The organism is Fluviispira sanaruensis (assembly GCF_004295685.1).
GTDB classification, from domain to species: Bacteria; Bdellovibrionota_B; Oligoflexia; order Silvanigrellales; family Silvanigrellaceae; genus Silvanigrella; species Silvanigrella sanaruensis.
On record NZ_AP019368.1, the window covers coordinates 546,618 to 604,288 of the forward strand.

Consider the following 57,671-nt stretch of genomic DNA (forward strand, 5'->3'; position numbering starts at 1 on the left):
CCCACAAGTGGTCTTGATAGCGAAAGCAAAGAAAAAATTCTGCAAGTGATTGAGCGGCTGCGGCAGGAAAATAGCATCGTTATTGTAGCTTCGCATGATCAATCGCTGCTTAAATTAGCTAACGTGCGATTGCATGTTGAAAATAATAGAATAATAAACAAATAAGAGATTAAAATGAATTATAGAGAATTTTCTGAAAAAATTAAAATTAAATTTTTAACGCTTCAGGTTACAAAATATTGCAATATGCGATGTCGATATTGCTATTTACCGGATCGAAACATTCGTTCTATCATGCAGAAAGAAATATTATCAAACTTTATTGCATCAGCTATGAAAGAATCACTTTTTGAAGAATCTCTAACAGTTTCTTGGCATGCTGGAGAACCTTTGGCTGTGCCATTAATGCATCTTTCAGGTCTTATCGAATGTTTTAAAGAACTTGAAGATGCTGGAATCAAAGTATATCATTCAGTACAAACAAATGCTACTCTGCTTAACCAAAAAATAATTGATTTTTTAAAAAAATACTCTTTTAGAATCGGCGTAAGTATTGATGGCCCTTGTGAAATAAATGATTACAGTAGATTATTTGTAAATGGAAAGAGTTCTTATGAAAGCACATTACGGGGAATTAATATGCTGAAGATAAATTCAATTCCATTTCACGTAATTTCTGTTGTTAGTAAAAGATCTCTCGAGCAGCCAGAATTAATTTATGAGTTCTTTGAGTCAAATGGATTTAGACATGTATCTCTAAATTGTGAAGAGCCTGAAGGTATACACGATAAATCTAGCTTGAAAGAAAAGACATTTTTTGATTTTGTAGTTTTTTACGCAAAACTTTTTAACATAGCGGAAACAAGAAATCACTCAGTTATATTTAGGGAGTTTTACAAATTGCTATTTCCAAGTATTCGAAAGAAATCTATTCCTGCGTATATTATTCCTGGAGTTTATATAGCTCTAGGTTCGGAAGGAAAAATATCAAGTTTTACACCTGAAATGTTAGATAATGAGCATCCAAAATATGGTCCCCTTGCATTAGGACAAATTTCAACAGGAGCAACAATTAGAAGTCAAGTTATTGAAAATGAAAAGGTTAAGTCAATGTTTTCAGATGTATTAAAAGGAATTAAGAAATGCAAATTTGAATGTAAATATTATGAATCATGTGGTGGTGGATTTCCTACTGATAAGCTGAATTGCAACGGCACCTTTAATTCTTCAGAAACATTTGTGTGTAGATTTTCAATTCAAGCACCCTTCAAAGTATTAGATAATACTGCTCCAATGGTTATTGAAAATGCTAAAGTAGCTTACAAAAAATATCCATTTATTTCTCAATCTTTCCATGATTAAATTTATATGTTTATAAAAATATATTTAAACTTTTGAATAGTTAAGGAAACTTAAACATCCCCCAGGATAAGCAATAAGGTCACATTTTTTTGAGCCAATGACTTTGCACTCTCAGCTCATACCAAAATGCTTTAATATAGTGTAATTTAAAGAAATGGCATGAAACGTGCATTGCTAGAAAAAATTATATCTACTAAGAATATGAAACTAAAGATTTATGGATCTTATTTTATGAAATCACCAAAAAAGGGCGGAGCAAAAAGTAGAAAACTTAAGAGAGTAGAGCGCTATTTGGCGGGCATCCCGGTGCTTGTGCAAAAAATAGATTCTAAAAGAACATTTGAATGCACTTTATTGAATATTTCTCTAAATGATTTCACAGTAAGGTTTGAAAAAAATAAATTTGATTTTAAAAAAAATGAAAATTTTTATATTATGATAGATCCTGAATTATTTAACATCACTCATATAAGTAGTTTGAAAATAAATGCTATATGTAAAACTGTAGAAGAAAATAAATTTAAAATAACAGCTAAGTTTACAGAAATAAATGAGAATCTTCTGAGCGATATTGAAATTATTGTAAATTGTTTTAAAAATTTAAATGAGTATGAAATTTGAAGTTTATAAAGGGCTGAGTTAGATGACAAAAATGAGTGATTTATCTTTAGATATGTCATTTCTCATAGTGGACCATAGTGATTCATTTCGTGATATTATTTCAATGGGCTTAAAATCTTTAGGCTTTAAAAATATCATTAAATCTCCTTCAGCACATATTGCTTATGCCAATCTTATTACAAGAAAAATCGATTTCGTTATCTGTGAATTAAATCTAGATGCAATGGATGGAATAGAACTACTAAAGGAAATAAGGGAAGATAAAAAAATTGGTTTTATGCCATTTTTAATGATGAGCACTGAAATCACAAAAGAACAAATTGCAATGCTTGCTGAATACGAGATTGATGGTTTTATAAAGAAACCATTTACCTTCCAAATGTTGGTTGAAAAAATTCCAGTTTGCTATAACCATTACAACGATCCTAAAAATAAAGAGTATCTTTTTTCACAAGCAAAAAGTTTATTGGCAGAAAAAAAGTATCAGCAGGCATTCAATATTTATGAGTCTTTATTAAAATCATATCCGCAATCTGCTCGAGCGTGTATTGGTTTATCTCGTTGCTATCGCAGCTTTGACAATTTTGAAAGCGCCGAATATTTTTGTCGTAAGGCGATCGATAATAACAATCAATACGTCCAAGGTTTTGATGAAATGGCAAATATTTGTATGGATCGCAATATGATCGATCAAGCTATTTATTTTTATAAAAGAGCTGTTTTTTTAAGTCCTAAAAATCCTCTTCGCTACGAATCTATAACGAATTCCTTGATAGAAAAGCAACGCTTTAAAGAGGCTGAAGAGTTTTTAGATGATGCAACAAATTCTGGAATTGATTATCAAAGTATATATGAACAGTATGCAAGATCTCTCTTTTACCAGAGGAAACTGGAAAAAGCTGTTATGTATTTTGACAAAGCATTGGAAAACTCCGAAAATAGGATAAGTTTATTAAATTTAATGGGCATATGCTATAAAGATTTAAACAAGTTTGATGAAGCGATTAAATATTATGACATCGCAATCCGCGAAGATCCAAATGACACAAAAGTTCTATTCAATAAAGCATTGTGTTATATTGATATGAATGAATTTGCAAAGGCAAAAAAAATCTGTCAAAAGATAATAAAAATTGAACCAAACCATGAAAAGGCAAATAGAAAAATACGCGAGCTCGATGCAAAAATGAAATAAGAAAATAGAAAAAAGTAAAAAAATGAATAATTGATTCAACCTTAAAAATACTCTACAATGTCAATTCCAAGATTATCTTTTATGTGGATTTTCTGTTTATTTATCTAATTTCAGTGAAGGAGAAGATATATGATGAAATGGTGGGGCTGGGGTGATATTAATAAAACATTTCCGATTGAAGATAAACCAAATCTTTGGCCTTGGATAAAAAAGACAATCTCAATATCTGAAAATAATAAAATTACAGAACCTGTTAAGAGAGAAGAAATTATTCTCAGTCCAGCAAATATCAATGACGATTTTTTAAATTCTGTAAAACAATTTTTAAAAGTGGAACAAATAAGTTCTTCTGAAGATGATCGTTTGTTACATTCTTATGGGAAATCATATGCAGATCTCTTCTATGTGCGAAAAGGAGTCGTAAAAAAATCTCCAGACATCGTTCTATATCCATCTTCGCATGATGAAGTTGAAAATATTATTAAATATGCGCATCAATTCAATGTATGTGTCATTCCATTTGGTGGGGGAACAAATATTGTGGGAGGTGTGGATCCACGTGATCAAACTGTGACAGAAAAAGGACCTCGCTGCGTTGTTTCCTTAGATATGCGTAATATGAATAAACTTATTTCCATCGATCCACAGTCACAAACGGCCGTTATTCAGGCGGGCGCACTGGGTCCAAAGTTAGAAAAAGATTTATCCGATAAAGGTTGGGCATTGGGACATTTTCCAGATTCCTTTGAATACTCGACTTTAGGTGGATGGCTTGCAACCCGCTCAGCAGGCATGCAATCCGACGCTTATGGAAAAATAGAAGATATGCTTGTTTCGTTAAAAATGGTCACTCCCACAGGTACTATCGTAACAAGAACAACACCAGCATCGAGCGCTGGTCCCGATATCAATCGACTTATTGTTGGGTCTGAAGGAATATTAGGTGTTATAACAGAAGCAACAATGCGCATTCATAAATCACCTGAGGTTAAGGATTACCGTGGATATCTTTTCCCAAATTTTGAAAAAGGTGTTGAAGCGATTAGAGAATGCATTGATAAAAATTGGCTTCCAAGTATGATTCGCTTTCAAGATGAAGGTGAAACTCAACTGGCATTTAATTTAAAATCACCAAAAAAAGGAATCGAATCGATTGTCCAAAAACAATTGAAACGAATATTATCAGTGACTGGTTATAGTCGTCCTTGTATCATGGTCGTAGGTTTTGAAGGTGATGCAAAACAAGTGCAAATTATTGCGAACGAAGCAACAAAAATTCTCAAGAAGCATAGAGCCTTTTCCTTAGGAAAAGGGATTGGCAAGACTTGGTCAAAAGACAAATTCAACGTTCCCTATTTACGTGATTATATAATGGATTTTGGTGTGATGGTGGATGTTGCAGAAACAGCTGCGGTTTGGTCTAAATTATTGAACGTACATAAAAAAACAATTGAAGAAATGAATAAATATTTCAAATCCCATGGAGATGGCTCTGGATATATTGGCTGTCACATTTCACACACTTATAAAACAGGCGCATGCCTCTATTTTACCTATGCTGCTAAACAAATTGTTGGTAAAGAAATGGAGCAATATTACGGTTATAAGAAATTAATAACCGATACATTTATGAAGAATGGAGCTACTCTCACTCACCATCATGCAGTTGGTTATGAACATTCTCCGTGGATGGAAAGTGAAATTTCTCAAACGGGTATTAAAGCATTGAAAGGTGTTAAGAATGCACTCGATCCAAAAAATATTTTAAATCCCGGAAAAGTTTTTCCAGTAGAAGAAGAAATGCGTTTAGGCGTTTTTGGGATTGACGCCCCTGAAGTTGTTAATCAAAGTAAGAGCAGAATTAAGAAAAGAAGTGGGCAAACGAGTCGCAATTTGCACGAAGATTCGATTGGTTAGTCCTGGTATGCAAATTCTGTCCCCTCGCATAAGTGCCTTGTAACCTTGCTCTGCAACAAGGTCAGGCTCCATTCCTTTTTGTTTGTTTCGACTCAGTTTATTATTTATATTTTGCGCATAGCGCCCCACTTTTGAGCGCAGTCTGAATTCAGTTTTAGTGATTCCGGGGCATAATAATGTTACGTTAATACCGTCTTTTTTAGTTTCATAAGCAAGAGAAGATGAAAATGAATATAAAAATGATTTGCATCCACCATAAACGGATTGAAATGGAACTGGCGTGAATGAATAAACAGAACCAACGTTCAATATATAACCTGATTTTCTTTTTTGCATATTAGGTAAAATCATTTTTGTCAGAGCAAGTGTGGTGCTAATTTGTAGATCAACCATTTCAAGCTCTCTATTTATTTCTGTGTCTTGAAAAGCTCCATGTATACCAAATCCTGCATTGTTAATGAGAACATCGATATCAATAGCTTCATTTTTTAAATAACTTTCTATTTTAATGAGCGCTTCTCTTTTTGTGAGATCTGCAGTTAAAATATATACTTTAGTATTATAATTATTCGAAAGATCATGTTCTATTTGATTTAATCTTTGTGTATCGCGAGCTATTAACAATAAGTCATAACCCTCTTTTGCAAACTTAACAGCAAATGAATAGCCTATACCACTCGTTGCCCCTGTTATCACGGCTAAGGGTTTTCTATGCGTATCAATTATGCGAGGTGTTTTGCTTTTGATTTCCATAAATTTCATTGCGCTTAATAACTCCTGATTTATGTTTTGAAAAATAAAGTTCTTCTTGTTTTTTAATTGTTTGCGCGATTTGATTCACAATCTCACTACACCCCTCTTTTCCTGTTAATGCTGTTTGTGGAGTTATCGTTTCCATTTTCATATAAAAGCTTGATCCCTTAATTGGGTAGTTTGAATAGCTCTCTTGTTTATCTCCTCTAATATAAACGCAGAGAACTCGACATTTAGGGACGCATTGAATAATTTTGCCTACACCGTAAGTCAACTGGTTAGGATCAAAATTTCCTGTCCTACTTCTTTTCCCTTCAGGAAAAATCGTAACAATCTCTCCTCTTATGAGAAGTTTTTTGCATATGTCTAAAATCTCATTGTGATGATTTGGTGAAGCATCTCGGTGGATAAAAATACATTTACAAAGCAAAGCAATCAGGCGGTAGCGTTTCTTTTTGCCAAAAAAATCTCCTGCAGGTAAATTCCAAGAAAAGTAATTAAAATTAAATTGATACCAAATGAGTGGGGCTAAAGCCCAAATGATTAGGCAAGAATCTATGAATGTAAGGTGATTTGAGCATATAATAATTGGATTGTCATTTTTTGTTATTTCTTTAAATTGTTTACGAATAGAGTTCATTTCATTTATTTTATAACGCATTATATATTTAAAAATGAGAATGATCCCACCACAAAATGGCATGAGTACAAGAAAATTGATGATCCGCTGAAACTTTAATCGCTCAACTGTATATTTCACAAAAATTGAAGAATTAGAATCTTTCAAACGTATAACTTCACTAGGAGCTTTCGAACTTTGATTTTCAGTCATATTGACTTCCTCCAAATTGAATTCATAAATTATATTATTTTAAGTGAGATTTTGAGTAAATGATTTTTTAAGATATTTAAGGGATGAATGATCGAGCAGACATTCTTCGCTTATTCATTTTATATAGAAAAATGTCTGTTTGTGATATAATTTTTGAAGTCTTAAAGCTGTTTCGAGCGAAGTTCAAAGGAGATAGATATGTTCAAAATGAAGAGTCACTTTATAGCGGTTATAGTAGCTTTAATTTTTTCATTAAATAGTGACGCTTTGGGACAAGGAAAAAAGAATGAAAAATCAGAAGCAGGAAATTTGTATACATCCATGGATGATATGAGAAAAAATTTAGAGAATATATTTCCATTTTTATTTTCTGAGCAAGACTTTAAGGACCCTAAAAATACCAAGTTTATTTTGAATAATTTGGTCGCTATAGCAGAAGGTGCGAAAAATGCGGAAAGCCATGCACGTATGAAAGAAAATATTGCTGCTAAAATTAATATAAGTATTTTAGTAGAAAATTTAAAACGAGCAGAATTTAGTTTTAAAAATAATAGGAAATCGAGTGCCCGCTATGTACTAAAGTCAGCGATTCAGTCGTGTATAGCATGTCACACAGCTCCTTCCGGCAGCCAAAATTATTTATTTAATAATAATGAAAAAATGTTTTCTCATTTAACAGAGAATGAAAAAATTGATTATCTCTACACAACTCGGCAATTTGGCGTCGCGGAGAAAATTTTAATTCAGCGGATAGATGATTTTGAAAAAAATAAAATTCCTTGGATAGATATGCAAAAAACTCTTAATTATCTTGCAATTTATTTAGTTCGAGTGAATCCATCTGCAGATAGAGGCTATGAAGTCTTTACTAAACTTGCGAATTCCAAAAAGGTGCCAATAGAGGGTAGAGAAGAAATACTCGAATGGGCAAAAAGTTTTAAACAGTGGAATGATGAAAGTAAAAACAAACTTTCTTTAAAAAGCACCGATATTTTTGCGAAAATTGATCAAGACATCGGAATGGATTCAAAAGAAAACACCTTGGCTTTTGATCCTGCATTTACAATAAATAGAATGCGCTATTATAGTCTGATTTACAGTCAACTTGAAAGTAAAAAAGAGACTACAAAAGAAGTACAAGCAAAATCTCTTTATTATTTAGGTGTTATAAACAATGCTTTAGAGCCTTTTGCAACTTTAAATATAGGGGACGCTTACTTAAAGGCATGCGTAATCGTTTTTCCCAAATCAGATATTGCCAAACGTTGTTACTTTGCTTTTGAGGAAAGCACTAAACTACAGAATTCTGGCTCGGGTGGAGTCTTTTTGCTCCCAGAGGATCTGAAAGAATTGAAAAATTATAAAAGCCTAGCTGGTCTCTAATTAAAAAATAAAAAGTAATAATATAAAATATATAGACAAAAATCTTCATTATAAAATAAAACTTCAAAGATAATTCTTGCTAAATTATGGATAATTTGTCTATATCATTTTCGTGATTTTGTATAAAAATCTACAAGATTGCTAATAGTTCATAAAAATTGGAGTTTCATGAATGAATATGAAGGTAAAAAGCTTGATTTTATTATATATTATAGGGGCGAGCTCATTAGGAGCAATAAGTTGTACAGTGCCAACAAGTCATGTCTTGCAAAAATTACATTCAACTCACACTGAATGTATTGATTCTGTAACAAAACAAGTAATAATATATCCAAAATGCTCTAACACTTCAGAACCAGGGGAAATCTGCTCTATTGCATTTGCTGACATCCGTCCGACACAATTTACTTACGGTGATTCTTATGTTCTGGACATGAAGCAGCGATTTACAGGTAAGCCTTCTATAGCACAAGAGTTTTTTTGTAAGAAGCCACCTAGTTTAGTTATAGGTCCGAAAAACGCTGAAGGTTTTTATCTGACTGATGGTCATCATAGAATGAAACTCGCAGAAAAACTGATGAAAGAGGATTCCAATATCTTTACTATTCTCGTTCAAATCGATAAAAATATTTATTTAAGCAATCCTGATATGGATCAAAATGCGTTTTGGGATGAAATGATAAAAAACAATGATGTTTATCTCAAAGATAAAGGAATCTCTCGGAGTCCAGAAGAACTTCCAAAGAGAATATCTAATGTTACAAATGACCCCTACCGTTCTTTAGCTGGATTTATCGCAGATGATATATCTAAATTTTGTTTTGACACTTCCTTGCCTTCATATGGTAACTTTGCAGAGTTTTTTTGGGGAGATTATTTTAGAGAAACCAAAGGATTTGAGAATTATACAGATGAGAAAAATTATCAAACCATAAAGGAAAGAATACAAAATTATCGTTTGCCAGGATCTGACAAAATTGTAAATTTATGTAAAATTTCTGAAGCAGAGAAACTTCCTGGGTATATAAAAGATTAAAAAAACTTTAAATTATAAAATTGCAATTAACGTTTAACTAAGTTTTAATACCCTAGGTGATATACTGAGGGCATTTTTTTTGCGAAATATTAAATTTTTTACTCAATTATAAAACGACTGAAAAATGGAGTGTGTGGGTAACTAAGAATAAGGATATTAAGTGAGTTCTTTCTTTTTATTTGAAAGAGTCTTTAGTTGAGATAAACACCATCTATTAAGCCCAGGAATATGTATTTCACGCCAATATCTATCCCAATTTATTTCTGTTGGATTATATGAAAACTCTTTTTCAGCCACTCGATGTGCCATTAAATTTTCTGATTTAAAAGTATAATTATAATCGTAAATAAAAGGTTTATAGACATTCATTATTACATCTATGCTTTTTGCTTTTCGTTTTATTATTTCAAGTTTATTACTGATACCAAATCTTGAAAGCATATAGGATGAATTTTTTTCTAATTTTATTTTATCAATAAAGAAAGAAAATGTTTTTTCAATCTTTGTCAGACTGGGACCAGAAAATATATGTTTGGGCGAAATAAATTTTATTTTTGGATATGGAAATAATATACCATCTATTCTTTTTCTTTCGAATGTCTTATAATATTGACAAATATAATCTGTAGCCAAAGCAACTGATAAAGGATTTAAAGCAGAAGTTGAACTGTGATATATATCTAAATGTTTGTGACTCAAAAGAGCTGAACTTGCAATTGTTAAGCCTCTTGCAACATAATCAACTGGAATAATATCTAAATTATGATTTGGTTTAGCCACTAAAAGGCGATATCTTGAACTCAGCATTTGGATAAAGGGTGCTGTTCCGTTAAAGTCTTCGTTCCAGCCGGGAAAAGGATATTTTTCTGCAGATTCAACAATACTTGGTCGGAAAATACAGAGGCGATCGCGAGGTAATTTTTCAGATAAAAGTATTTCACCAAGAGCTTTTGTATATGTGTACGTATTTGGCCAGCCCAAACGTTCAGCTCTTAAGGTACCAATTAATTTTAATTCTTTATCAGTTGCGCTTCTTGAACGCGCACCTAGGGATTCCTGCATACCCCAATTGTATTCATCTTGTGCAGAAAATCTTGCTCCATTTGGAGAAATATTTTTTGATAATTTTTCAGAAACCAATCCATCAGCCATTCCGGCAACGTAACAAGTTGATACGTGCAATAACTTTGCTTTTTTAGTTGATAAAATAAATTCAGCTATATTGAGTGCCCCGCCTGAGTTCGTTTGCAACATTTGATCGAGTGGGGCTGAAAATCTTAAATCAGCTGCGAAATTAACGACGAGATCTGTTTCTTCTATTAATTTTGCTAAAACCGCCTTATTGAGTCCGAGTTTTACCGAACAAATATCTCCTGTGATAGCCTCAATATTGCTAAGATTTTCAATATTATTTCCAAATTTTTGATGCAATTTAACGAAAGCAGGACTTTTAGTATAAATCTCACTAAAACGAAGATTTCCCTCTTTGCCTTTATTGGGGCGAACCAAAATATATATTTTTTTTATATCAGGAATGAAATCGACAAGCATGGAAAGCCAAACCTTACCGATAAATCCACTCCCTCCTATGAGAAGTACAGTTTTACCTCCAAAGCTTTCTTGAATGGAGAGATCAGATATCTTCATATATGGAACCCTTTCTTGTGCTTTGAACTTGCGTCATAAGTCTATTCATTGGCAAGATTGATTTTTCAGCCGTCGGTTATAAAATTTCGCAATAGCGTAAAGTTAAAGGTTGTCATAACAGCGATACTCTTTCAAGTACAAGCTGTTTCTTATTAAAATTGCCAGCTTGCAGCTATGTTGACATAGGGAGAAATCCATTTGCGTGCAGGTAAGTCTGCTTCTGCATTGGCTGTAGTGTTCGTTGAACTGAATACAGAGGTTTGTACATCGAGACCAAGAGAGCACAAAAATGCATAGCGACCCGCTTTATCTCCTTGCTGTGATTCAAATGAAGATGTTCCTGCTAGGCGAATGCCAAAGTTCTGTTCTTGCTTTTTAAGATTGATATTATCATATACAAAATTAATGTTATTTTGAATATAAAATGGTTCAACATGGGCATAGACGCGAATGGGTGCAATCAAGCCAGTTTCTTCGGAACCCCAGTTTGCAACTTCAAGGTCGCCTGGTATTGAAATTTGATAAGTAGGATATTTTTGTGATATTCGATAAAAGTATCCAGCAGATTTTGAAAAATTTGCATGATTTATTGAGCTTGTTAATATGCTGTTTGAATCCGTTGTTGTAGCATTGTTTGCTTGATAAGTTGCAAAAGAAATTCCAAATAAAAATACGGGTGTAATCTGGGCTGAATAATTGACTTTTAAAGAAATACCTTGGTCAGCAATTGTATTTCCATTGTTTGAATATGAAATGCGTCTGTAGCCAATTTGCGCATTCATAAAGCTTTTATTATCTACATCTCTTAATATTTGAAAACCGCCGAAGACATCAATAATATAAAGCTCTCCGCTTTCCCAATTAGGATCAAAGTATTCGCGTAATGGAGCATAAGCCATCCCAAAAACATCTCCGCCGAAAACGAGTCCTCTGGTCAAACCAAAAATACATTGATCATAACTGCAAAAAATTTCAGCCTCATCTGGAAAAGAAGAGGGCGCAAGTTTTTGAGCAGCCAAGGAACGTGGCGCAGAGTTGAGAAGTGGTGTGATTGTTTTGGTATAAATTTTATCATTAGGAGTATAAACGGGGCGACCATCGCTGTTTGCCTGTGCAATTGCACTTGAACTGATTGCAAGTGTCAAACCTACTAGATTTATTTTACTAAAGGCAATTAATTTCATATTTTTTCCTTTTTAAAATTTAACAGTTCCATGAAAATAACCGAAGTAGCCTTGCTAAGAAGCGGTTAGAAGAATCTTTGCAATCTTATACAGTGATTTTTATAGACTCTCAAATTTAAAGTTTAGAAACTACGAAAATATAAGGATGCATAAGATTAACTCCTGTTCTAATAAATTGATTGGAGTTAAAAATTATGCCACAATTGTAAAGTATCATTTAAATGTAGAGGAGATTTTAATAGTATGTTAATTTCGTTAGATTCCATTTTAAGTCTCAATATGCCACTTGATTTTGTTTCTTCATTCGTATTTTTTTATTGGTTAGCAAGCGGTTTGATAATTCAAGCAATTTTAATGTTTATTGACATTACCTTACCAGTTGGATTTTATTCTCATTCTAAAGGGACTGTATTAACACGAAGAATATTATACTTTGTAGCTGGTGGAGCAATACTTCCCATGCTATTTTTTATAGTACCGTCCATTCTAATTGCCAGTTTTATTGGTAATTTTTGTGAAGAAAAATTTAATAGGAATAAGTAATGAAGTCAGTAAATGAAGAGCAAAAAAAAAATTGGAATTTTAATATCGATGAATTTCTGCATAACTGCACTCAATCGTCAACTCATGCTTTTGAAGGATTAAAAAATCTTCTCCAATATCTGGAAGATCCGCACACTCGAGAAAAAGGCAGAGTCGCTCTTTCTGAATTACATAAATATTTTTTAAAGCTAGACTCGAGTCATGACGCAATTAGTAAATATTATTTTTCTATAGATAAATTGATTACAGATGGTGAAGAAAATAGTCCAAATAGTCTGTTACTTCTTCAATTACCGAGTATTTTTATTCCTGAAGATTGGTCATTTACCTTTTATGAAGGCCTTGCGCGCTATCCTATATCAGAATTTCATCATCGAACTTTAGCGGAGCTTGGCTGTGGGAATGGTTGGATTACGATTGCACTGGCAAAAAAATGTTTTCCCCATATTATTTATGGTTTAGATATCAATCCGAGAGCTATTGTCTGTGCAAAAATTAATTTATATTTAAACGGGCTTGACGAAAGAGGCAAATCTTATATTGACTCTGAGGGTAAAACTCTGTTTGATCGCGTACAATTTCAAGTGTCAGATTTATTAGAATATTGTATTAGCAATAAAATTCAACTTGATAAAGTGATCGGTTGTATTCCGCAAGTTTTAGCCCCAGACACCCATTTGTTGCCAAATATTATACACGATAATGTTGAAGATGAATTTTTGTTTTCTTTAAGTAATTACTGCTCAAAACAAGGTTATATTGAAGATCAATTTGGCTTGGGTCTCATAGCTAGAGCTGTCGAAGAATCTTTAGAAGTTATGAAACCAGGTGGTAAAATTATATTAAATTTAGGTGGTCGACCAGGTAAAGCGGTGCTTGATCGTTTGTTAACTCGGCGTGGATTTAAAACATCTGTCGTTTGGAAAACAAAAATTGAACAAGCGGGTGATACTGAAATTTTACCATTAGTAGAAATAGAACAAAGTACATCGCATCGATTTGAGTTTTATATGGGAGCAAACTCAGAAGAATCTATTTCAGCGCGCACAGCGTATGTTTATGCAATGAATGGTGGAAATGTCTTTCACTCACTTCAAGTTGTAGAAGCAGAAATGCGTGACAATTTAAAAATGAAAAAAATTCTTCGTCTTTTAAAAAAAGAAGATTATATAGCAGCGCGCAGTGGCTTCGACTTGACTTATGCAGATCGCTCTCTCGTAGATGAAAAAATATCTTTTTTGGCAAAGCTTTCTGAAAAATTAAATAATGAGGATGCAATTGAATATCAGGATGTTCGAGGAGAAACAGGTTTTAGAAGACATATTGCAGAGTATTTTAGAACATATTGGCGTGTTCCAATCACCGCTAAAAGTGTGGTAATCGCTCCTTCTCGTTTTTCTTTTGTAAAAAATATTTTATCAATGTATAATGTTGAAAAAGCTTTGGTAGATAAGGATTTTTATCAGGATTTACCAGCAGAGTGGTTAGATCTTTCTGAAGAAAAATCCAAGAATAAAAAGAATGTATTTGTTTTGGAATCACCAAAACAAAGTGAGTTGCTTTGTAAATTAATCGTCAATTTCGAACCACAAGTTGTTATTTGTTCAATTTCAGAAGCAGAGTTAAGAAGTCAAGACTCTTTTAGAAGACTGATTGAAACATCACAGAAATATGGAGTGAGGCTTTTTGTAGATTTTAGCAATGGTATGGAATTATCGAGTGCTCCTTTGGTCAATGGTATATTTGAATATATTTCCGAACAAAAATTACCTATGCATGTTTCTTTATTTTGTGGTCTTATTCGCAATAGAATTTATTCAGATTTAGAGATTGCATTTTTAATAAGCGAAAATGAAACTGTTTTATCGGCTTTGTGCAATGTTGCCGAAATGACTTTCAGCAGAGCATCGCTTATTATCCAAGAATATTATAATACTATTTTATTTGATTTACTCAATTTTCACGTCAGGAACACGAAGCGAGAAAGAACTTATGTCCCGCGCTTGCCTATGCCAGAAGGTATATTATTTTTAGAGAAATTTAGGGGATTTTCAGACAATTGCAATCGCTCATTTCATCACCCATCCATATTTTATTCGCATCCTGCTTTAGATAAAAATTCAGTCAGACTTGATTATGGTGAAAACGTTTATTCTTCACCAAACTTTTTAAAAGCAGCAATCTTTGAAGGATTTGTTAGACAGAACATAGCACAACTTGAATTGCAGATGGAGCCAGAAATATTAAATTATATTAATTTCAAGTTCGATCTTGGTGAGGCAAAAAGTGAAGATATAGTTGTTGCAAATGGGGTTGCCCCACTTTTTTCTGGTATTGCTGAATATTGTGCATTAAATGATCAAGTTTTATTATTTCCTTCAGGTTCATATGGTTACTTTATTGCCTCTGCGCAGTTCTACGGAACGAAAATATTAAATTTTAAAACTTCAGTAGAAAATAGTTTTAAAATCAGCCCAAGCGATTTAAGAGAATCTTTGACTCAACTAAATAAAAAAGTATGGATATTTTTAAATGCACCGGTGGTCAATCCTACTGGAGCAATTTACACACAGGATGAAATATTAGAAATTTTTAAAATTGCTGTTGATTTTGATTCCGTCATTATTATGGACACTATTTTTTCTGGATTAGAATTTCAAGCGGATTATAATAAATACAGTATTTCTAAAATTATAAAGCATATAGTGCAAGATTTTGGAATCGATAAATTGTCATTTATTATGTTAGGCGGAGTTTCTAAAGAACTTGCTGCAGGAGGATTGAGAGTTGGCTATGGCTATGGAAATAAGCCATTCTTACAAACAGCCATGAGAAAGGGGATTACAAGCTCTTTGCCAGTGAATATCAAATATGCAATTAAAAGAATATTTAAATCATTAAATTTACAAAGTTCAAATGTAAATAAGCATTTTGCAAAGCAGAGAATATATCTTGAAAAAAGAGCCACTCGCTTGAGCGAAGTTTTACTGCAATCGGGCTGGAAACCTTTGCCATCGAATGGAGGCTTATTTTTAATTGCTAAGCCTGAAAAAATAATTGGCAAAAGTATTTATTTAAAAAAAGAAAATATTCAAATTAAAATTGCTATTAATGGTAAAAATATTCATGAAGTATTATTTAATTCAACAGGTCTTCTTATAAATGGAGCGGATTGGATTGAGGTTCCAGAATATTGTCGTTTTGTTCTTTCTGTGTCTGATTATGAATTCGATAGTGCAATTGAAAAATTAAAATTATTTTGGAGTTTAATTGCCATGGAGGAATAATGTCTAAGTCTGACACGCAAAAACCATCAATTGAGAATTTACTACATGAAAATAGAAAATTTAAGCCTCAGAAGAAATCATTTTCGCATTATTTTTTGCAGGATATGTCTCATTATTTAAAATTATATAAAAATTCAATAAAAAATCCAGAATCCTTTTGGACAAGAATGGCTTCGGAGCATTTGGATTTTTTTAAAAAATGGAAGAAAGTTTTTGCGTGGAAGGACTGTAAGGCACAATGGTTTTTAGGAGCAACCTTAAATGTATCATACAATTGTTTAGATCGGCATGTGCAATCAGATCGAAAAAATAAAGCGGCTCTTATTTGGGAAGGTGAACCAGGAGAAACACGAACTTTGACATATTTGCAGCTTTCTTTAGAGGTTGCGAAATGTGCAAATATGTTAAAGGGAATCGGTCTGCATAAAGGAGATAAAATTGCAATTTATATGCCACTTATTCCTGAAGCTGTGATCGCAATGTTAGCCTGTACAAGAATTGGAGTGGTGCACACCGTAGTATTTGGTGGGTTTAGCAGTTCTTCGCTGCGAGATCGCATACTAGATTCTAATTGCAAGGCTCTTATCACTGCGGACGGTGGATTCAGGAAAGGTTCTGCGGTGAAGATGAAAGAAATGGCCGATGAAGCCCTGAAGGAAACACCTTCTATTAAAAATGTTATTGTTGTAAAAAGAACCCATGAAAAAGTTAAAATGTTTCCTAAACGAGATATTTGGTGGCATGAACTTGCGGAAAACTATTCGGACTCATGTGTAGCAGAACAACTAGCAGCAGAACATCCTTTATTTATTTTATACACCAGTGGAACGACGGGTAAACCAAAAGGACTTATGCACACTACTGCTGGATATTTATTGGGTGTTACGTTAACTACAAAATATTTATTCGATATTAAAGAAACAGATATTTTTTGGTGCACAGCTGATGTCGGTTGGGTCACTGGCCACAGCTATCTTGTATATGGTCCACTAAGTTGTGGCGCTACTGTTTTTATGTATGAAGGCGCTCCAATTTATCCTGAACCAGATCGTTTTTGGAAAATGATTGCGAAACATAAAGTTACAATTCTTTATACAGCACCCACTGCAATTCGCTCTTTTATTCGCTTAGGTAAGGAATTGCCTAAAAAACATGATCTATCAAGTTTAAGGTTGCTGGGGACTGTAGGGGAGCCTATCAATCCAGAAGCATGGATTTGGTATTACGAAGTCATTGGTAATAAAAAATGTCCCATCGTTGATACCTGGTGGCAAACAGAAACGGGTGCAGTCATGATCGCACCTTTTTCTGGGGTGACACCTACTAAACCTGGCAGTGCAACTCTGCCTATGTTTGGCATTGAACCCATAATTCTCAATAAAGATGGAACTCCTGCGAAGAAAAAAGATGGAGGTTTTTTATGTATTAAAAAACCTTGGCCCTATATGGCGCGCACAATTTATGGCGATCATGAGCGTTACAAAAAAACCTATTGGCAAGAAATTGAGGGAGTCTATTTTACAGGTGACGGAGCACGGCAAGATAAAGATGGTTATTTTTGGATTATGGGACGGGTCGATGACGTGATTAACGTCAGTGGGCATAGACTCGGTACGATGGAAATTGAAAGTGCGGCAGTGGAACATCCATTGGTTGCTGAATGTGCTGTCGTTGGCAGACCCGATGCAATTAAGGGACAAGGTATTGTTGCATTTATAACCTTAAAAAAATCAGCAAATATCAACCCTATGCTTAAGGAAGAAATAGCAAAATTCATTATTAAACAAATAGGTGCGCTCGCACGTCCAGATGAAATCCGCTTTAGTGATTCATTACCAAAAACACGGAGCGGTAAAATAATGCGTAGATTGCTTAGAGAACTTGCGACAACGGGTGACATAAAAGGCGATACCACAACTCTGGAAGACTTTTCAGTGCTCGAAAAATTAAGAGAAAAAGATGAAGATTAGGCATATTTTACATATGTGTGTTTTTTAACTTTAAATGCAATAAATTCTTAGATAACAATTCTATAAACCTATTATATTTCCGAAATAATTAATTGCAGTTAATTATTATAATGCCTCCGGAAAACTGTACATGATGACATTTAATCATGACTGCGATAAGAATAAGCGAATTGCTAAATTTGGGGAGTCGGATGCAGCGCAAAAGTTTTTCAGCAGAGTTTAAAAGTAAGGGTGCCTTAGAAGCAATAAAGGAACAAACGACAATTAATGAAATAGCCATAAAATACCAAGTATTTCCTAATCAAGTTTGCACTTGGAAAAAAGAATTACTTGAATGAATTAGGAGCATATTTATAGATAAAAGAAAGGAGGTGGCAAAGCCTGATGAGGTTTTAGTTCCTCAGCTCTATCAGCATATAGGACAACTTAAAGTCGAAGTTGACTGGTTGAAAAAAAAATCTGGTATCAAAAGTTAAGGATAGAAAAATATTGATAGAAGAAGGAAATTCAACAATTTCAATATTAAGACAATGCAAAATTTTGGGCGTACCCCGTTCCTCTTTCTATTATAAGCCCGTTGAAAAAGGCGATAGCGACATTAAAGCCATGAACCTTATTGATGAAATTTTTACTAAATATCCTTTTTACGGAAGAAGGAAAATAAACAAATATCTTTGCAAGATAGAAGACATGCAAATCAGTATTAAAAAAGTTGATCGTTTAATTAGACTTATGGAATTGCAAGCAATCTATCTAAAGAAAAACCTTTCTATTCGAAATTTAGAGCATAAAAAATACCCCTATTTATTATCAGGTATGGATATTAGTGAAGTAAATCAGGTTTGGAATACTGATATCAATTACATTAGACTAGTAAAAAATTTTGTTTATCTTTGTGCCCTCATTGAGTGGCATAGTCGTTATATTTTATCGTGGAAATTATCGAATACCTTAGACACAGCTATTTGTTTAGAAGCCCTTGAAGAAGCTTTAAAGCGCGGTAAGCCTAGGATATTCAATACAGATCGAGGTTCTCAATTCAGCAGAAATGAATTTACAAATCGACTTCTCATAGAGGACGTAGAAATAAGTATGGATGGCAGAGGGCATGCGCTTGATAATATATTTGTCGAGCGATTTTGGCGGAGTTTAAAATACGAAAATATTTACCCTAATTCATACGAAACTTTTTTAGATACCAAAATAGGGATTTCATATTATTTTAGATTTTATAATAACGATAGGCCACATAAAACTTTAGACTACAACACACAAGAGTTAGTTCACTGGAAAAGAAATACAACACCTGGAGGTTTGCATGAAGATTATTTTAGTTTAAATGGGTTAAGAAGTTCTGAGGCATGCAGTCATGTAATGCATTCATGAAATATGATGTCTTTTTGTCTTGACGATGGGGGACACTATATATTAAGGAGGTTTAATGAAGGTAAATACTGAAAAATTAATAAAAAATGCAAGAGAAAAACTTTATTATCCATTTCCCCATTTAATAAATCCATTTATGGAGTCAGCTAAAAATCCCTCAATCGATTGGCTAAAGGAATATAACTTAATTGAAAATAAAGTTGAATATGAAAAAACTGTTGCATTAAGGGCTTGGGTCGTCGTGTCATATGCGTATCCAAATGCTTCATTTGAAATGCTGACGCTTTTTTCTGATTGGATCAATTGGATTTTCTTAGCGGATGATGAATATGATGAGCAACTTTTAGGACAAGATCCAATTAAGATTTCTAAAGTTCTTGAGGCATATTTTAATATCATTTGTTTTAAAGAAGCAGAATATAATAATAAAATAACGATTGCACTCAAAAATTTAATGGCAAGATTAAAAGAAAAATCAAATCCACGCTGGCTTGCTCAATACCAAAAAAGTATGGAACATTATTTTGAAGGATGTTTAAAAGAGTCATTTTATCGAGCAGCAAAAGAAGTTCCAAATTTAAATGATTATTTAAAATTAAGACTTTTGTCTGTCGGTATGTATTCCTTTTTTGATATGATTGAACTTACAATGAGTGAAGAACTTCCTCAATATTTTAAAATTTCTCCAGAATATTTTTTGTTTAGAGATATGGCATCGAATGTTTGTGGTTGGGCAAACGATATTTATTCATTTCCCAAAGAGTTTCGTCATGGCGAGCCTTGCAACTTATTAACGGCTCTTATGTCGCATGAAATGATTCCTTTTGAAAAAGCTTTTGAAAAAACTGTTGACTTACATAATCAAGAAGTCAATCATTTTATAGAACTCGAAAAAAAAGTCATAGCAGAAATTATAGACGAAAAAGAAATACAAATTGTGCAAGAATGGATCGATGGATTAAAAAACTGGATGGTCGGAGCGTGGTGCTGGACACTTGAGTCGGGCCGTTATCAAGTAGATTTAAACGATGCAACAAATCGTGTATTCTTCGAGGACTCATCGAGTGAGAGAGTGCCATCATGAGCTTCAAGAATTTTTTTACTTAGACTCAAGCCTACGCCAGTGCCTTTTCCTCTATCTTTTGTCGTAAAAAAAGGATCCATAATTCGATTTCTCACATTTTCGGGAATGCCAAATCCAGAGTCAGTAAATGCAATTTCAATATTATTATCAATTCTACAAACATCGATATTAATCCACTTATCTCCAGACTCAATTGAGGAAAGAGCGTCGCAGGAATTTTGTAATAGGTTTAAAAAAACTTGCATAATTTGTTCTGGAAAGCATTTAATATATATATCATTATGGCAATTTATAATATATTTAATCATACCTAGTTTAAGATTTTCTTCGAGTAAATCTATTGAGCTTTGAATAATAGACAAGAGACAAACATTTTCTTTTTCGTCCTCTGAATGGTTTTTTCTTGCGAGCATTTTCATGCTTTTAACAATTCGATAGGTCATAAGGGCATGCGCATGTATTTTTTCGGAGATTTGTATCATTTTTGAATATTTATCGTTCTCATCATTTTCTTTTTCTAAGTATTTTTTTAGCACGTAAGAGGAAGTTGTTATGTATGAAATATGATTATTAATATTATGTGAAATTCCAGTTGAAAGCTCTGCAAGTAGGGTTAATTGAGCGTTTTCTGAAGTTTTTATATCATTTATTTTTTTCTGTTCTTCTATTTGGCCATGTTCTTCTTTAATCTTAGAAAATTTTTTAATGCCGCCAAGAATATCTTTCATTTGGAAGGGTTTTTTAAAGAGAGCATCCACGCCAAGATCGTAAGCTGTACCAATAGTTACATCAGAATAAGCAGTCATATAAAAGATAACTGGGTTATAATCCTTGTTTTCTTTAATCAGTTGTATAAACTGAACACCATCACATTTGGGCATTTTTATGTCAGAAATTATAATATTAGGGAAGTGTTCTTGACAGATTTTAATACCCTCTAAACCATTTTGGGCACTAAAAGTAGTATATCCTTCATTGCGAAAATGCATTTCAAGGTAAGTACATATCATCTCTTCATCATCGACTATTAGAATGGATGTCATATAACTTCCTTATTTTAAAAGGAAAAGAGTTGCTATTTCACTCTTTTTTGATTTATCTTTCTTCTTTTCGGAAGATTTTAAGCTTAATAAAGATGATTTTTGTAAAAATATCTTAATTTATTTAATATTATTACGAAAATAAATAAAGCATATATTCTATCAAAGGCTTATGAATGAATGTTGATATAGAATCAATTCTTCAAGTTTTAAGCAATCCATATTTAAATCCAGATATGGAGAAATTTATTTGGATTTTTATCGGTATTACTTTTACAGTAGCTATTTATTCATTTAATCTTTTTGTTGTTATGAAGGATTATAATTACTTAAACTATTTTTTACATATTTTATCTATCAATTATATAAACTTTTCCATAACTGGTTTTGGAGAAAGATATATCTGGTTTAATTACCCAGATTTCACTAAATTAAGTTTGCTTTTATCACATGGATTAAGTGTGATTTCAGTAATAATTTTTACGGATTATTTTCTAAATTTAAAAAAGAATAGTAAATTGATTCATAAATTTTTTAAATATTACCTTATACTTCCTGTGAGTATGATGGTTGTAAGTTTTATTGATTTTAATTTATCTTTAATATTTATTCCATTTATGGGGATATCACTATCTTTGGCTCTCATATATATTCCAATTGTTGCAATAAAATATAAATTACCAGGTTCGGTCTTTTATTTATTATCTATGTTTTCAATCTGCACGGGAGGTGTGTTTTACTCTATGCAACTCTTAGGTGCTTTTGAAGGGAATATTTTAGTCAAGTGTTCTTTGCAAATTGGGGCAATTATAGAGGCCCTTTTTCTTTCATTTGCATTGACAGCAAGGGTAAGATCTTTACAAAAAGAAAAAGAATTAATAGCAAAGCAATCTGCAATACAGTCGAAAAAAATACAGGAGTTGGTTGAAGTGAGCTTTGACTGTTATTGGGAAACAGATAAAAAAGGATATTTTAGATATTTATCAGAAAATATCTATGAACAGCTTGGCTATGGAAAACGAGAAAAAGTCATCAAAAAACCTGAGGATTTATTTGCAGAAGGAGCTCCTTCTGAGCTCAAAGAAGTATTTATAGAATCAATCAATGCTAAAAATCCTTTTCGAGAAATAGAAATTTTAACTCAAACAAAAGACGGTAAGTTTCTTTGGTTAAAGGCAAATGGCACCGTCAAATTAAATGAAAAAAATGAGTTTGATGGATTTATTGGTGCATTTATAAATGCTACGGAATCTAAAAATAAACAATATGAGGAGTATATTTCAACCAATACGAAAAGTCTTGCACGCGTTGCAGGTGCGATTGCACATGAAATAAATAACCCACTTGCATTTTTACAGCTCTGTATCGATTTAATGATGTTTAAAAATCCAGTAAAAAATGAGAATAATGAAAATGAAAAAACATTTATAGATAATTTAAATAAGATGCGAAATAGTACGATCAGAATATCAGAAATAATAAATAAGATTCAGAAAATGGTCGTTGATGAAGCAAGCGTTATGCCCGGAAAGCATTTACTCTCTGAGTCTGTAAATGAAGCGCTCAAATTTTGCGATGGAGAATTAATCGCCAATAAAATAAAATGTGAATTTAAAATACCTAAAATTGAGAAAGAAATTTATACTAAAAAAGAAGATATTACCAATGCAATTATTCATATATTACAAAACTCAATTGAAGCATTAACGGAATCCGTTAATCCGATGATAAGGATTACTTTAGAAGAAAATGAAGATGAGAAAGAAATGGTTTTAACTATATATGACAGTGGCAAGGGTATACCAATCTCATTGCGTTCAAGCATTTTTGAACCTTTTTTTACTACAAAAGAGTTTAAAAATCTTGGCTTAGGTTTGTCTCAAGCTATGAATTATATTGAAAGAAGTGGAGGTACTTTGACTCTTGATTCCCTCTCTAAGGAAACTAAGTTTGTTATCAAATTTAAAATTCCAAACAATTAAGTAATTCTAATATTAAAAAGTTTGACAGGAGTATATTTTTCTTTTATAACGAAAGTGCCTCATTTTTTTCGAGGTAAAACTATGACCTATAAAGGTGATTGCAATGAAACACATTACACTTAAATTAAAACGAGATTATCTAAGTTCTTTAGAATCTTGTTCTTTTTCATTCTCCTTCGCTTCTATTTCTTCATTAAATTGCAATTCTAATAATAATCAAATCAATTCTAATAATAATCAAATCAATTCTAATAATAATCAAATCAATTCTAATAATAATAATTAATCTAAAATTTATTTAAATATATTTATAAAAATTAATTGGATAAAACATATTTATTCATATTAATATCTGTGTAACTTAATTAAATCTCTTTTTATTTGAGGTGTTTCTATGTCTCTTAGTGCTATTTCGTGCTCAATTTCTCCTTTTTCTGCATTTGAACTTAAAAAAACAGAAAAGCAAATTCATTTTCTGAAAACTTTTTTCGCAGAGACTCTGGCAGAAACATTACATTTGTCTAAAGTTTCTTCTCCACTTTTTGTAGAAGCAGGAACAGGAATTAACGATGATTTAAATGGTGTCGAAGCGCCAACCTCTTTTTATATTCCAGAATACAGCCCAACTAAAAGAATTGAAGTAGTTCAGTCACTTGCAAAATGGAAAAGAATGATGCTTAAGCATTATGAATTTTGTATTGGTGAAGGCCTATATACAGATATGCGTGCCATTCGTCCTCATGATGTTATAGATGCAACACACTCTGCCTATGTGGATCAATGGGACTGGGAATTATGTATTGCAAAAGAACAGCGTACTCTTGCGTTTCTTAAAGAAACAGTGAAAAAAATATATACAAGTATTAAACAAACCGAAGCACGTTTCGCAGCAATTTTTCAAGATACAAAACCTATTTTGCCAGAAGAAATTACTTTTATTCATACTGAAGAACTTGAAGAAATGTACCCAACTTTGAGCCCAAAAGAAAGAGAAAATGAAATTTGTAAAAAACACGGTGCGGTGTTCTTAATTGGCATTGGCGGTGCTTTAAAAAGTGGTTTACCCCATGATGGCCGTGCACCTGATTATGATGACTGGACAACGCCTTCGACAGAGAAGTTCAAAGGTCTCAACGGTGATATTTTAGTTTGGCATCCTGTGCTAGAAGCAGCATTTGAGCTTTCTTCCATGGGGGTTCGCGTTGATATTGAAGCTTTACAAAAGCAATTAAAAATATCAGGTCAAGAAGAGCGTTCCAAACTTTTATTTCACTCAATGTTGTTGCAAGGAGAGTTGCCATTTTCATTGGGCGGAGGAATTGGCCAATCTCGTCTTATGATGTTTTTACTAAGAAAAAGTCACATATCTCAAGTTCAAGCAGCCGTATTTTAATCGCTGTTTATTAAGATAACGGGAAAGGGGAGATAAAAAAGTTAATTTTTATCTCCCCTTTATTTTAAATTAGAAATTCAGTGATCATTCTTTTCTAATTCATTCTGTCTTTCGCTCGGTTTTTTAAGAATTTTAAACCGATCTAACATAAGGGAAAGGGTTGGAAGGTTTTGTTGAATATTGTTTGCAAGAGAATCCTTGGCAGCATGCGCAGCGGATTGAACAGCATCCTGAACCAAAGTAACAGCAATTTCAAAGAGACCTGCACGTTTTGGCATTGTTTGTGATTTTCCAGAGAACTTTTCACTGCGCTTATCTGAAGCTGATTTAGCAGCCATTTTAGCTGCATTGATAGCTTCTTTTGCTCGTTCATCGCGACGAATGTATTTGTCATTCGAACGATTTTGGCTGTCAAATGAGCCTTTGCGTTGTTCAAAACCTTTTTGTTGTGGGGCTGTGAATAGAGGTTTCTGTTGACTGGTTTGAGAAAGATTTTCATCTCTCTTATCAGATGCTTTACGCGGTTGTAATTTAAGTCCTTCAGCGCTTTGTCCAGCTTGAGCAACACTTTGTTGAGAATCGGCTGCGGGAACTGTTGTAGGCGCTGCTTGAGCAGAAATCTGAGCAGATTTTTGCGTGAAGCTCACTGTTTCAAAACGTTCAATTGGTTTTGTTACAGCAGGACGAGTTGTGACGTCTCTATTTGTTTGAACAACAGGTGCTTCTTCTTTAGCAGTGCGTTCATTTTCGTACACAACACCAATTCTTTTCACTTTTCCGTCTGCTTCCAGAGGATATTCGGAAGTGTCTTTAATATTAAAGTAATTTTTATCGGGTTGAGCAATATGAATTTTAAAGCCAAGTGCTTCTTCAATTGCTCCCATATTATATCCATAATCTTCGCAGATGAAGGATACAGAAATTGGGTTTTTAGATGCTTCAATCCGACAGAGGCGATCGACAAAAGTTTTAGGAGAGTCGGGAAGATCGAAGTTGTAAATGCAATTGAGCTTTTGAATTCCTAAACTTTTTGAAATACAGTCAGTTGCGACGATAATCTGCACTTCATTTTGTTTTATTGCGTTCAGTAGAACAATCTTTTTTTGCTGACTCAATTGGTTCGTTATGAGTTCAACTTTAATTCCATTCCCATGTAATTTATAGGCAATCCATTCCGCAACAGGCTTCGTATTGGCAAAAACCACAGCGCAATTCGGTTTGTGGTTCTTTAAATGGCCTAAAAGAACTTGAAATTTTTGCGTCGCTGAAAGTGCATGGGCAAACTGTTTGGGGGAACGTTCTTTTATTTGTGAAGGGATCAAAGAAACATATTCTGGATCTTCAAGGAATTTAAAGCCAATTTCTCTAACACTGGGTGTGTTTTCGTTTGCAATAATGATTTTTTGTGTTCTTTCTTGCGGGAGAGAAGACAAAATTTTCTCTAAATCATCTGAAATATTTTCATTGGCAAAACTGTTTGTTGCCATGACAAGACAGAGACCGACGTTTATGATCTTTAATTGATTAAGATCTTTTGCTTTAGTGAATATCTTTGGCGTGGCTATCAGCACATCGAGTTCTTTGTTCAAGATTTCGCTTAGATCTTCATCAGCTTGATTTTCATTGAGCTTAAAAAATGAAATGCCAAGTTGAGCAAAGATCGCTTTGCTTGCAGCAAAAATTTCATCAACCTTCTTTTGGGAAGGGCAAATAAACAATGCGGAAGGTGACTGAGGGGAGCCTTTTGGCAAACTTTCTGCAAGAATTTTGCTCGCAGCAGTGACTACGCCAATGATAAAGCCTTCGCTTTCCTCGGGTTTTGTTAAGAGAAGATCGGAACCGCGCAAAGCAGCAGGGAGAGCATTTTGCATGGTCTCTGAAGGTTCTTTAACCCCGAATTTCTTTATAGCTTCTATGATAGAATCATTGGCTATAAGGCTTTCAAAGCGAACACTCTTTTTTTCTTCAGATAAAGATGAAGGCAATGTGTATTTAGGAGCTTGCACTTTTTCTGGTACGAGTATTTGTATTTTACTCTCTACCTTCTTTTGCACAGGCTCTTTTTTTAAATCTACTTCAATCTTTTTAAGCTCTTTTGGACTCTCTGTCTCAATTTTTTCAATATCAGAAAAAAGAGTTTGGACAGGTAGATCAACTGCTTTTTTAAGCGGAGCTTTTGCCTTTTTGGCTGTTTTGGCCGGAGTTTTTACTTTTACGGCTTTTTCTTTCTTTTCTGAAACAGTTTTTGCTTTTGGAGGAGCCGCTTTTTTAGGAGCCGCTTTTTCCACTTTTGCACGAGAACTTAATGTTTTCTTCTGCTTTTGAAGAGATGACTCTGCCTTTGGAGTTACTTTCTTCGACCTTATTCCAGAGGACTTTGGTTTCACAGTTGCTTCGACTTTAGATTCTGAAACTTCTTTTTTTTTGGTCATGCGCGTCATTTAATAAACCCACTTGGTGAATCGAACTTGAGAATTCTTCATTGCTGTGCAATACATTTCTATCTTGAGCAGGCATGCAGCCTTCTACATTGAGGATACTAAGATGATTTCAACACTTCTGACAACTCTTTTAATCATAGATGCTTTAGTTTTGATAGTTCTTATCATTGTTTTGCAGCAGGGCAACGAAGGTGGCCTTGGTGGAGCCTTCGGTGGTGGGAACTCAGCGGGTTTTTTTGGGGCAACGGGGGGCGTAAAACTCATCGTAAGAGCCACTTGGGTCTGCGGAATTCTATTTTTTATTTTAGCAATGTCATCATCTTGGGTAAGAACGAGTAACAAATACGAACTAAATAATCTCTTAGAAAAGTCTTTGACTGCTCCAAGCGTTCCAACGGCTGTGCCAGCTACAAATACAGAACCCATTTTACCTGCTCAGCAACCGCTTGAAGAAAAATCTCAAAACGTGCCTGCAAATCCTGCAAAATAGAACGAAGACCTCACAATTTTTTTTTAAGAGGTCTTTCTTTCCATCAATTATACTTAGCTTTTAAGATTTCTAGACAATAATTTTTATAGTTTTCAAGCGAAGGCAGTTCTTTTGGTATCAGCCCTTTATCTTCAAGGCCTTTTCTTGCCATGAAACTGATCCAGCAGTGTGCATAGCTGCTTGGATGTGGATTATTCCAAAAAACGGTCGTCGGGCTTATTTTATCGAGTCCATCGTATTCACTTTCATTTTGTTTGTGACAAGAGTTTTTTAAAGCAAAAGCGTTTGCACTGTAGTCACTTTTGTTCAGCGCTTTTGCAGCTCCAATGTAACCACCCGTATAGCATTCTTCTTGGATAAATTTATTTGTTCCAGGGATTGGATATTTTGAATTTAAAAGTTGAACACCGTAGTTAAAATCACTTCCATCAATTATGTTTTTCCCATCAATGAAAGCATTAAAGCCTTTAAAAATATCAATGAACGTAATGTCTATTTCTTTATTGACTGTTTCAATATCTTTTATTTTAGAACTTAAATATTTATTATGACTTTCTATAACTTCTGTAATCTTTTTTGAAAATGAAATTTTATTTGCTTCATCGGTAGGATTTTCAATATCTTTTATTTTATAACGCGTGTCTAACACAACAGGAGTTCTACCAAAATCAGGAAGATTAAAAATTAAGAAATGACGAGCACCTTGATTATAAAGAAGATTTATTTGTTCTGCAATATCTTCAACAGAGTGTTTAAAAACTGTAGCAGAACCGCCAATTTTTTTGGGATTATCAAAAAATTCTTGGGTCAAAATTGGTCTTTCTAGTTTTGCTATATAATCGTTTGCCCCAATCCAAATGACGAAAAGGATATCATTTGTGCTGCTTATTTCGGGAGATTTTGTTTGGTAAGAGTCTTGAGTTAAATATTTATTAAGATAATTGTTTATATAATCTTTTGAACTGCCTGTGACAAAGCTTCTACCAAGTGAAGACATATAATTTTTCAAATTATTAAAATAAAAATCGTTTGTCCCATCTGATTTTGCTCCACCGTAAGCAAAGTTTAAAACAGGATAGCGTGGGCCTTTATTGGGTTGCATATCTGCGAGAAAATCGATCCAATTGTAAAAATCAGTAAAGCGGCCAAAAAAACCGGGATAGCCAGGCATATATTTTGTCCAGCGTTTTAAATTTCCAGTGTCTGATAAACTGTCACCAAATAAAACTATTTGTTTAATGCGTGCATAGTTATTGTTATCTTTTAAAAAACGAATTGGATATTCAAATCCATCAAAATTTGAAGTGGCAGCTTTGTAATCTAAAAGTTTATAAGTGCTTTTACTCGGCCACAAGAAAGTCCCTTTTTTTACTGCATTTTGACAGAATTGAACTGCATCGCTACGTGATAAAGATTCTTCAATAAAAAAACCATCAATCACGGAACCGTTTAGTTTTACATAATGATTTTCATTATTCAAAGCCCAAAAATAGTTAGTATTTGCACCGATATAAAGTTTACCTGGAGCCATAAGAGAAGAGTTTTTATTATATAGTCCCTTGTCAGAGTCGTAATAATAGCATGCAATATAAAATGAACTCGCAAAAGATAGGCAAGAATAATAAGACAATGAAATTACGGCGAGTAATTTCAAAATGCGAAGTATAAATACAAACATAATTTATCTCCAAAACATCTATACTTAAAGTCTTTTTGCGAGACTAAATTGCAAAAATCTAATAATTTTTTGCAATTTGCATGGTGTATGAATGATTCGGATTAAAATAAAAAAAATAAATTTGTTTTTATAAAATATAGATTAAATTATAAAAAAAATCCCCCGATTGGAGGACTTAATCATCGGAAAAAAGCTTTAAACCATTTCTATTAAACCAGCAGCTCCCATGCCTGTGCCTATACACATGGTGACCATGCCATATTTTTTCTTATGTCTTTTCATGCCGTTGACTATGGTTGCTGTGCGAATTGCGCCTGTTGCTCCTAAAGGATGACCAAGGGCTATAGCTCCGCCAAGGGGATTCACTATTTGGGGATCGAGTCCTAAATCATTAATGACGGCAAGGCTTTGGGCAGCAAAAGCTTCATTTAATTCAAACCAATCAATTTGATTTTGTTTTATGCCAGCCTGTTTTAAGACTTTCGGGATAGCTTCTTTGGGTCCAATTCCCATAATTTCGGGAGGGACACCGGCAACTGCAAAACTGACAAAACGTGCAAGAGGAGTGAGGTTGTACTTTTTGATTGCTTTTTCGCTTGCTAAGAGTATTGCGGCGGCTCCATCGCTCATTTGGGAACTATTACCAGCGGTTACGCTACCACGCGCAGCGAATACGGGTTTAAGTTTGGCCAAAGCTTCAAGAGTGGAATCGGGGCGTGGGCCTTCGTCGTTGACGATTAGTTTATTCAAGCGAATAATTTCTCCAACTGATCCTGGTGAATTCTCAGATACTTGGTAGGGTAGGATTTCATCTTTGAACTCTCCATTCTTAATGGCTTCGCTAGCTCTTCTATGACTTTCTAAGGCAAATTGGTCTTGTGCTTCACGCGTGATTTTCCATTTATCAGCGACTTTTTCTGCAGTAATACCCATTCCGTAAGCTATTCCTACATTTCCATCCGTAAAAAAACTTGGATTCATCACAACTTTATGACCCATCATAGGAATAAGGCTCATACTTTCTGTTCCAGAAGCAATCATAAGATCTGCTTCACCCAACTTAATTCTATCTGCAGCCATGGCGACGGCTTGAATTCCCGAGGAACAAAAACGATTTATTGTCATTCCAGGCACAACATTTGGTAGACCAGCTAAAAGTAAAGAAATACGGGCAACATTCATTCCTTGCTCAGCTTCCGGCATTGCGCAGCCTGTGATCACATCGCCAATTTCTGCAAGGTTTAAATTTGGAAATTTCTGAATAATTCCTTTTAGACAATGTGCGAGTAAATCGTCTGGTCTTGTTGTTCTATACACACCACGAGGGGCTTTTCCTACAGGAGTTCTTATTGCAGCACATATATAAGCTTCTTGAATTTGTTTTGACATATTTGACTCCTTTAAAGAGATATTTAATTTCTAAGAGGTTTTCCATTTTCCAGCATATATTTAATACGCTGTTGTGTCTTTTCAGTTCTTAATAATTCCATAAAGAATCTAAATTCTAATTCAAGGAGCCATTCATCTGTTACAATGTTACCTTGATCTATATCGCCGCCACCTAAAATAGTAGCAACATATGAGCCAATTTTATGGTCATGTTCTGAGATAAATCCACCGGCAAGCATATTCACAAGTGCCGCTTTAAATGTTGCTGTTCCGCCTTTACCTGTTACAAGTATGTCTTTTGATTTAAGGGGTGGACGATAGCCAGCTTCATATAAAGATTTAACTTCTTGAGTCGCTACATACAAAAGTTCATTTGGATTAAAAACGATCGTATCGGATGGACGCAGATAACCCAATTCTTTTGCATCTTCAGCACTGCGAGATACTTTTGCCATTGCAATATTTTCAAAGTATTTTTGTAAAAATGGAAAAATATTTCCACCTTTTGCTTCTTTTGCTGCCCGGAGTGTGAATTCTTTACAGCCTCCACCTGCAGGTAAGAGCCCCACGCCCACTTCAACAAGTCCCATATATGTTTCGAGTGCGGCTACAGCCTTACTACAGTGCATGACAAACTCACAGCCGCCACCAAGTGCAAGTCCTTGCACAGCGGCCACAGTGGGAACGAGTGAGTGCTTTAAAGCCATTGAAGCATCTTGAAAGCGTTTCACCATCGTTTCTAATGTCTTAAAGTCATTATCTTTCAGAGCTTGGGTGACCTGCGCCAGATTTGCCCCCGCGCTAAAAGGAGGCTCTGATTGCCAAAGAACAAGACCTTTGAATTTTTCTTCAGCAATTTTTACAGATTTTATCACCCCTTCAAGTACGTCTGAACCTATGGCGTGCATTTTACTTTTGAAAGACAAAATCGAAATTTCATCGTCTTTTGTCCAAAGTCTAACTCCATCATTTTCATAGACAGTTTCGCCATAAATGGCTTTTTCTCCTAAAACTCGCTCTGGATAAAATTGACGGGCATATACAGGAAGTTCTCTTCGTGGTTCTTTTTTTTGCGTGCTAGGTGAGTAACTGCCATTGGAAAAATGCACTTCACTCCGTCCATCTGTTACCCATGCTGGTAAAGGAGTTTTAGCTACAGTTTTTCCAGCAGCTATGTCCTCATTTATGGCATCGGTAATAAACTTCCAACCAGCAGCTTGCCATGTTTCAAATGGTCCCATAGCCCAACCGTAACCCCAGCGTATGGCTAAATCGAGATCGCGCGCATTGTCCGCAATCTCTTCGAGTTGCACGGCGCAATAATGAAAGAGATCACGAAAAATAGCCCATAAAAATTGCGCTTGAGGGTTCTGTGAGTTTTTCAATTGTTTAAATTTTTCACTGGGGTCTTTTAATTTTAAAATCGCCACAACATCGGCATCGGCTTCAGGTTTGCTCAATCTGTATTCTTGTGCTTTGAGATCGAGTACATGTATCTCTTTCCCCACTTTTCTAAAAACTCCTCCGCCGGCTTTTTGTCCGACAGCTCCTTTAGAAATAAGAGCTTGAATCCAAGTTGGGACATTAAAAATAGAATGCCATGGATCGCTTGGCAGAGTATCGGACATGGTTTTTATCACGTGGGCGAGTGTGTCGATCCCAACCACGTCAAGTGTTCTGTAAGTCGCACTTTTTGCTCTACCGATAGAGGTTCCGGTGAGAGCATCGACAACATCAAAACCCAAAGAGAACTTTTCAGTGTGGTGCATTGTAGCCAACATGGAAAATACACCGATTCTATTGGCAATGAAGTTGGGCGTATCTTTTGCCCTTATCACTCCTTTGCCGAGAACAGTGGTCAAAAACTCTTCCAAATTATCCATAGTTTTTAAATTTGTATGTTTTTGTGGAATGATTTCAACAAGTGTCATGTATCTTGGGGGGTTAAAAAAGTGAATGCCACAAAAGTTTTTTCTTAATTCTGCTGGCAGAACCTCTGCAAGCGAATTGATCGACAAACCAGACGTGTTGGTTGCAAAAATAGCATGTGCAGCTATTTTCCCACTGACTTTAGTATAGAGATCTTTTTTCCAATCCATTCTTTCGCTAATAGCTTCGATTATTAAATCACAATCAGTTAATTTATCGAGATCATGCTCATAATTTGCCGGTGTGATATAATTTGCTTTAGATTTAACTGAAAAGGGTGTGGGTTCAAGTTTCTGTAAAAATGCGAGAGATTTTTGTACGATTCCGTTTGGATTTCCGTCTTTAGCTGGTAGGTCGAATAAAACAACATCGACATTAGCATTTGCCATATGTGCAGCTATTTGTGCACCCATGACGCCTGAACCTAAGACAGCAACTTTGCGGACGAGATATCGATTGTGACTTGCCATTTTTCACTCCATATACGAGAACAAATATTTGATAAGAATTCGAGTTAGCGCCTAAGTGTATTTCTTAAACTTAGGTTTGACAACAGGGAGCAATTTAGATGGCAAAGTACTTAGTTTTGAAGCTAAGGGCAATGGGTGACACAATTATTCTATCTTCAGTTATAGAGTGTATTAAAAAAAATGATCACAATGCTATTATTGATGTTTATATTATGTCAGAATGGAAAGCTGTTTTTTTAAATAATCCCAATATCAATCATATTTATTTATATAAAAATTTCAAATCAAGACTAATTAGTTTTTTATATGCAAAAATATTTATTGTATTAAAATTCTTATTTTTTATTAGGCTAAAAAAATATGATTATGCAATTACTTGCTCCGCAAGTAATACGAGTTCACTTTATTCATTATTATCTGGGGCTAAAAATAGAGCGAATCATTTTCATAGTCCTCGTAGGAAAAATAAATATTCCACTGTAGTTATTCCGGATAAAGGGAAACATAAATCATCTATAGAAAGAGACTTAGATAATCTTCGAGGGTTTGGTTTTAAGACTGATAATGCTGCGGAAACAAAAATTTATATTAGTGAAGATGAAAAAAAATGGGCAACAAATTATGTCAATAGTAAATTATCAGCGATTGATAAACCTATTCTCATACTTGGTATAGGTGCTGGACGGAGGACAAAAATATGGCCAGAAAAATACTTTGCAAAAATTGCAGAAGATTGGATAGAAAAAAAGAATGGGATTGTATTAGCTTTATTATCTCGATCTGAAAAAAATCAAGTTGATGAATTATTAAAATATTTACCGAAACAGTGCCACAGTCGTTTTTTGCAAACAAGTGAATGTTCTTTAAGAGAAAACTTTGGTATTTTATCAATTGGAACAATCTTTTTAGGGAATGATTCAGGTTTAAAACATGCTGCTATAGCAATTGGGTTAAAAACGTACACATTATTTGGTCCTGAATCACCAATTGAGTGGCATCCATATAGCAAAGAGCAACACCCTATCTTTTTTATTGAAAATCTTCCTTGCAGGACATCTACAGGACGAAGCTGTTCTATTGAAAAGTGTGAAATTGAAAATAACAAATGCTTAACTCAATTATACCCTGAAGATGTATTTAAAAGTATAACAATCTAATATTCCAGGCAATAACTTTATTTTGGCAGCGAAATTTAAAATAATTCAAGTCATAAAAATCTCATTGAAACAATTTTTTATAAAATTATAATTAAAGATAACAAGGCGAGAGGATTTTATTAAAATATTTTTATAAATTCTGACCAATTATAGTAATTATTTTATAAACTATGTTAATAAGGCGAAAAATTTTACTTTTCAAAAAGGAGTAAAAATGCTTTTAAGAAAATCCATAGAAAATTATGTAAAAAATAATTCTTTGAATTCGTATGTTACTATATCCGTGCTTTTTTTCCTTTTTGCAATTATTTCAACTTCATTTTATTATTTTAACAAGTCATTTAATTCAAGATACTATGCGGACTTGCTAAATGAAAGAAAATCTATTATTTTTTTGAAGGAAATTAAATCGAAAATAGATATTTATAATGCAATTCATTCTAGTTCAGAAGTAAATAATAGTAAAGAAAAAATTCTCATATTAGATAAAAAATCAATAGAATCTTTTTTACAAAACGAGAACTGCTCTTATTTGAATTCAAAAATTTCAAATTCTAATATTGTAATTAGTAAAAATGAAATAGAAAATTATAGTAAAAATGTATCAAAATGTATTAATTATATTAATAAAATTAATGGTGAAAATGAAATTAAATTTAAGGAAAGTTCTCGAAATATATACTACATAGAAATTGTGCTTATTTTTATTTTTTTCTCATTACTTGTATCATTTGTAATGTATGGTTATTTTATAACAAATACTGTTGATAAATTAATAAAAAACAAGCTTTTATTTTCAAAAATTGACCTTACGGTAGCAAACTCTCAAAATATAAGTAATGCTATTGAAAAAATTATGAAGATTATAGCTGTTCGCATGGGTTTTGATATGGGTATATATTGGGAAATATTTGATAATAAGCTTGTTTTTAAAGAAATTTATACAAGGAACGTTGAGTTAAAAGATTTTTTTCAAGAAAAAAAATTGAATTTAACAGAAAGGAAAATAATTGAGAATATATACGATGGGGAAAATAATATCAAAAGCGAAGAAAATAATATTGGAAAAATTCTCTTTAATAAATTCTCTATTAAAAGAAGGGTTTTAATTCCTATTTCTTTTGATGGAATGAATTATGGATTATATGAGTATTTTGGGAAAAAAAACTCAGGACTACTTCAGGACGCTAAGCTGAACTTATACAAGAAAATATCTTATTATTTAGGACGAATATTTTTTAAAAATAGTTCTTCTGTAGAGTTAAGTGAAACAAGAAATTTGTTGGAACAGCTGAGGTTTGCACTAGATGAAGCAGCTATTGTGGCAATAACAGATACAAATGGCACTATAAAATATGTCAACGATAAATTCTGTGAAATATCTGGATATTCACGCGAAGAGCTGATTGGTTTTAATCATAGAAAAATCAACTCAGGTTTTCATTCTAAAGTGTTTTTTAAAGATCTCTGGTCGACTATTTTAACAGGTAAAGTGTGGCACGCAGAAGTAAAAAACAAAAGAAAAAATGGATTATTTTATTGGGTAGATTCGACAATTGTCCCCATTTTTGATGCAGAAAATAGAATTATTCAATTTATTGCAATAAGATTTGATATCACACAAAAAAAGGAAATGGAAGAAGTTCTGTTTAAAGCAAAAGATGATGCTGAAAATACTGCGCGGTCAAAAGGTTGGTTTATATCAACTATGAGTCATGAAATAAGAACACCTTTAAATATAATTCTCGGCATGGTTAATTTATTAGGAGATGAAATAAAGTCGGGAAAATCTAAAGAATATTTTGATATTATCAATCTTACGGGTAAAAATTTAATAACAATTTTAAATGATATTTTAGATTTTTCAAAAATTGATGATCATAAACTAGAACTCGAAAAAATTTCTTTCAATATAATTGATACTATTCAAGAATGCGTGTCGATGTTTGGAATAAAAGCTCAGGAAAAGAATTTAATTTTTAAGACAGATCTTGATGAAAAAGCTCCAAAATGGATTTTAGGAGATCCCGTTAGAGTTAAACAAGTTCTCATAAATTTATTAAGTAATGCGATTAAATTCACAGAAAGAGGTTCAATAATTGTACAATTAAGATATCTTGAAGAGGGCAAAAACTCTTTTGTAATTAAAATTTCTGTGATTGATACCGGAATTGGTCTGAAACCTGATTCGCTCAATAAGATTTTCTTTTCCTTTTCACAAGCTGAAGGTTCGACTAACCGAAAATATGGGGGAACGGGATTGGGGCTCGCTATTTGTAAAGGGATTAGCAAGGCAATGGGAGGAGATATTTTTGTTAAATCTTCCTATGGCAAGGGGTCAACTTTTTCATTTGCTTTTAAAGCAAAGTCTGGAGATCCTAATCAAATAGTACAAAAAGAACAATCGATTGATACTGCGATGGCGATTAAGTTTCCACTAAATATATTAGTTGCAGATGACAGTGTGAATAATCAATTTGTGATGTGCAAATTTTTAGAAAAGTTAGGCTACTCTCCAGACATTGCAAATAATGGGAAAGAAGTTTTAAAAATTGTAGATTCAAAAGAATATGATGTGATTTTTATGGATTGCTATATGCCAGAACTAAATGGTTTTGAAACCACACAAATTCTTTATCAAACGTATCAGAAAAAGAGTTTGCCTTGGATCATTGCCTTAACTGCAAATGTAAGTCTCGAAGATCAGAATAAATGCAAAGAAACTGGAATGCATGATTTTATCGGCAAGCCATTTAATATGGAAAGAATAATTGATTCATTAAATCGTCTAATATCTAATAAGAAATTTAAAGATAAGTTTGAAGAAAATTACTATATTGCTCTAGATAAGGAAAAAATATTGAATCATTTTTCAGGTGATTGGCAGATTTTAGCAAGATATATAGAGTTATTTTTTGTCTATTTTCCAAAAATGCTTAGTTCGATAGAAGAAGCAATTGAAAAAAATGAAGCTAAAAATCTAGAAATTTCAGCTCATAAGTTAAAAGGAAATGTAGGGAGTTTCTTCGTAAATGAGATCACGGCGGAATTAAAAAAGCTTGAGGAAATGGGTAATAAAGGCGACTTAACAGCAGCTCATGAGCTTTTTAATAAAGTTAAGAGTAAATTAAATGCACTCTTGCTTGTGTTAAAAAATTTTTTAGAAACAAAACATTAACTCTAGAAAGATGTTATGCAAAATTCAAATAAATTAAAAAATATTTTGATTATTGATGACAGTGAATTAGATGCTTTTTTTATTGAAGAGGGATTAAAGAATAAAAATTTTAAATGTATAATACTAGACAAAACTGATTTAGCTATGCACACCATTGAAGATAAATTAATTGACATTATTTTATTAGATATACTTATGCCAAATTCTGATGGGAATGTGATTTTAAAGAAAATTAGAGAGAAATATAATAAATTTGAGTTACCAGTTATAATGATTACATCGTTAAATGATCATAAAAATTTGGATAAATCAATAAAACTAGGAGCGAATGATTATATAACAAAGCCTTTTCATATTGATATAGCTGTTGCAAGGATTAATAACCAAATTATTTTGAGTGATTTATATAAAGAAAATCTACAAAAGAAAGAAATTGAAACGATAAACTCAATGATAATAACTTATAATCATGAGATAAACAATTCGCTTACAATTGCATTGCTTGCTTTAAATCGTATAGAAAATAAATTAAATGAAGATGATTTACAGATATTTTCTAAGGCTAAAAATGCTCTTAAAAGAATTGAAGATACTTTGAAAAAAATTAATGAAATTGAAAACAAGGGAATTGCTTGGGAAGTCTATGCGCAGGATATGAGAAATAAAATTTTAAAATAAAACTATTCCGCTATCTGATAGTGATAAACCCGTTCGACTCGTACTAATCCAGGCCAAGCGTTTTCAATATCTAAAATAAAATTATCTGTTGGTGTGACGTAGTGATTTCCCATTTTTGCTTTTAATCTGAGCTTATGATTTGGTATAGAGATATCCATATATAGAGGTGTTTTACCTTTATTTGTTATAAGAATTTGAATAAGCTTTTGTAAGTTTTCCTTGTTCTTAATAAAGTTTTCTTCAGTAGCAAGAATAATTCTTTTTACAAGTTCAATTCGTTTGTTGGAAACGCGATCAATGCTTTGGACAATACCTTTAACTGTACCATCCTCAATACCTTTTTTGATTTTACATTCTACAACGAGTGCATCGCCTATTTTAACCGACTCAGTGAGTGCAGCATATTGTTTGCTGAATAATGTCACTTCAAGTTCACCATAGCCATCTTCTAATTTGAGAACTAAAAAAGCATTGCCGTCTTTATTTTTTTTCTCTAGATTTAAAGTAACAATGCCGGCAACTTTAACTGTTTTTCTTTTATAGTCAGGAACTTCATCTGGATCTAAATAAAGAATGGCTTGATCTAGAGAAATTTCTGAGATCTCTTTTAGATCGGCGCGAATAAGATCTGCTGGATGACCTGACATATAAAACCCAAGGGTGGCAAATTCATGGGCCAATTGCTCATAAAATGTCCATGGGCGCGTTGGTTTTATTTGAATAGGCAAGAGTGTATTCGCTATTTTTGTCGGACAATTTTCCGATCGCACTTTTGTTGGAAGAATATTGGGGAGAAATACAAAGTCGCTTTGGTTTTTCTTATTATTTTCTATTTTAGGATTATTATTTTCTCCTGATACTTTTGCTTTTATCGCTGGCGACTCTTCTGTAAACATAGCAAATATATCAAAACTGGTACTTTCTTCACGCTCAGCTTCTTTTGCAATAGTCTTGAGCCATGTATCTGAGTTGGCCATAAGCTCGGCTCGATTGCTGGCAATTGCGTCAAATGCGCCTGCCTTAATAAGGCTTTCCATTACTTTTTTATTTAATTTTCTTGCATCTAAGCGGGCAATAAATTCTGGGACAGTGGCAAAGATACCATTTTTTTCGCGTTCTTCGACGATCATATTGATTATGCCAGAGCCGAGTCCTTTAACAGCGCCTAAGCCAAATTGAATTATTTTATCACCTGGAATGCTAAATTCGAAACGTGAATAATTGACACAAGGAGGACGAATGGCAATTTTCATTCTCTTACAATCACGAACGTAACCAACAATTTTGTCGGTGTTATCTAAGTCACACGTCATAATTGCGGTCATAAATTCTGTTGGGTAATATGTTTTTAGCCATGCAGTTTGGTATGTTACCCAGCCATAGGCTGCGGTGTGACTTTTATTAAAGCCATATTCAGCAAATTTTGCCATGAGGTCAAAGAGATCGGCGGCTTTTTGTGGATCGTGGCCATTTTCTGTTGCACCTGAGACAAAACGACTCTTTTGTCGCTCCATTTCATTTTTATCTTTTTTACCCATGGCGCGTCTTAATAAGTCAGCTTCACCAAGTGAATAATTAGCCAAAACTGCGGCGATTTTTTGCACCTGTTCTTGATAAACGATGACTCCATAAGTGTCACTTAAAATGGGTTCAAGTTCAGAAAATGGGTACTCAACTTGCGTTTCACCATGTTTGCGTTTGACAAAATCGTCAACCATGCCAGAACCCAAAGGCCCAGGGCGAAAGAGGGCAAGAACCGCAATGATATCTGTGAAACAGGTCGGCTTTAAGTTAGCAATGAGTTTACGCATACCATTGGACTCAAGCTGAAAGATTCCTGTCACATGGGCCGTCGAAATCATTTCGTAAACTTTAGGATCTTCGAGTTCAATACTGTCGATATCAATTTCTATATTATGTCTTTTTTGAGTTAGCTTTACAGCATTATCTATAACTGTAAGAGTTTTTAATCCTAAAAAGTCAAATTTTATGAGACCAATTTTTTCGGCATATTTATTTTCAAATTGAGTCAGAAGTTGTCCATCTGTTTCAAGCAAAGGGCAACGTTCATCGAGAGCGCGATCAGATATAATTACTCCAGCGGCATGTATCCCAAGAGAACTGAGGGTGCCTTCCACTTCAAGAGCGCTTTCCCATAAATTCCTTGCGCGTTCATCGGAATCAAGTCTTTCTTGAATTTTAACTTCTTCTTTAATGGCTTGTTCGAGAGTGATGCCAGGGGACTCAGGAATCAATTTGGCAAATTCGTTGCTCTCATGAAAAAACCAGCCATTGATCCGCGCAAGATTTTTGAGCGCATTTTTAGCCATCATTCGTCCAAATGTAACTATTTGGGAGACGGCTCGATTGCCATATTTTTGATAGACATAATTAAGAACATCTCCACGTCTATCTTGGCAAAAGTCCGTGTCAATATCGGGCATCGAAATACGGTCTGGATTTAAAAAGCGTTCAAATAAGAGATTAAAGCGGATGGGATCGATATTTGTGATGCGCAAAGAATAAGTAACAATACTGCCGGCGGCAGAACCTCGTCCAGGTCCAACAGGTATTTTTTGTTCTTTTGCCCAATTGATAAAGTCTTGCACGATTAAGAAATAGCCCGAAAATTTCATTTTTAAGATCACAGAGAGTTCATATTCGAGGCGTTTTTTATATTCATCCCAAACATCTTCATTAAAAGATTGACCCATCCAATGGGCAACTGCGCTTTTGCGTGCTTCAAGGCCTGAGCGTGAAAGTCGGACAAGGCAGTCATCGGAGGTTTCATTTTCTCTTTGCCGATAATCAGGCATAAATATACTTTTTGTGTCGATTTTAACCTGACATCTATCCGCTATTTTTTTGGTATTTAGAAGAGCATCGGGATAAGCAGAGAATTTTAATTGCATCTCTTCAAATGTTGGCAAATGAAAATCTATAGAACTTGGAATGCCTCTTACATCCGATTTTTGCAATTTATGTTTAATTGCAAGCAAAGACATATGGGTTTCTTTATCTCTTTTATTAATATAATGCACATCTGCAGATGCAACGATATTGATTTCATTATTTTTTGCTAATTGAGCGAGTTTTGGAATCAGTTCTTTTTGTTCTGTGATTCCATTGTCAATTAGTTCTACAAAAAGATTTTCTTTTCCGAATATCTGAATCAATTTATCGAGATAAAATTGCGCACTCTTTTCGTCATTATTTAATATATGCGCAGAAAGTTCACCTTTCATACAGCTTGTTAAACAAATTAATCCCTTTGAGTGGCGTTCTATATCTGCGAAAGTAACAGATGTAGAGTCCGTATATACATTATTTTTTCCTGTTGTATTCGCAATTGTGCATAGCTTGATTAGATTTGCGTAACCTTCATCATTTTCAGCAAGTAAAATTAAATGAGAAACTTGCTTCTTATTTTCAAGATAAATGCACTCAACATTTATTTCATAGCCAATAATGCCATTTATTTTTTCTGCCTGACAAGAGAGATAGAATTCAAGCACACCATGCATAGCATCATGGTCCGTGAGTGCAGCCGCTTTTACCCCTCTTTTAGAAAGCTCTTTTACTAATTTTTTGACTTTTATGGAGCCGTCAAGAAGGGAGTACTCGGAATGGATATGGAGGTGGACAAATTCTTCTGGCTGCACGTTTTATAGTTCTCTTTTGTACTTAGCCGCCCACAGTTGTTGTTTCATCAGATGATTTTTGATTGGCAATACGTTGGCGGACTTCGTTGTAGCATTTATCGAATGCAATACACCAAGCGTGGTTGTATGATTCTTCACCACTCTTCTTATTCACTATTTTTTCGACGGCTTCAATGATGCGGTCGTCTTCTACGCGAAAACGATGGATGGCGCGGGCAATACAGTTTTGCACTTTCATATCTTCACTAAAGAAATCGATACCATCTATTTTCCAAATGGCTTTTAATACTTTTTCAGCGAGGGAGTCAGCGCGTTCTGGTTCATCACCGAGAATAACGCGTTTTGAGCGTGCAAGGCGCACTTTAACTTCTTCAACAAGGCTTTCAAAGCTTTTGCCAGAAGATTTAGCGATTTGGCTTTGGGCGGACACGAGACGCTCTGCTTCTCGAGAGAGGCGATCTTCCGTACGGGAGTCATCTTCGAGAACATTCGAAATTTGTTCGATAACTTTTTCTTCAATCCGTTCTTCGGTATCATAGTCAAGTTCAATATGTCCTGAACTCTTAAGAACTTTAAACACACGTTCTGCGAGTCGTTCGAGTTGTTCTGATGAGAGTTTCATCGTGAGATACCTTTCTTATGGGACGCTTTGTCATTTTACAAATAAACGCTGAGCTTTTTTACGAAGCTCAATTAGATATTATAGTTAACCAATCCAGCCCATGCGTCAATCAGATTTCTTACCTTGGATAAATTTTTTGGATTCAAGCAAGTTTAATGAAGCTTGAGCTTGCTTATTTTCCGCTTCTAGGTTTTTATAATCTGAGCTTATTTCAACAAATCGTTTGTAATAAAAGGCCGCTTTTTTAGGGTCATTATTGGTATAAATTTTTCCTAAGAGATAGAGTGCTTCTGGATAGTTTGGTTCAGAAGCGTGAGCTTTTTCGAGTTTATTTTTAGCAAGAAGTGTATTATTTGCTTTTATATCGCATTTTGCAGAATCTGTTAATGTGGACGCTAAAAATGGTCTATATTTTAAAACAATTTCATATATTTTCTGTGCTTTTTCACAATTATTAACTCCAGCGTATGCATTGCCAAGAACATTTAAGAGCAAGATTTTTTCAGTTTCAGCGGTTGTTTGATCTTTACTTACAATGCGAAAATCAGATTTTTCAAATTCTTGCATAGCTTTAATGGCTTTGGTATAACGTTCTTTTTTAATGTCAATGCTCGTTGAAATGAGTAGTAATTGTAAATCAAGTGGGTTCTTTTCAAAATTTCTCTTAATCAATTTTTCAGCTTGATCATATTCACCAAGTTTTAAATACACCCAACTTAGTGATTTTTGTACTCTCAGTTCAGCTGGGGAAATATTTAGTGATTGTTGATAAGATTTTATAGCATCGTTATCATTGCCTATAGCTCTATTAGCTTCTCCTAAAAAATAAAAAAGCTCAGCATCTTTTGTATAAAAGGATGAAACATCTTTTAATAATTCAATGGCTTCTTTGTATTTTCCTATTTTTACAGAAACCAATCCAAGATTTCTTTTTGCGGTTGTTGAGTTAGGTTCCTCTTTTAACGCAAGTCGATATTGATTGGCAGAGCTTTGAAAGTCACCTTTTTCTGCAAATTTATTTCCAGAAATAATATAATTCAAACTTTCCGAAGATATTTTTGTGCTTGAGCAACTAATAATAAAAGTTATAGTAATAAAAGAAAATAATAAATTAACAAATGTTTTTTTTATCATATTTCTTCCCTTTTTCTCCATATTTCAATTTTTGTTTTGCCATAGATGCGTACGTCATCTTTAGACCACCCTTTGATATTCGATTGTATCGAAATTTCGAGATCTTTCGGCATTTCAAAAATGACAGTGCAATTTTTATTACAAACTTTTGCTTTTTCTAAATCTTCAAGGGAATGGGTGTACCAGGGAGATTTATAAGGAGGATCAGCAAAAATGAGATCAAATTTTTCTTGGGAAGAATATGAAGCAAGAAATCTCGTTACATCTGATTTGACAACAGAGTAATCTGATTTGGGAATTTGGAGTGAATCTAAATTCATTTGAATGCAATGGGCGGGTTCATGATTTTTCTCGACAAAAGTGACCTTGCTTGCCCCTCTACTTAATGCCTCTATGCCTAAGGATCCGCTGCCAGAGAAGAGATCGAGCACATTTGATGCGTGTAACTCTTGAGCAAGCATATTAAAAATGCTTTCTTTGACCCGGTCAGATGTTGGACGTGTGATGTCATTTCCTGCGGCTGTTGTTAAATTTCTTCTTTTAAACTTTCCTGCAATAACTCTCATGCAATTAACCTTATTCCATTTGTTCTTCTAGCACTTTATTTAATTTCTCGAAAAGTTTTTTCTGAGAATGGATATCAAAGTGAGTTGTATCTATTTTGTTTACAGGAACTATTCCTCGAATAGATGAAATAATGCCGCAGCCAGTGGCTTCGGCAAGATTCTTCAGATTTAATTCTTTCCAAGTAAAAAGTAAATTTGTTTTTTGCATGCCTTGAATAAGTTTAGATAAAGTGGTTCCTGCGAGGCAACTCCCTTTAAAAGGAGCTGAATTCACATTATTCTTTTCGTCAAACCATATAAAGTTTGCTGTCGTAGATTCTGTAATTAAATTTAAATTATTATAAAAGAGTGCGTCATTATAGCCCTCTTTTTTTGCCATTTCAAGACACATTAAATTATATAAATAAGAACAACTTTTAATGTCGATTAAGCCTTGAGCCCTTAAATCCGGTAGACATTTTAATGAAATACCTTGCATATATTGATCTTGTGAAGGTCCAGCAGTATTTCTGCATATAATTATGACGTTTGGGTTTGGTAAAGTTTCATTCATTCTTTTGATACCAAGATCAAAAGAATTACCACCCGTTACAATAATTCTTAATTGTACTTTATTAGGTTTCGGATCGCTTAAATTATAATTGATTTCTGCGCAATGCTGACACCAATCTTTCAATAAATTTTCATCCGGTATTTTAATAAAGGAACTTTCACAACTGAGCTTCATTCTTTCGAAATGACTTTCCCACGAAATAATTTTATCGCCCTTTACCAGAAGAGTTTCAAAAATGGAATGGCAAAATAAAAAACCACGATCTGAAATAGGAATTTTAGCTTCGTTTATTGGGGTAAATATTCCATTAATACATGAAATTCCATTATGTTGGTTTGACATATTAAATCCTTTTTAGAACATGTAAGACAATTTTTTCTCATATGATTTTAAATAAAATAAAAATTGGAGAGATATTTGGAATGAACACCTTGGGCAGTCGTGAAATAGGAGAAACCCACTCTTTAAAAGTGGATGCTTCTGAAACTCCTTTTAGGCTTCCCTCTATCGTACAAGCCGGAGGGCGTGCTCACCAAGAATTTTTCAGCTTCCTGTTACGTTATTTGTAGGTTCTGCCACATTGTTACAAGAACTGCCCAAGGCTAAAGACATTATGCTTACAAAACAGAAGATCGTCAAGTGGGAAAAAAAAATAGGAACATTCCTACCTGTTTTTGCCTAGAAGTGTCTCATATTTTTACAAAGTGAATAAAGTTTTAACACATAAATACCGACAAAGGGATCATTCCCAATAACTTAAAGCTGAGGAGTTGTTGTGATTGAAGAAAGTGATATTAATTTTGAAGATTTTGAGAAATTAAATATAATTAATAAATTAAGGCAGATAATTGGGAGTTGGTGGAATATTCAATTAAATTTCACAGATGAAAAAGGCGTATTAAAAGGGGTTCCACAAGGAAAATTTTTTAATGCAAAAAATCCAATCTGTAAACTGATTACCGAAAGCGACAAAACATTTCCTGACTGTGTAGATATTGCTTCAAAAACAACAATTGAATCTGAAGAAGCAGAAGCTTATTTATTATCGACTTGTCATGCTGGTTTTAGCACTATGTCATTGCCTTTAAAATTAGGAAAAAAATATTTAGGCTGTATTTTTGCCGATGGTTTTTTAATTGAAGAAACAGTAGACGAACAAAAAGATCGTCTTAGAATGTATTTAAAAAAGCATTTTAATGGAAATACAAAAGAATTGGAAGACTATATTGCCAAACTTCCAGTTTTATCTTTAAAAGAAGTAAGCTATTTAAAAGAACTTCTTGAAGTTGTTCTTGATGAAATATTGAATTTAAGAAAAACAATTTCTGACAACACTGAGAGTTTTCATGCGTTGTCAAATAATTTTAAAACACAGTGGACGTTTGAAAATATAGTTGGAAAAAGTCAAGCTATGCAGAATGTTTTTAAATTATTAGTAAAGATAAAAGAAAGTGAAGCAACAATATTAATAACAGGAGAAAATGGAACAGGGAAAGAAGGTATTGCTAAATCAATTCATGTGAATTCTAAGAGGAAAAATGAAAATTTTATTGTCCAAAATTGTGGGGCAATCAACGATAATCTTCTTGAGACGGAACTTTTTGGTCACGTTAAAGGAGCTTTTACCAATGCAATTAAAGATAAAAAAGGGTTGTTTGAACTTGCCGATAAAGGGACTCTTTTTTTAGATGAAATAGGCGATACATCTCCTTCAATGCAAGTTAAGCTGTTGCGTGTTTTGCAAGAAGGAACATTCTTGCCAGTGGGAGGAAGCGAACAAAAAAAAGTTGATGTAAGAATCCTTGCAGCTACTAATAGAAATTTAGAGCAAATGGTTAAAGAAGGTACTTTTAGAGAAGATTTATATTATAGACTTAATGTTATTAATGTTAAACTTCCTCCTCTTAGAGAAAGAAAAGAAGATATTCCAATTTTAATTTCAAAATTTTTATCAGATTACTCTAAATTAAATAATGTAAATATAAAAAAAATTAACTCTTCTTGTATATATAAAATGGAAAAATATGATTGGCCAGGAAATGTGAGAGAATTGCAAAATGAGGTAGAAAGACTTTGTGTGTTATCGGGAGATGAGAAAGAAATAAAAGATGATCTCCTCTCTGATAGAATATATGGTGTTCACGAAAAAGAAGATATTTTTAAGACCATCAACACAAGTGGGACATTAAAAGACGCTGTAGAAAATCTTGAGAAAACTATGATTTTAACTTTTCTTGAAAATGAAAATTGGAATAAAAGTCGTGCAGCAAAGAAATTGGGTATTAGTAGAGCAAGTTTAATTATGAAATGTGAAAAATATAATTTTGAACGAGTCAGAAAAGAGAGCTAAATATCATTTTCATATAGTTTATTTTCAAGAATATATTGTAGCGATTTTTCATTTTGCGCGTTCAATGAGAATCTATTTTTTGATTTCAACTCATACTTATATGCTTCTTTTTCAGCTTTTATTGTCCCGATTTTTTTATTTTTATATTGAACATCGCTTTTATTAATTAAATGTAATAATAAATTGTATTTAAATTCGTATACATAATGATATAAAAAATTTATAAATTCTATTTCCACAAAAGACTGGTTACCATGTATTTCAACTTCATGGGCTAATGTAGAACCTAATAAGCCCCAATTTTCAAATGCTTCATCACCGATATAAATATTCTTTTTTGGAGAGAAAATCATTCCAGAAGTTAATCCTCTTACGTTCAGGCTCGGATCATAAACAGGCTGCATGGAGTTTTTATTCTTGTCAATCGAGAAAAGTGCCATCGCAAGCAGAATACATTGATTGTTTTTTTCCGGTGCTGTGCTTGGGTATAATACAGGTACTTCTATTAAATTTTCTTGCATAATTTTATATTGATTTTTTTCATTGTAATTCAATATGAGACAATAAAACATAATTGATAAGAATAGTATAAAAGGTACTATTTTAAAAAGAGTATAAAAAATATCGGTTTTATTTGTTTTATTTAATTTCATTTTTTTGTTTAAAATGTCTGCAGAATAGGCAGTCCATATCCTCAAATACATATAAGAAAGATCTATGCCAAAATCTTTATAAATATATCTAAGAAAAATCAAATAATTATAAGATATTAAAAATCTGAGGATCTCATCCTCTGTCTGTTTTATGAACACTTTTATAAGTAAGTGTTTAATTATTAGACACTTAATAATTTCTTTATGGGTAAATATTTTTATGGAAATGAAAAGATTTAATTTAATTTATATCTGTTTTTTTCTCATTATTTTGCAAGAAAATATTTATGCAATGAATAGAGCAGATCTTATAGAGCTTTCTTCGGAAATTGTGCAAATATATGAAAATAAAAAGGAAAAGGTTATTACAGATTTAGATAAAGAGAAAATAGAGCAGAAATTTTATGATATTAAGGAAATAGTTCAAGCGGATTTAAAAAGTGGAAATAAAAATGTCTCTATTGATATTTACTTATTTTTAAAAGGACTTCTCAAAAATGACATCACATCACTGCAATCACTTATCTCAGCGGATAATATCGAAACTTTTGCAAAGGATCTAGCCCAACTGATACATTACTCGGCGGCGCAAAAATTATCATTTGCTCTAAAAGAAAATAGAATTGCTTATAAAACTTCTATCCATATAAAACAAAATACAGACCAAAAAAATTGTCAAGTCTATTGGAATGGAAAACCTTTAGAAAACATTAAACCAATTTTTTTGCCCGTTGGGGTTCCAGTATATATAAGTTTATTTTGTCCCAATAATTTATTTGAAGTTAAATATATTCAATCTTCTGAAACACAAAGAAATTTAACTGTCGTTTTTGATCAATTAAAAAAAATTCAATTTAATAATAAAGATATGATGCCAAATCCTAACAAAAATATTATAAAATTTACATCTTTTAATTTATATAAAAGGAACAATAAAAATCAAATTGATTACTTTAAAGCAAAAGAAAATAATCAAACTGCTCAAACAGAAACAAATGAAAATAACCAATTAGTTCAACAGCTAAATCACACGAAAATAAAAAATATCAATGTGAGTCAAGACAAAAAATCCCGATCTATATTCGCAATTGGCAGCGGTTTTTCTATGATTTATGATTTTGGTTATCTAAGAAAAATAAATGCTTCACAATTTGGCATGTCTAAAGGCCTTATTTTTACATTGGGAATATTTGCCCAGTTTAAAGGCTTTTTATTTTTATTTGATTATGCAAAAATCGATGCTTATAATTCAAAATCACTTGTTTTTATAAATGGGAATTATAATGGAAATAATGCTTATAATTATGAAACTAAAATAAAATATAGCTATTTTAAGCCGTCTTTAGGATATCGCTTTATCCTCAATGATACATTTAAAAATTATAGCATGACTTTAGATGCTTTATTAAATTACTCAAGCTTAATCTCAACGCAAACGGCATCGAGCTCTCAGGGAGTTGGTTTTCAATTTGCTTTTGGCTTATCCAAACAAATTATTGCAAATTTTAATTGGGATTTTAGTCTCGGTAGCGCTTATTCCCTTGGTACGCTAAGAGGATTTCAACTTATTTCTTCCACACGGCTGTCATACTTTTTTTAAAATCTGAATTTTTCTTGACAACTCTATTGCCTACTTCTAATTATTATTCTCATGCGGAGGTGGCGGAATTGGTAGACGCGCTCGTTTCAGGTGCGAGTGATCGCAAGATCTTTGGAGTTCGAGTCTCCTCCTCCGCACCAATTTGCTCCTAAAATTTTCTATCTTCTTTTCTTTCCCTATTTGCATAAATTTTTTAATGTGCCACTTTCTAGGATTGAGACGGCTCATTATCGAAAACGTCTATTTTATTTTTAATTGAGGTAAATTCAATGTCACTTCGTTCACAGGGTCGTAGCGCTTCGCAGCCTCGCCCACTCAAAATTACTCCAAAGTTTTTAAAAAATCCAATGGGTTCCGTACTTGTTGAGTACGGTGAAACACGTGTGTTATGCACTGCAAGCGTTGAAGAATCCGTGCCTAATTGGATGCGTGGCACAAGAGGTCAAGGTTGGGTCACTGCTGAATATTCGTTGCTTCCTGGTTCAACTCACGATCGCACACGGCGTGAGCGTCAACATCTTTCAGGTCGCACACAAGAAATTCAAAGACTTATAGGTCGTTCTCTCCGTTCCGTTGTGGATATGAAGCTATTAGGTGAGCGCACTATCATTCTTGACTGTGATGTGTTGCAAGCAGATGGTGGCACACGCACCGCTGCAATTACGGGTGGATATGTCGCTTTAAAACTTGCAATAGAAGCTCTTATTAAACAGAATAAAATTAAAACGAATCCGTTGCGTGATGCAGTTGCTGCAGTGTCAGTAGGAATTATAGAAGAACAAGTTTACGTCGATCTTGATTATCATGAAGATCAAAAAGCAGATGTCGACTTGAACGTTGTTATGACTGCAAGTGGACAACTTCTCGAAGTTCAGGGGACTGCAGAAAAGCGTCCTTTTAATCGTGATCAATTGAACAAGATGCTTGATCTTGCATCCGATGCTTTGAAAGAAGCTTTTGATGAACAGAATGCAGCATTTGCTTGAGGTCATAGAAAATGGAAACCATAGAAATTAAACCAGAAATCTTCTTAATTGAAAGTCTCACCGAGACTTTTGGTCAAGCGACATTACCTTCCCCGCTTAAAAATTCTTTTCAAACAGGAAACTTTGTTGAGGATGGAAAAGATAGGGTTTTGGTAGATATTTCTTTGGAAGGCCTTCTGAAAGCTTCTCGACCTGATAGCGGAAAAATTGTTTTTCAACCGCCAACATTTGAGTTGGCGGGACCTAGAGAAAAAATATTTTGGAATCCTGAGAATACTAAAGTTGCTATCGTAACATGTGGCGGTCTTGCTCCTGGGTTAAACAATGTTATACAAAATCTAGTTACATTTTTATCTGATCGTTATCGAGTAAAGAATATTTACGGCGTTCCTTATGGATATCAAGGGTTTTCTCATGACCCACAAACCAAACGTTTCGCTTTTGGCTGGCGTCGACTGGATCCTTTCTCTGTTCAAAATATCGATTTTGAGGGAGGAAGTGTGCTTGGTACAGGTAGAGGACATTCAAACCATGTCGCAATTGTTGACGCACTTATGCTCCGTGACATCAATATTTTATTTACGATCGGTGGTGATGGTACATTAGCTGGCGCAAACGCTATTCATGAAGAAATAAAGCGTAGAAAAGTTCCAATTACTTTAATCGGGATACCTAAAACGATCGATAACGATGTTCTTTGGGTCAGTAAAACATTTGGCTTTGAATCTGCTGTTGGTAAGGCTGTGGAAGCACTGCGCTGTGCACAAACGGAAGCACGCTCTGCCTTTCATGGCATAGGTCTCGTCAAAATAATGGGACGAAACTGCGGAGCTCTGACAGCAACAGCTGCTGTGGCTATGAATGATATCGATTTTGTCTTAGTCCCTGAGGTCCCTATTAAATTGGAAGGACCAAATGGATTACTCAATACGATTGTAAAAAAAGTGATTGATAAAGGATATATAACCATTGCGGTTGCTGAAGGTGCCGGACAAGATCTTTTCCCTCCATCCGAAACTGAGAAAGATGCAAGTGGCAATATTAAATTAAAAGATATTGGTAAATTTCTTCAGAAGAAAATTGTTGATGAATTTAAAACAAGAAATATTGAAACCACATTAAAATATATAGACCCAAGCTATATGTTACGTTCTCAAACCACATCTGCGGATGATTCAGTATTTTGTGCAAAATTAGGTCAAAATGCTGTTCATGCTGCCATGGCTGGCAAAACCGGTTGCATGATAGGATATGCACATGAACGTTTTACCCATGTTCCTTTAGCTGCCGTAGCCGTAGGAAAAAAACGATTAGACACAAATGAATCTATTTGGTTATCCGTTCTTGCTTCAACGGGACAGCCTGCGCATTGGGAATAATTTATTTAAAGTTTTTCTGAACGGAGCTAATTTTTTTAATGAGTTCCAAATCAAAGACACTTAAAGTTTATTTTATTCAGGCAATCCTTCTCTCAGCTTTAGTTCCTTTTCTCTTTTCTATTTGGTTATTGTGGACAATATTACAAAGTTCAAATGAAAAAATAAAGTCTGCAAATGATCATCTCGGGCAAAGCTATTTACTTCAGTTGGTAGACACATTTCATAAGATTCAAAGTGCAGCTTATATGGTTGCACTGTCTGAAGGTCTAAATTCTTATTTTCAATCCACTATCGACAATGAATCTTCCCACAAAAAACAACTGGAAAGTGTAATTCAATCGGCAAGAGATGCGCTGTGTTATAAGGAGACTCGTTGGGTTATTTATGGGTCACGTGGAAAAGCATTGATACAAATTCCAACACAAAATTTTTATCCCACGCAAATGCCTAATATTGGCAATGACGCAGAATTTAGTATCAATGTGAAGCGGAATGAGATTGAATTTATTTTACCTCTTTCTTATCAGCTGAATCCTATATCGAAAAGACTAAAAAATAATTTAGGGTTTATATATATAACAGTGCCGATGACTGAAATAAAAAGGCAATTTCCAAACTTAATTCATATTTATAAAGTTTCGAGTAGCCTAGATATCAAAGATTTTAAGGTTTTTTTTAAATTAGAGACACAGAAAGAAAATAATCTTTATTTCCTATATGTTTATATTTTTATTATTCTAGTGCTCTTATCTGTGGCTATTTATTGGGGTGTTAAGTTATTTCAAAAAAGAATCGTTGAAAAACTTTTGTCATTGAGGGCAAGGGTCTTGAATGAAATGAATTACACAGATAAGCGCAAAATAAATAATGAACTCGATTCTTTATCAATTACATTTGAATTTTATCTAAAATACACCATGTTTTTACAATATGAAATTAGAAAAAGTTCTCAACTCGCTGCTGTTGGTAATTTAGCGCATTCAATTGCGCATGATGTGCGGAGACCCTTTTCAAATCTCTATTTTTTCTTGCAAGAATTAAAAAACTGTAACCAAATTAAGCAGGTCGGTTTCCTTATTAAAGAATTTGAACCTGCATTTACGGAATCAAAAAATTATATCGAACATTTATTAAATGAAGTTATGGATGCTGGTATCACTAAACTCAATATATCTGAGAAAGTTAAACTAGAAGATCTACTCTTCAAAACTTTTTTAACAATCGGTAATATTAAAGAGAATAAAAAAATAGAGATTGAATATGAATTTTCACATAGTTTTTATTTAGATATCGATGAAGTAAGAATTATGCGGGTTATTTTAAATATTATTTCGAATGCAGTGGAAGCAATCCTTGAGCAAGGCAAAATTTGGATTCATACAGAAGACATAAAAGTTGAAAATCAGGATTATGTAGAAGTCTCTATTGGGAATTCAAACTCGTTTATTGAAAAAGAATATTTGCATACTATATTTGATCCATTTTATACGATGAATAAAGAAAAAGGTACAGGTTTAGGCCTTTCAATAGCACAAAAAATTATAAAATTGCATGGTGGTGATATTGAATGTTTTTCTGAGTTTGATAAAGGTGTTGAATTTATTTTTTATTTGCCAGCAAACAAGGAAAAATATAATCCTTATTATTCTAAACTACCCAAGAAATTAATAGGCAACAAGTTAAAAGCCATTCAGACAAAAACGAATATGGAAAAATCAACTTTTGTCTTAATAGATGATGATCCACTCGTCGGTAGATCTTGGAAACGATATTTAGGTAATATTGATTTTATAGCTTTTACATCTCCGGAAGAATTTTTTAATCATGTGAATAAAGTAGAAAATTTTGTTAAAAACATTTCAATTCTTGTCACAGACTATTATTTTGGCTCAAAATCTGATTATGATTTCTTTGTCTTTGCAAGGAGTTTGCGAGATATTTATTTCAACAAAATATTTTTATCGAGTGATGTCCAAATAACTGATTATAAAATGTTGGATGAATTAGGGATAATTAAGATCGATAAGAGGCCCCATTCTATAAAAGAACTTTTGTCAATTATATAGTAAAATTTAAGTATAATTAGTGTAATTCATTGATACGATAGTCAATTCTTTTTTCAATTTCTCTTTTAATATATTTATAAATGCATGTTAATTCGTGGTTTTCGCATTTATCATCACATAATTTATAATGAAGTTCAAAAATATATTCAGATTTAAAGTATTTGTAAAAATGCTTTAAATCATCAAGAGCTAAACCACGAATTGTGCAGCAAGGATTTTCGTAGATTTGATTCAATAATGTTTCATAGTGCATTGTCGATCCTTTCAAAAGACGTTGACTAAAATATTGCTTATTAAAATACTCTGATATTAAAATATAATATTAATTTTAAGTAATATATTTTTACTTTACCGTTTTATATTTGGAAAGTCAAAGTTGCAGACAGGTCGTGGTTTTGGAAAAGATTAAAATACTTAATCCATATAATAAATTAAATAAGTTAAAGTTTCTTCATCTGTGGCCCTTCCAAGAATACATAGATATTATCGAGCTAATTTACATATTGAAGATTTAGAATATCTTACCATTTAAAAAATACAATATGCAGTTTGAGCAATCTTAGTTTAAATCAGAAAAAATATAGAAAATTAATAATTCTTATTTTGATTTTTTCTGAGTAAGAGAAAATTCTTTTTAAGAATCAAATAAGTTATTATATAAAGATAATACGATAATTTTTTTCTGAATGTAACTTACGACATGTAAGAAGTGTGGTAACGTTACAGTTTTTTGATATCTGAATGGATGTATCAAGTCAAGATTGAAAGTCTTAAATTTTGGCAATAAATTGTATTTAACTTTATATCTAGCTTTTGACTTTCCGAAGTAAATGAAAGAATATCTCGCCGATTGGTTTTTTAGAATTATTCATTAATTCATAATGTGATTTAAACTTAAAATTTTCTTAATGAGAATCGGTTCATATGAAGCAAATGCAAGAAAAAGATAAAATAATATTAAGAATAAAGCATATTAGAAAAAATATATTAAAAATGCCCGCCCAAAAACTTGCTGAAATTGCTGGCATTAATGTCAGTAGTATTCGAAATTGGGAGAGAGGGAAAATAGATTTTTTAACAAGTATTTCAATGAATAACATCATCAAAGTTTTTGAGTCAGCTGGAATTTTTGTAACTCAAGACTGGCTGCGCTCAGGAGTAGGCGTAAGCCCATGCAGATATTCAGAAATAAAAGATGTTACCATACTAGGCTTTGAAGAAGAAAATCTGTTTCGCAGTATTAAGAAAAAAATGGGGCAGGATGTTATAGTCGTCAGTATCCAAGATGAATCAATGGCGCCAATGGCACACACCGGTGATCGAATAGGTGGCGTTATTATAAAAGATGAAATTGAAAAAAACAATGATAAAAATTGTATTGTAAAATACGATGATGAAAAAATAATAGTGCGCAAATTACAAGTGCAAGCAAATATTTATTCTTTGCACTCATTAACCGAAGATGAAGTTATTTATCCAAAAGAAATAAAATGGATTGCCCCTGTATCGCGCAGATGGATATATTGAATAATTTTTAGATAAAAAATGCATATTTTCAAAATTAAAGAAATTTTTATAAGCTGAAAGAAGTATTAAAAAAATCTCTCTTTTTCATATAAGGAAGATTTTTTAAAAATAAAAAAAATTATTATCGAGTACATTTATCTATTTTATTTTCCCAAGTCATAAAACAAGAATTAGGAATTTTTGCCTTTCTCACATGAAAATACTTGGTATTTAACTCTATATAATTTGCATATCTGTGTGCAGACACAACAATCCATTCATAATCTCGTATTTTGATAGGATGATAAATTCCTGAGTTAACAAAATTTGGATTGACAGGCACAACTTCCGTAAGAAAAGGTTTATTATTGTAACCAATATATGTTAGGCGATAATAAGTTTGATTATCCAAAGCATAGAGTAAAATATGCTTGTTACTTAAATAGGCTTTCTCCTCGATTGTTTTCGAATTTTCAGTATCTAGTTTATTAGTTTTATTTGTTATTTCAGTGGTTTTAGCAATGTCAGTTTTGGCTGGGCCATAGGCTTTTATGAGTCCATCCTTATCTCCATCACTTAATTCGTTCGCTCTTGTTATGATTTCATTGGAATTTACTCTTTCAATAACAGGAAATATAACATAATTTTGACTATCTTTGTCATAATACATTTTCCCAAAAGAATGGGTATTGTAATGCATAATAGATTTTAAATCATATTCGCCAAAGCGAACAGATTCTTCGCCCGCTGTATAAAAATTTTCATTATAAATTTTATCAGATATAACGTTATGGGGATTAATCTTAACATGTTTGTCTCGGTCAAAACGACTTTGCTCATGATGAAAACCAAGAGCATGTAACAATTCATGTTGAATTGTTCCCTTGGAAAAACAGCCTTTTGAATTAAGTGATAATGGTTGTCCTGGGCGGACCATTCCGACAATGCTTGAGCAACCTTTTCCATTTATTATTGTGATATGGTTGCCTGTAAAATGGTAATTTACCGGGGTGAATATTATATTAGCTATACTTTCAAGGTAACGCATTTGTTCTTTAATTTTATTTATTTCTTGTTCAGTGAAATGATAGTCTTCGATACGATAAGGAATTTTTCCATCAGTCCAAAAGTATTTACTAAAAGTTGGAGTGCTTCGTTTATTGCGATTGCCCGCTTCAGCAAGAAGTGGAGAGGCAAAACTTAAAATTAAAATAGGCGAGATTAAATATTTTTTTAAAGAAATCTTCATATTCATTATTCCTATGTGATTCTCTCTATAAGGTTAAATTATTAAAATAATATATATATTATATGAATTGTCTTGATATTAAATCAGGGTAAACTGTGCTCAGCATTTTGATTCATAATAGTCTAAAAATCTATTTGCAATAGAATTTTGATAAATTCATAATTGGAATAAAAAAAAACTGAGCTTAATTTGCTTAAGCTCTTTATATTGTATGCAATTATTTTTATAAGATTTGTGACTGAATTTATTGAGCTATTACTCACTTATTGTTAAAAATTATGCAGGTGAGTTTATTTTGGTTTTTAATGAGAATTCTGGATAAAAACATAGAATTATTAAATTGTTAAAGGAAAAATATAATTGTTCCTTTAACAATTAAGGACGCTTCCGTTTATTTATGGAGATTAAAGACCAGTAATCGATAGGCTTTTTACCCATACTATTGGGGAAATTCCATTTGGAACGGCAAATTCTTCATCACCTATATAATAAATATCTTTTAATAGACTTAAGAAATCTCCTGCAACAGTTGCGGCTTCAATACTTACTTTTTGCTTATCATTTATATAAAATCCATCAAAAGGGAGAGAGAAAGAACCTTGTAATTCATTCACGCCTGCATGCAATGCAGAAACAGACTCGACGTAAATAAGATTATTTTCATTTAGATAATCTTTTTTTTCAATATTCTTGTTACTGCTTTTAATATATAAAAAATGGGGAGAAACTGTTACTTTTGCACCGATATTTGCATGACCAGTAACCGCATAACCCATTTTTTTAGCCGTAAAGCTACTATGGATAAAGTTTTTCAGAACACCATTTTCGATAATCGTCAGTTCCCTTGTTGGTGTGCCTTCTTCATCAAAATAACTTTTACTCATATTTAGTGGATGCAATGGTGAATCCACTAGACAGAAATCATTTGCAGCAAGTGCTTGACCAATACTGTCTTGATGGCACAAACTTTTTTTATCAAGGATATTTTGTGCATTCATGAAATTAGCAAAGGCATTTACTAAATCAAGAAAAGCTTCTGGTGAAAAGACGACAGGATATTTGCCATTTTGTATTGAAGTATAATTTAGATGATCTTTTGTTTTTTTTATAGCTTTTTCAGCGCAAGTCAAAATATCGAGATTTGCAAACGAGCTGGCTAATTCCAAATGACCTGACTGACGTGGTTTTCTATCTTTTTCATGCGCAAGTGGGTAAAAATAGCAGAAAGAAATTTGATTTTCTTCAATTTTAATTGCGCCTTCACTGTTAAAATAAAAGCGTGAAGATTTTGCTTCTGAGACTTTATTATAAGGCACGCTT

Annotated in this window: 44 protein-coding genes, 1 tRNA gene and 1 other RNA gene (2 of these 46 cut by a window edge); 27 read left to right on the top strand and 19 right to left on the bottom strand. The window is 33.1% G+C overall.

Annotated features, from left to right (window positions below):
- From EZS29_RS02405 to EZS29_RS02425, 5 genes are all read left to right on the top strand, one after another.
- Positions 1–165, top strand: partial view of an ATP-binding cassette domain-containing protein gene (locus EZS29_RS02405; RefSeq protein WP_130606161.1) — the end only. The gene continues 1,533 nt to the left of window position 1, outside the view; only the last 165 of its 1,698 coding nucleotides appear in the window; the start codon falls outside the window, past its left edge; the stop codon is at positions 163–165.
- Between the two features lie 9 nt (positions 166–174).
- Complete coding sequence (locus tag EZS29_RS02410; RefSeq protein WP_130606163.1) at positions 175–1,362, top strand: radical SAM protein; 1,188 nt, start codon at positions 175–177, stop codon at positions 1,360–1,362.
- A gap of 231 nt (positions 1,363–1,593) precedes the next feature.
- Complete coding sequence (locus tag EZS29_RS02415; RefSeq protein WP_130606165.1) at positions 1,594–1,983, top strand: hypothetical protein; 390 nt, start codon at positions 1,594–1,596, stop codon at positions 1,981–1,983.
- Between the two features lie 22 nt (positions 1,984–2,005).
- The gene (locus EZS29_RS02420; RefSeq protein ID WP_130606167.1) at positions 2,006–3,178 is read left to right on the top strand and encodes a tetratricopeptide repeat protein; all 1,173 of its coding nucleotides are present in this window, start codon (positions 2,006–2,008) and stop codon (positions 3,176–3,178) included.
- Positions 3,179–3,307: 129 nt separating this feature from the next.
- Entirely contained in the window at positions 3,308–5,095 is a 1,788-nt protein-coding gene (locus EZS29_RS02425) for an FAD-binding oxidoreductase (protein ID WP_130606169.1), read from the top strand.
- Here the strand turns inward: EZS29_RS02425 and EZS29_RS02430 are convergent.
- Positions 4,985–5,857: an SDR family NAD(P)-dependent oxidoreductase gene (locus EZS29_RS02430; RefSeq protein WP_130606171.1), complete on the bottom strand. Its 873-nt coding sequence runs from the start codon at positions 5,855–5,857 to the stop codon at positions 4,985–4,987. The genes EZS29_RS02425 and EZS29_RS02430 overlap by 111 nt on opposite strands.
- Complete coding sequence (locus tag EZS29_RS02435) at positions 5,814–6,680, bottom strand: lysophospholipid acyltransferase family protein (protein WP_130606173.1); 867 nt, start codon at positions 6,678–6,680, stop codon at positions 5,814–5,816. The genes EZS29_RS02430 and EZS29_RS02435 overlap by 44 nt, the downstream gene beginning before the upstream one ends.
- 198 nt (positions 6,681–6,878) lie before the next feature.
- On the opposite strand from EZS29_RS02435, the gene EZS29_RS02440 reads away from it, so the two are divergent.
- Together EZS29_RS02440 and EZS29_RS02445 are read left to right on the top strand one after the other, a co-directional pair.
- A complete protein-coding gene (locus tag EZS29_RS02440; RefSeq protein WP_130606175.1) occupies positions 6,879–8,063 on the top strand; it encodes a hypothetical protein in 1,185 nt (394 codons plus the stop codon).
- A 172-nt stretch (positions 8,064–8,235) separates the two neighbouring features.
- Complete coding sequence (locus EZS29_RS02445) at positions 8,236–9,099, top strand: ParB/Srx family N-terminal domain-containing protein (protein ID WP_130606177.1); 864 nt, start codon at positions 8,236–8,238, stop codon at positions 9,097–9,099.
- Positions 9,100–9,255: 156 nt separating this feature from the next.
- On the opposite strand, the gene EZS29_RS02450 is transcribed toward EZS29_RS02445, so the two are convergent.
- Positions 9,256–10,746 (bottom strand): fatty acyl-CoA reductase, encoded by a 1,491-nt coding sequence (locus EZS29_RS02450; RefSeq protein ID WP_130606179.1) that lies wholly within the window; start codon positions 10,744–10,746, stop codon positions 9,256–9,258.
- A gap of 152 nt (positions 10,747–10,898) precedes the next feature.
- Positions 10,899–11,930 (bottom strand): hypothetical protein, encoded by a 1,032-nt coding sequence (locus EZS29_RS02455; RefSeq protein ID WP_130606181.1) that lies wholly within the window; start codon positions 11,928–11,930, stop codon positions 10,899–10,901.
- Between the two features lie 243 nt (positions 11,931–12,173).
- On the opposite strand from EZS29_RS02455, the gene EZS29_RS02460 reads away from it, so the two are divergent.
- From EZS29_RS02460 to EZS29_RS02485, 6 genes are all read left to right on the top strand, one after another.
- Entirely contained in the window at positions 12,174–12,473 is a 300-nt protein-coding gene (locus EZS29_RS02460; RefSeq protein WP_130606183.1) for a hypothetical protein, read from the top strand.
- On the top strand, positions 12,473–15,760 hold the full coding sequence (locus tag EZS29_RS02465) for an aminotransferase class I/II-fold pyridoxal phosphate-dependent enzyme (RefSeq protein ID WP_130606185.1): 3,288 nt from the start codon (positions 12,473–12,475) through the stop codon (positions 15,758–15,760). The genes EZS29_RS02460 and EZS29_RS02465 overlap by 1 nt, the downstream gene beginning before the upstream one ends.
- Positions 15,760–17,730: an acetate--CoA ligase gene (acs, locus tag EZS29_RS02470; RefSeq protein ID WP_130606187.1), complete on the top strand. Its 1,971-nt coding sequence runs from the start codon at positions 15,760–15,762 to the stop codon at positions 17,728–17,730. Before EZS29_RS02465 ends, acs begins: the two co-directional genes overlap by 1 nt.
- A gap of 191 nt (positions 17,731–17,921) precedes the next feature.
- Entirely contained in the window at positions 17,922–18,068 is a 147-nt protein-coding gene (locus tag EZS29_RS02475) for a transposase (protein WP_172603735.1), read from the top strand.
- Positions 18,069–18,216: 148 nt separating this feature from the next.
- On the top strand, positions 18,217–19,116 hold the full coding sequence (locus tag EZS29_RS02480; RefSeq protein ID WP_342777857.1) for an IS3 family transposase: 900 nt from the start codon (positions 18,217–18,219) through the stop codon (positions 19,114–19,116).
- Positions 19,117–19,171: 55 nt separating this feature from the next.
- Positions 19,172–20,200 (top strand): terpene synthase family protein, encoded by a 1,029-nt coding sequence (locus EZS29_RS02485; protein ID WP_130606193.1) that lies wholly within the window; start codon positions 19,172–19,174, stop codon positions 20,198–20,200.
- On the opposite strand, the gene EZS29_RS02490 is transcribed toward EZS29_RS02485, so the two are convergent.
- Complete coding sequence (locus tag EZS29_RS02490; RefSeq protein WP_130606195.1) at positions 20,128–21,243, bottom strand: ATP-binding response regulator; 1,116 nt, start codon at positions 21,241–21,243, stop codon at positions 20,128–20,130. The two genes, EZS29_RS02485 and EZS29_RS02490, sit on opposite strands and share 73 nt — an antisense overlap.
- A 173-nt stretch (positions 21,244–21,416) precedes the next feature.
- Here EZS29_RS02490 and EZS29_RS02495 point away from each other — a divergent pair, with 173 nt between their 5' ends.
- The 3 genes from EZS29_RS02495 (at position 21,417) to asnA (ending at position 24,615) form a co-directional block, all read left to right on the top strand.
- Complete coding sequence (locus tag EZS29_RS02495) at positions 21,417–23,222, top strand: 7TM diverse intracellular signaling domain-containing protein (RefSeq protein ID WP_130606197.1); 1,806 nt, start codon at positions 21,417–21,419, stop codon at positions 23,220–23,222.
- A gap of 103 nt (positions 23,223–23,325) precedes the next feature.
- Complete coding sequence (locus EZS29_RS02500; protein WP_130606199.1) at positions 23,326–23,508, top strand: hypothetical protein; 183 nt, start codon at positions 23,326–23,328, stop codon at positions 23,506–23,508.
- Positions 23,509–23,616: 108 nt separating this feature from the next.
- A complete protein-coding gene (gene asnA / locus EZS29_RS02505; RefSeq protein WP_130606201.1) occupies positions 23,617–24,615 on the top strand; it encodes an aspartate--ammonia ligase in 999 nt (332 codons plus the stop codon).
- A gap of 77 nt (positions 24,616–24,692) precedes the next feature.
- Here asnA and EZS29_RS02510 read toward each other — a convergent pair whose 3' ends face one another.
- The gene (locus EZS29_RS02510) at positions 24,693–27,056 is read right to left on the bottom strand and encodes a helicase-related protein (RefSeq protein ID WP_130606203.1); all 2,364 of its coding nucleotides are present in this window, start codon (positions 27,054–27,056) and stop codon (positions 24,693–24,695) included.
- A gap of 103 nt (positions 27,057–27,159) precedes the next feature.
- On the opposite strand from EZS29_RS02510, the gene secG reads away from it, so the two are divergent.
- Positions 27,160–27,546: a preprotein translocase subunit SecG gene (secG, locus tag EZS29_RS02515; RefSeq protein WP_130606205.1), complete on the top strand. Its 387-nt coding sequence runs from the start codon at positions 27,160–27,162 to the stop codon at positions 27,544–27,546.
- A gap of 43 nt (positions 27,547–27,589) precedes the next feature.
- Here secG and EZS29_RS02520 read toward each other — a convergent pair whose 3' ends face one another.
- The 3 genes from EZS29_RS02520 to EZS29_RS02530 form a co-directional block, all read right to left on the bottom strand.
- Entirely contained in the window at positions 27,590–29,224 is a 1,635-nt protein-coding gene (locus EZS29_RS02520) for an SGNH/GDSL hydrolase family protein (RefSeq protein ID WP_130606207.1), read from the bottom strand.
- Positions 29,225–29,419: 195 nt separating this feature from the next.
- Positions 29,420–30,613 (bottom strand): acetyl-CoA C-acyltransferase, encoded by a 1,194-nt coding sequence (locus EZS29_RS02525; protein ID WP_130606209.1) that lies wholly within the window; start codon positions 30,611–30,613, stop codon positions 29,420–29,422.
- A gap of 23 nt (positions 30,614–30,636) precedes the next feature.
- On the bottom strand, positions 30,637–33,012 hold the full coding sequence (locus tag EZS29_RS02530; RefSeq protein ID WP_130606211.1) for a 3-hydroxyacyl-CoA dehydrogenase/enoyl-CoA hydratase family protein: 2,376 nt from the start codon (positions 33,010–33,012) through the stop codon (positions 30,637–30,639).
- Positions 33,013–33,110: 98 nt separating this feature from the next.
- Between EZS29_RS02530 and EZS29_RS02535 the strand changes: the two genes are divergently transcribed.
- The 3 genes from EZS29_RS02535 (at position 33,111) to EZS29_RS02545 (ending at position 38,025) form a co-directional block, all read left to right on the top strand.
- Complete coding sequence (locus EZS29_RS02535; RefSeq protein WP_130606213.1) at positions 33,111–34,169, top strand: glycosyltransferase family 9 protein; 1,059 nt, start codon at positions 33,111–33,113, stop codon at positions 34,167–34,169.
- 214 nt (positions 34,170–34,383) lie between these two features.
- Complete coding sequence (locus EZS29_RS02540) at positions 34,384–37,347, top strand: PAS domain-containing hybrid sensor histidine kinase/response regulator (protein ID WP_130606215.1); 2,964 nt, start codon at positions 34,384–34,386, stop codon at positions 37,345–37,347.
- A 15-nt stretch (positions 37,348–37,362) separates the two neighbouring features.
- Entirely contained in the window at positions 37,363–38,025 is a 663-nt protein-coding gene (locus tag EZS29_RS02545) for a response regulator (RefSeq protein ID WP_130606218.1), read from the top strand.
- Positions 38,026–38,027: 2 nt separating this feature from the next.
- On the opposite strand, the gene dnaE is transcribed toward EZS29_RS02545, so the two are convergent.
- The 6 genes from dnaE to ssrS form a co-directional block, all read right to left on the bottom strand.
- On the bottom strand, positions 38,028–41,687 hold the full coding sequence (gene dnaE, locus EZS29_RS02550) for a DNA polymerase III subunit alpha (protein ID WP_130606220.1): 3,660 nt from the start codon (positions 41,685–41,687) through the stop codon (positions 38,028–38,030).
- 22 nt (positions 41,688–41,709) lie between these two features.
- Complete coding sequence (locus EZS29_RS02555) at positions 41,710–42,309, bottom strand: DUF507 family protein (RefSeq protein ID WP_130606222.1); 600 nt, start codon at positions 42,307–42,309, stop codon at positions 41,710–41,712.
- A 105-nt stretch (positions 42,310–42,414) separates the two neighbouring features.
- Positions 42,415–43,443 carry a tetratricopeptide repeat protein gene (locus EZS29_RS02560; protein WP_172603737.1) on the bottom strand — a complete coding sequence of 343 codons (1,029 nt, stop codon included), beginning with the start codon at positions 43,441–43,443 and terminating at the stop codon, positions 42,415–42,417.
- Positions 43,440–44,009 carry a 16S rRNA (guanine(966)-N(2))-methyltransferase RsmD gene (gene rsmD / locus EZS29_RS02565; protein WP_130606226.1) on the bottom strand — a complete coding sequence of 190 codons (570 nt, stop codon included), beginning with the start codon at positions 44,007–44,009 and terminating at the stop codon, positions 43,440–43,442. Before rsmD ends, EZS29_RS02560 begins: the two co-directional genes overlap by 4 nt.
- 10 nt (positions 44,010–44,019) lie before the next feature.
- Positions 44,020–44,904, bottom strand: coding sequence for an aminotransferase class IV (locus EZS29_RS02570; RefSeq protein WP_130606228.1), 885 nt, complete (start codon positions 44,902–44,904; stop codon positions 44,020–44,022).
- 81 nt (positions 44,905–44,985) lie between these two features.
- A non-coding RNA gene (ssrS, locus tag EZS29_RS02575) (6S RNA) lies at positions 44,986–45,169 on the bottom strand.
- A 168-nt stretch (positions 45,170–45,337) separates the two neighbouring features.
- Between ssrS and EZS29_RS02580 the strand changes: the two genes are divergently transcribed.
- The gene (locus EZS29_RS02580) at positions 45,338–46,912 is read left to right on the top strand and encodes a sigma 54-interacting transcriptional regulator (RefSeq protein ID WP_130606230.1); all 1,575 of its coding nucleotides are present in this window, start codon (positions 45,338–45,340) and stop codon (positions 46,910–46,912) included.
- Here EZS29_RS02580 and EZS29_RS02585 read toward each other — a convergent pair.
- On the bottom strand, positions 46,909–47,565 hold the full coding sequence (locus EZS29_RS02585; RefSeq protein ID WP_130606233.1) for a hypothetical protein: 657 nt from the start codon (positions 47,563–47,565) through the stop codon (positions 46,909–46,911). The two genes, EZS29_RS02580 and EZS29_RS02585, sit on opposite strands and share 4 nt — an antisense overlap.
- A 220-nt stretch (positions 47,566–47,785) precedes the next feature.
- Between EZS29_RS02585 and EZS29_RS02590 the strand changes: the two genes are divergently transcribed.
- From EZS29_RS02590 to EZS29_RS02610, 5 genes are all read left to right on the top strand, one after another.
- Positions 47,786–49,165 (top strand): hypothetical protein, encoded by a 1,380-nt coding sequence (locus EZS29_RS02590; protein ID WP_130606235.1) that lies wholly within the window; start codon positions 47,786–47,788, stop codon positions 49,163–49,165.
- A 53-nt stretch (positions 49,166–49,218) separates the two neighbouring features.
- Positions 49,219–49,305, top strand: a tRNA-Leu gene (locus EZS29_RS02595).
- Positions 49,306–49,434: 129 nt separating this feature from the next.
- Positions 49,435–50,151: a ribonuclease PH gene (rph, locus tag EZS29_RS02600; protein ID WP_130606237.1), complete on the top strand. Its 717-nt coding sequence runs from the start codon at positions 49,435–49,437 to the stop codon at positions 50,149–50,151.
- A gap of 11 nt (positions 50,152–50,162) precedes the next feature.
- Entirely contained in the window at positions 50,163–51,530 is a 1,368-nt protein-coding gene (locus EZS29_RS02605) for an ATP-dependent 6-phosphofructokinase (protein ID WP_130606239.1), read from the top strand.
- 38 nt (positions 51,531–51,568) lie between these two features.
- Positions 51,569–53,596, top strand: a complete 2,028-nt coding sequence (locus tag EZS29_RS02610; protein WP_130606241.1) for a sensor histidine kinase — start codon at positions 51,569–51,571, stop codon at positions 53,594–53,596.
- A gap of 16 nt (positions 53,597–53,612) precedes the next feature.
- Here the strand turns inward: EZS29_RS02610 and EZS29_RS02615 are convergent, their stop codons facing one another.
- Positions 53,613–53,849, bottom strand: coding sequence for a hypothetical protein (locus EZS29_RS02615; protein WP_130606243.1), 237 nt, complete (start codon positions 53,847–53,849; stop codon positions 53,613–53,615).
- 671 nt (positions 53,850–54,520) lie between these two features.
- On the opposite strand from EZS29_RS02615, the gene EZS29_RS02620 reads away from it, so the two are divergent.
- Positions 54,521–55,123, top strand: a complete 603-nt coding sequence (locus EZS29_RS02620; protein WP_130606245.1) for a S24 family peptidase — start codon at positions 54,521–54,523, stop codon at positions 55,121–55,123.
- A gap of 121 nt (positions 55,124–55,244) precedes the next feature.
- Here EZS29_RS02620 and EZS29_RS02625 read toward each other — a convergent pair whose 3' ends face one another.
- Positions 55,245–56,351 carry a M12 family metallopeptidase gene (locus tag EZS29_RS02625; RefSeq protein ID WP_172603738.1) on the bottom strand — a complete coding sequence of 369 codons (1,107 nt, stop codon included), beginning with the start codon at positions 56,349–56,351 and terminating at the stop codon, positions 55,245–55,247.
- A 404-nt stretch (positions 56,352–56,755) separates the two neighbouring features.
- Positions 56,756–57,671 carry the 3' portion of a TldD/PmbA family protein gene (locus EZS29_RS02630; protein ID WP_130606249.1) on the bottom strand. It continues 434 nt past the right edge of the window, so 916 of the gene's 1,350 nt are visible here — the last part of the coding sequence; the start codon falls outside the window, past its right edge — the gene reads right to left on this strand; the stop codon is at positions 56,756–56,758.

Coding starts and splice junctions, on each gene's coding strand:
- EZS29_RS02410 (WP_130606163.1), top strand. CDS start 175: ATGAATTATAGAGAATTTTCTGAAAAAATTAAAATTAAATTTTTAACG.
- EZS29_RS02415 (WP_130606165.1), top strand. CDS start 1,594: ATGAAATCACCAAAAAAGGGCGGAGCAAAAAGTAGAAAACTTAAGAGA.
- EZS29_RS02420 (WP_130606167.1), top strand. CDS start 2,006: ATGACAAAAATGAGTGATTTATCTTTAGATATGTCATTTCTCATAGTG.
- EZS29_RS02425 (WP_130606169.1), top strand. CDS start 3,308: ATGATGAAATGGTGGGGCTGGGGTGATATTAATAAAACATTTCCGATT.
- EZS29_RS02430 (WP_130606171.1), bottom strand. CDS start 5,857: ATGAAATTTATGGAAATCAAAAGCAAAACACCTCGCATAATTGATACG.
- EZS29_RS02435 (WP_130606173.1), bottom strand. CDS start 6,680: ATGACTGAAAATCAAAGTTCGAAAGCTCCTAGTGAAGTTATACGTTTG.
- EZS29_RS02440 (WP_130606175.1), top strand. CDS start 6,879: ATGTTCAAAATGAAGAGTCACTTTATAGCGGTTATAGTAGCTTTAATT.
- EZS29_RS02445 (WP_130606177.1), top strand. CDS start 8,236: ATGAATATGAAGGTAAAAAGCTTGATTTTATTATATATTATAGGGGCG.
- EZS29_RS02450 (WP_130606179.1), bottom strand. CDS start 10,746: ATGAAGATATCTGATCTCTCCATTCAAGAAAGCTTTGGAGGTAAAACT.
- EZS29_RS02455 (WP_130606181.1), bottom strand. CDS start 11,930: ATGAAATTAATTGCCTTTAGTAAAATAAATCTAGTAGGTTTGACACTT.
- EZS29_RS02460 (WP_130606183.1), top strand. CDS start 12,174: ATGTTAATTTCGTTAGATTCCATTTTAAGTCTCAATATGCCACTTGAT.
- EZS29_RS02465 (WP_130606185.1), top strand. CDS start 12,473: ATGAAGTCAGTAAATGAAGAGCAAAAAAAAAATTGGAATTTTAATATC.
- acs (WP_130606187.1), top strand. CDS start 15,760: ATGTCTAAGTCTGACACGCAAAAACCATCAATTGAGAATTTACTACAT.
- EZS29_RS02475 (WP_172603735.1), top strand. CDS start 17,922: ATGCAGCGCAAAAGTTTTTCAGCAGAGTTTAAAAGTAAGGGTGCCTTA.
- EZS29_RS02485 (WP_130606193.1), top strand. CDS start 19,172: ATGAAGGTAAATACTGAAAAATTAATAAAAAATGCAAGAGAAAAACTT.
- EZS29_RS02490 (WP_130606195.1), bottom strand. CDS start 21,243: ATGACATCCATTCTAATAGTCGATGATGAAGAGATGATATGTACTTAC.
- EZS29_RS02495 (WP_130606197.1), top strand. CDS start 21,417: ATGAATGTTGATATAGAATCAATTCTTCAAGTTTTAAGCAATCCATAT.
- EZS29_RS02500 (WP_130606199.1), top strand. CDS start 23,326: ATGAAACACATTACACTTAAATTAAAACGAGATTATCTAAGTTCTTTA.
- asnA (WP_130606201.1), top strand. CDS start 23,617: ATGTCTCTTAGTGCTATTTCGTGCTCAATTTCTCCTTTTTCTGCATTT.
- EZS29_RS02510 (WP_130606203.1), bottom strand. CDS start 27,056: ATGACGCGCATGACCAAAAAAAAAGAAGTTTCAGAATCTAAAGTCGAA.
- secG (WP_130606205.1), top strand. CDS start 27,160: ATGATTTCAACACTTCTGACAACTCTTTTAATCATAGATGCTTTAGTT.
- EZS29_RS02520 (WP_130606207.1), bottom strand. CDS start 29,224: ATGTTTGTATTTATACTTCGCATTTTGAAATTACTCGCCGTAATTTCA.
- EZS29_RS02525 (WP_130606209.1), bottom strand. CDS start 30,613: ATGTCAAAACAAATTCAAGAAGCTTATATATGTGCTGCAATAAGAACT.
- EZS29_RS02530 (WP_130606211.1), bottom strand. CDS start 33,012: ATGGCAAGTCACAATCGATATCTCGTCCGCAAAGTTGCTGTCTTAGGT.
- EZS29_RS02535 (WP_130606213.1), top strand. CDS start 33,111: ATGGCAAAGTACTTAGTTTTGAAGCTAAGGGCAATGGGTGACACAATT.
- EZS29_RS02540 (WP_130606215.1), top strand. CDS start 34,384: ATGCTTTTAAGAAAATCCATAGAAAATTATGTAAAAAATAATTCTTTG.
- EZS29_RS02545 (WP_130606218.1), top strand. CDS start 37,363: ATGCAAAATTCAAATAAATTAAAAAATATTTTGATTATTGATGACAGT.
- EZS29_RS02555 (WP_130606222.1), bottom strand. CDS start 42,309: ATGAAACTCTCATCAGAACAACTCGAACGACTCGCAGAACGTGTGTTT.
- EZS29_RS02560 (WP_172603737.1), bottom strand. CDS start 43,443: ATGATAAAAAAAACATTTGTTAATTTATTATTTTCTTTTATTACTATA.
- rsmD (WP_130606226.1), bottom strand. CDS start 44,009: ATGAGAGTTATTGCAGGAAAGTTTAAAAGAAGAAATTTAACAACAGCC.
- EZS29_RS02570 (WP_130606228.1), bottom strand. CDS start 44,904: ATGTCAAACCAACATAATGGAATTTCATGTATTAATGGAATATTTACC.
- EZS29_RS02585 (WP_130606233.1), bottom strand. CDS start 47,565: ATGAAATTAAATAAAACAAATAAAACCGATATTTTTTATACTCTTTTT.
- EZS29_RS02590 (WP_130606235.1), top strand. CDS start 47,786: ATGGAAATGAAAAGATTTAATTTAATTTATATCTGTTTTTTTCTCATT.
- rph (WP_130606237.1), top strand. CDS start 49,435: ATGTCACTTCGTTCACAGGGTCGTAGCGCTTCGCAGCCTCGCCCACTC.
- EZS29_RS02605 (WP_130606239.1), top strand. CDS start 50,163: ATGGAAACCATAGAAATTAAACCAGAAATCTTCTTAATTGAAAGTCTC.
- EZS29_RS02610 (WP_130606241.1), top strand. CDS start 51,569: ATGAGTTCCAAATCAAAGACACTTAAAGTTTATTTTATTCAGGCAATC.
- EZS29_RS02615 (WP_130606243.1), bottom strand. CDS start 53,849: ATGCACTATGAAACATTATTGAATCAAATCTACGAAAATCCTTGCTGC.
- EZS29_RS02620 (WP_130606245.1), top strand. CDS start 54,521: ATGAAGCAAATGCAAGAAAAAGATAAAATAATATTAAGAATAAAGCAT.
- EZS29_RS02625 (WP_172603738.1), bottom strand. CDS start 56,351: ATGAAGATTTCTTTAAAAAAATATTTAATCTCGCCTATTTTAATTTTA.